Here is a 57671-nt window from a genome sequence, read left to right on the forward strand (position 1 = left end):
GTTCAGCAGCACCGGCGAGGCGGCCGGCACCGCGAAGCGCTTCCAGGTGTTGAGGATGCCGCCGGCCAGCGCCACCATGGACATGAAGCCGATGTAGGGGAACATCCAGCGGGTCATGTTGACCGCCGCGCCATAACCCTCGGGCGACTGCTGCAGGCCGCTGGCCATCAGCCAGACCATGGCCGGCGCACCGAGCACCCCCGCCACGCACAGCAGCAGCAGCACCCAGGCCAGCACCGTGGCCACATGGTCGATCAGCGCCCGGGCGCCCTCCTCGCCCCGCTCCACCCGCGTGGCGGCCAGTACCGGCACGAAGGCCTGGCTGAAGGCGCCTTCGCCGAAGACGCGGCGAAACAGATTGGGGATGCGGAAGGCGACGTTGAAGGCATCGGTGATCGCCGAGACACCGAACACCGAGGCCATCAGCAGCTCGCGCGCCAGGCCGGTGATGCGGGATGCCAGGGTCAGCAGCGAGACGGTGGAGGCGGATTTGAATAGCGACACCGCCGGGAGTGTAGTGGGCCGGGCGATAGGCGCCTCGCGCGGGCCGGGCTATAATCTTGGGTTTCGCGCAACATCCTCGAACAATTTAAGGAATATCAATCATGGCAACCAAGCCGAAGAAAAAGAACCCCCGTCTGGCGTCTGGCCGCAAGCGCGCACGCCAGGACGTCAAACTCAACGCAGCGAACACCTCCCTGCGTTCCAAGTACCGTACCGCTGTCAAGAACGTCGAAAAGGCTGTTCTGGCTGGCGACAAGACCAAGGCTGCAGAAGCCTTCGCCCGCGCACAGAGCGTGGTCGACACGGTGGCCGACAAGGGCATCTTCCACAAGAACAAGGCATCGCGCGACAAGAGCCGCCTGGCCGCCAAGGTCAAGGCCCTGGCACAAGCCGTCGCCGCCTGAGCTTTTAGACCAAGCATCAGGCCAGCCCGGAAGGCTCCTAGAAAAAGCCTTCCGCCGTTTGCACTGGGTGCGCTGCGCGAAAACAGAAAAACCGCCTTCGGGCGGTTTTTTTGTGGGCGATCGAAAACTCAGTCCGGCAGCTTCAGCCCTGCCTGCGCCACGAATTCGCTGGGCCGCACTGCATGCACGAAGAGCCGCAGCGACTGCCGGGCGCGTGTGATCGCCACGTAGAAGAGATTGGCCTCGTCCGCCTTGCGGCCCTGCTCGTAGGGGAACTCGCCCTGCTCCAGGAAAGGCAGGAACACCTCGCGGAACTCCAGCCCCTTGACGGCCGCGGCGCTCGCCAGCGTGATCGCACCGCTGCGTTTCATGCCGGCCTGGCGCACCGCCGTCTCGTTGAGGTGGCCGAAGAAGGACCGGGTATCGGGATAGTGCGCGGCCAGGGCCCGCAGCCCGGCCAGGTGCCGCAGCGCCCCCGCGCGGCGCTCCGGCCGCACCAGGGCCTGGGCGATGAACCAGGGCATGTCGAGCGCATCCAGGAAGCGGTCGAACACCGACTCGCCATCCGCCGCGCCGGCCACCACGGCCAGGGCCGCGCGCAGGCGGCGCGCCACGCCGGGCTCGGCCTTGCGCAGCACATGGTTCTGCAGGAAGAGCGGCAGGTTCTCGGCATTGCCGGCGAAGTCGCGCAGGGCCTCGGCCATCAGCACCGCCTGGCCGGCTTCCGGCCGCTCGGGGTCTTCGTCGAAACGCGTGCCGCAGAACAGCATGAAGGCCAGCACCAGGCGCGAGAGGGTGTCGCGCCCCTCCAGGCTGGCGAAGTCGCGGGTGGCGATGGCCAGCAGGCAGCGCACCAGCAGCACCTCGGGGCGCAGCAGATAGCTCTCCAGGCCGCGGGTGCGGTAGGCGATGCCGCCGTGCACCAGGGCGTTCTCGATGGCGATCGAATGGTGGTCGTGCCGCAGCAGCACCGCCAGGCCGGCGGCATTGCGCGGCGCGGCCTTGCGGCCGGCCTTGAGGGCATCGAGCAGCTGGGCGGCGCAATCGGTCTCGTCGGTGTAGCTCGCCACCGTGAGCTTGGTGGCCGTCTCGCCGCCCGCATCCAGCCGCTTGTCGATGAAACGCGCGGCCGCGCGCGCCAGCGTGGGGCCGAAACGGAAACTCGCGCTCAGCGGCAGGAATTCGGTGCTGCGGCGGGTGTCGCGGTCGATGCGGCAGTCCATGAAGGCGGCGTCCGCGCCGGCCGCCGCATGGATCACCTGGTCGGCATCGCCCACGCCGGTGAAGAAGGTGCTGCGCCCGGCGAGCAGATGCAGCAGCACCTGGTACATCGCCTCGTTCATGTCGTGCATCTCGTCGACCAGCAGCACCCGCAGACGCGCCGGCCAGCCGGGCGCGGGAGTGGCGATGCCGTCCTCGCGGTCCAGCAGCAGGCGCCGCGCCAGGTCGTAGGTGGCGTCGAACGGCCCGCGGAAGGCCGGCCGGTCGGGATGGCCGCCGGCGCGCAGGCGCTCGTAGGCGCGCAGGGTGCGCAGCGTCATGTAGCGCTGGCCCATCTCCAGGGCATCGTCGGGCGTCAGAGCCCCTTCGGGCGCATCGAGCTGGAGCTTGAGTGTGCCCTTGAGCCAGAGCATGTTGTCCAGGAATTCGGCGACGAAGACCGAATCGCCCTCGCTCGGGTATTCGATGTCCTCGGGCCAGCGTTCGTCCTCCTGCTCGGCCACCTGGCGCACCGCCTGCCAGACCGTCTCGCGCAGTTCCTCGGGGCCCAGCCTGCGCGGCACCTTGGCACCGTCTTCCAGACCCAGCAGGATGGTCGCGGCGAAGTTCTCGAAGGTCTCGATGCGGAAACGCTGCACCGCCTCGCCGGGCATGCCGACGGCGACGAGCGCCTCGCGGAAGGCATCGCAGGCTGCCTCGGTGGCGGTCAGCACCAGGCAGTCGGCCGGCGCGGCGCCGCGCGACCAGGCCTCGGCCAGGCGCAGGGCCAGGGTGGTGGTCTTGGCGGCGCCGGCGCGGGCCTGGATCAGCAGCGTGGGCGCCACGCTGGTCTGGATGGCGCGCTGCTCGTTCGTGGGCGTCAGCAGCCCTTCGGGGGAACGAAACGCGGACTGCGGTCCGCCGTGCTCAAGGCTTTGCGCCGGGTTGTTCGGCCGCCGGGGCGCTGGCCAGGCTGACCTTCAGGCCGTTGTCGCGGGCGAAATTCATGACGAAATCCCAGGCCATGGCGTCGTAGTCGCGCAGGTCGGGATGCACCACCACGCACTTCACGCCGTTGATGCTGGTCGGGATGCACCAGGGCGAATAGCCCAGGTGGCTGCCGGGACGCGGGCCGCCCGGACGGAACGAGCTCATGACACCTGCAAGGCGTTCGGCCCAATCGCTGGGGCGAAAGGTGCGGCCGTCGGCTGTGACGCCCTGGATGAAGACTTCTTTGGTGTAGGCGGCCATCGGGTATGAAGCAAGCAGCCCCTCGGGCTGCCGAGATCGTCGGCAGGTCCAGGACCGTCCGGCATTCTAGCGTTGCCGCTTGACCTTATATGTCACGGCATTGCGTCGCCCGCCGCATCGCAGCCATGCACCAATGGCAACGAAACCGTCGCGGGCCGCGCCTAGAATTCGCCCCTTCCCTGCCCAACGCACCCATCCGAGAGAGACCGCATGACCGCTACCGCCGCGCCCGCATCGCCCCATGTGATGAACACCTACGGCCGCCTGCCGATCGCCATGTCGCACGGCAAAGGCATCTGGGTCTGGGACACCGAGGGCCGCAAATACCTCGACGCGCTGGGCGGCGTGGCCGTCAACACCCTGGGCCATGCGCATCCCAAGCTGGTGCCCGCCCTGCAGGAACAGATCGCCCAGCTGATCCACTGCTCCAACTACTACCACGTGCCCAACCAGGAAGTGCTGGGCAAGAAGCTGGCCGAACTCTCCGGCCTGGAAAACGCCTTCTTCTGCTCCACCGGCCTGGAAGCCAACGAATGCGCGCTGAAGCTGGCGCGCAAGTTCGGCCACGACAAGGGCATCGAGCGCCCGGAGATCGTGGTGTATGAGAACGCCTTCCACGGCCGCTCCATCGCCACCCTGTCGGCCACCGGCAATGTGAAGGTGCAGAAGGGCTTCGCGCCGCTGACCGAGGGTTTCATCCGCGTGCCGCTCAACGACATCGAGGCGCTGAAAAAGGCCACCGTGGGCAATCCGAACGTGGTCGCCGTCTTCCTGGAAACCATCCAGGGCGAGGCCGGCATCGTGCCGATGCGCTGGGAATACCTGCGCCAGGTGCGCGAGCTGTGCGACCAGCAGGACTGGCTGATGATGATCGACGAGGTGCAGTGCGGCATGGGCCGCACCGGCAAGTGGTTCGCCCACCAGTGGGCCGGCATCAAGCCCGACGTCATGCCGCTGGCCAAGGGCCTGGGCTCGGGCGTGCCGATCGGCGCCGTGGTGGCCGGCCCGCGCGCGGCCAACATCTTCCAGCCGGGCAACCACGGCTCGACCTTCGGCGGCAACCCGCTGGCCACCCGGGCCGGCGTGGAGACCATCCGCATCATGGAAGAGGACGGCATCGTCGAGAACGCCGCCAGGGTGGGCGCCTACCTCAAGCAGTCGCTGGAAAAGGCCCTGGCCGGCGTGCCCGGCTATGTGGAGATGCGCGGCGAGGGCCTGATGCTGGGCATCGCGCTCGACCGCTCCTGCGGCGACATCCAGTGGAAGCTGGCCCAGGCCGGCCTGCTGGTGAGCGTGCAGGCCGACACGGTGGTGCGCCTGGTGCCGCCGCTGATCATCACCGAGGCCGAGTGCGACGAGCTGATCGCCCTGCTGCTGCCGGTGCTCAAGGACTTCCTGGCCTGAAGGACAGGAGGACGGCGCGCCAAGTTAAGCTTGGCCATTGCTCCGAACTGCCCCGAACGAACGACCGCGCCGTGGACCCCCACGGCGTTTGCATTTTTTCCGCATCGCGTTTTGAAGAAAAAGCCATGACCGCATCGATCCGCCACTACCTGCAATTCAAGGACCTGAGCGCCGACGACTACGCCTGGATCTTCGAGCGCGCGACCCGGATCAAGCGCATGTTCAAGGCCTACGAGAAATACCATCCGCTGGCCGACCGCACGCTCGCGATGATCTTCGAGAAGGCCTCCACCCGCACCCGGGTGAGCTTCGAGGCCGGCATGTACCAGCTGGGCGGCAGCGTGGTCCACCTGACCACCGGCGACAGCCAGTTGGGCCGCGCCGAGCCGATCGACGACAGCGCCAAGGTGATCAGCCGCATGGTCGACCTGGTGATGATCCGCACCTACGAGCAGGAAAAGATCGCCGCCTTCGCGGCCAACTCGCGGGTGCCGGTGATCAACGGGCTGACCAACGAGTTCCATCCCTGCCAGATCCTGGCCGATGTCTTCACCTACATCGAGCACCGCGGCTCCATCCAGGGCAAGGTGGTGGCCTGGGTGGGCGACGGCAACAACATGGCCAACACCTGGCTGCAGGCGGCCGAGCTGCTGGGCTTCACGGTGCATATCAGCACGCCGGGCGGCTACGAGGTCGATCCGGTCGTGGCGGGCGTCAAGTCCACCGACTGCTACAAGGTCTTCAAGGATCCGATGGACGCCTGCCGCGGCGCCGACCTGGTGACCACCGATGTGTGGACCAGCATGGGCTACGAGGCCGAGAACGAGGCGCGCAAGAAGGCCTTCGCCGACTGGTGCGTGGATCTGGACATGATGGCGGTGGCCAAGCCGGACGCCCTCTTCATGCATTGCCTGCCGGCGCATCGCGGCGAGGAAGTCGAGGCCGAGGTGATCGACGGGCCGCAGTCCGTGGTCTGGGACGAGGCCGAGAACCGCATGCATGCACAGAAGGCGCTGATGGAGTTCCTGCTGCTGGGCCGGGTGGCCTGAGCAGCATAGGCCCAGGAGCCTGGACGCCGAACAGGCGGGCCCCGCAGCACCGGGCGGGTCTCAGCCGCGACTGCCGCCAGGCTCCGGCCAGGTCACTTCCGCCTGCGCTTCGAAGGCCGGCCTTGCGAACAGATATCCCTGGAATAGGTGGATGCCCAGATCGGCCAGCACCGCGTATTCGGCGGCCGTTTCCACGCCTTCGGCGATCAGGGTGATGTCGAGGTCCTCCGCCACCCGGGTGATGTTGCGCACCAGCGTCCTCTTCACATGGTTGCTGTCGATGTCCCGGATCAGGTTCATGTCGATCTTGATCACGTCCGGCACGAACTCCGCCAGCATGCCGAGACAGGCGTAACCCGAACCAAAATCGTCGATCGCGGTGATGAAGCCGCGTTTCTTGTAATCCGCATAGATTTTGCGCAGGTGGCCCAGGTCGGCGGATTTCTCGCCTTCGGTGACTTCGAACATGATCTGCTCGATCGGAAAACCCACACGCTCGGCCGTCTTCAGGGTGAGCTTGATGCATGCGGCCGGCTCGTACACCGCGTTGGGCAGGAAGTTGATGCTGAGCCGGGATTTGAAATCCAGCCTTGCCGCCCACTCGATGGCCTTGACCCTGCAGGCCTGATCGAATGAATAGCGGTTCTGCGCGGTCACCTGCGAAAGAATGCTCCAGGCAGATTCTCCGTTCGGGCCGCGGACCAGCGCCTCCTGCGCAAAAACTTCCCGGGTCCTGACATCCACGATGGGCTGGAAGGCCATCGTGAAAGGAAAAAGCAGGCTGTCGCTCGAACAGCCCTGGCACTTCTTCTGCGCGGTTTGCGCCGCGGCGGGATGAATTTCATGCACGGGGTGCATCGCATGCTCCTGCCTGGCGAATCCGCCTTTTCATCAACTGGACCAGCAGCGCGCCGTCGGGCGTCAGCATGAGGTTCGACGCAGCCGCGCCATCCCGGGTCAGCAGGTTTTGCGCCTCGTATTGCGCGAGCAAGGCCTGATCGCCCTCGTCGAAATTGCCTGTTTGCGGCAGAAGCTGCAGGCGGTAGAGCAGGCCGAAGTGTTGGAAGTCCATCGTGGTCAGACAAGTATTGGGGCCGTCGTGGCCCCGATGAAGCCGAGTGTGACACCAAAAACGTCATAACTGACGAAAAATCGATAGAAATTACAATAACACCAGAAAGAATGACGCCCTGGTGGTAATATCCACGGATGGAAAAAAAGCTCTCGGCCGTGTTGCGTACCGGGTGGATCGGTATGCCTGCGCACGAGCTCCGAGCGGTGGCTCAGCCGTTCACCGTGTTCGCCGACGGTGACGATTTCCTGCTCAGCGACGATCCCTTCGGCCTGTCCCTCTACGTGGTGGACCTGGTGCAGCCCGGCGTGCCCGGGCCGGATCTGGTGCGTCTCATCCGGCGCAAGAGCGCGGCCGGCATGGTGGCGCTCAGCAGCGCGCCGCATCCGCACTTCGTGCAGGCGCTGCATGACGGCGCCGATCTGGCCGTCGATCGCGCGGCGCCGGCCGAGCAGATCGAGGCGCTGATCGCCGCGCTGCGGCGGCGCGTGCAGATCAGCGCCGTCATCGGTGTGGGCGGCTGGCGCCTGCATGTCCAGAAAGGCCAGCTGATGGCGCCGGACGCCTCCACCATCAAGCTGAGCAAGAGCGACGTGGCGCTGCTGAGCGCCTTCGCAGCCGCGGCCGGGGAAGTGGTGCCCCGTTCGACGCTGACGGAGCAATTGTGGGGGCCGTCGCACGATGCGACCGAAGGAGCCCTGCACGCGATCCTGTACCGCTTGCGCAAACGCGTGGAGCAGGCAGGACAGCCGGTCTGGCCGATGCATGCCATCTCCGGCGTGGGCTACGAGTTCCGTGCGCCCCTGAAAACGGTCTAAGAGCCTGGGCTTCTAGGAAACAGCGCCGCCGGAGCAGCGGTCGAACATCAGCCTGATCAGCTTGTCGGCACGTTCCGGAGCGACGGCTTGTGCGCCGCCCAACTGCTGCAGCAAGTCCTCCATTCCGGGAAGCTCGGTGTAGGCCATGGACCAGGCGCTGAACAAACGCATGTCGAGAGCCCGGTCCAGCAGGATTCGGATGTCGCGGTGGCGGGCATCCGCCGCGATGAGCGCCATGACCTCCGCGAGGGCCGGCTCCTCGCCCTCCAGCACCTGCGCGAAGTACCCGCCGGTGAACAACAAGGATCCGGTGACATTCAAGGCGAGGTTGCGCCGCCGCGCCGAACTCAGGATGGAAGGGATAGCCGCATGCCGGCCCAGCGCTTGGCTGACGTAGAAAACCTGTTTCATGACGTAATTTTGACCGAATCGGCCAATAGGGCTTTTTGTCCTACCCCGGCGCAGAGGCGGCAACTACACCTGCTTGGGCGCCGCCTGGGGATGGTGGGAGTTTTCCCCGCTTTGCGATTCGAGCATCGCCATCCCACAGGAGAATCCATCTTGAGCCAACCCAAATCCCTGCACGATCTCGCCGGCAAGCTGGCCGCCATCGACATCGCCATGCTCTCCACCCACAGCCGCGACGGGCACATCGCGAGTCGCCCCATGAGCAACAACGGCGAGGTGAATGCCAAGGGCGACTCCTACTACTTCACCTGGGAGGACTCGCACATGGTGTCCGACATCCAGGCCGATCCCAAGGTGGCCCTGGCCTTCCAGGCCGATCCGCACTGCATGGTCGCCATCGAGGGCGAGGCCGAGCTGGTGCGCGACAAGGGCCGCTTCCAGGAGCACTGGAAACCCGAGCTGGACGAATGGTTCGAGCAGGGCCCGGAGACCCCCGGCGTGGTGATGATCAAGGTCCACGCCGTCCGCGCGCATTACTGGGAAGGCGAGAAGAGCGTCGAACTCGCCGTCTAGGAAGGCCGGGACGGGGCCGGGGCCAGTTGCCGGGGCTGCTGCACCGCGGCCGGCTCCACCACACGGGTGAGGTAATCGACCGCGCTCAGTCCGCCCATCACCACCAGCGTCCACAGGGCGACCGCCACCACCACCCGCACCAGCACATGCTGCCGGCCGAGCTGCATGAAGACCAGCAGCACCAGCACCGCCTTGACACCCGCGATCAGCAGGCCGGCGGCTGCCTTCCAGCCGGCGCCCACCGGCAGCCAGGCCACGCCGAGGCTGATGAACATCAGCGCGATCAGGCCGGCCCAGGTGAGCACCAGCCCGCGCCATTGCGACGCCCAGGTCTCGCGGCTCACCAGGACCTCCCCACCAGGTAGAGCAGCGGATACAGCCCCACCCACACCACATCGACGAAGTGCCAGTACAGGCCCACCGTCTCCAGCCGCGAACTGCGCAGCCAGTCCGACCCGGTCCTGCGCCCGAACCAGGCATACAGGGCGAGCGCGACGATGCCCACCACCATGTGCAGGGCATGCAGCAGCGTGGCGGTGAAATACAGCATGAAGAAGAGCTGCGCCCCCGGCTCTTGAAGCACGAAGCCGGGCCCGGGCACCAGGCCCTCGGCGAAATCCTGGCGGTATTCCACGCCCTTGATCGCCAGAAAGGAGCATCCCAGCAGCACGGCTCCCCAGAGGAAGCGCGGCGCCAGGCGGCGCTGGCCGTGCGCGGCCGCCTCCACGGCCAGCGCCACCAGCAGGCTGCTGGTCAGCAGCACGCCGGTGTTGAGCGTGCCCAGCCACACATCGGTATGCCGCCCCGCCACGGCGAAGCCTGCGGGAAAACTCAGCCGCCCGTGCGCATAGGCGAACAGCAGCCCGCCGAAGAACAGCAGCTCGCTGGCGATGAACAGCCACATGCCCAGCCGCGCCACCCGGCGCCGCTGCACCGCATCGAGCTCCGGCGGGTCGATGCCTTCCTCGAGCACCGCACCGTTCACGACGAGCCCCCCTGCGCGCCCGGCCCTTCCGGCGGCCACTCGGGCGTGTAGCCGTAGACATCGGCCGGCGCCCTGGGCGGCACATCGAAATTGTGGGTGGGCGGCGGCGAGCGTGTCTGCCATTCCAGCCCGGTGGCGCTCCAGGGATTGGGTCCGGCGTTGGCGCCCCGGCGCAGCGACCAGGCCAGATAGCACAGCGGCATCAGGTAGCCGATGGCCAGCACCGCGGCCCCGGCGGAGGACAGCAGGTTCAGCACCTGGTACTCCGGCGCATAGGCGTGGTAGCGCCGCGGCATGCCCTGGAAACCGAGCACGTACTGCGGAAAGAAGGTCAGGTTGAAGCCGATGAAGATCAGCACCGCCGCGATGCGCGCCCAGGTCTCGGAGAACAGGCGCCCGGTCACCTTGGGCCACCAGAAATGCAGGGCACCGAAATACGCCATGACCGCGCCGCCGACCATGATGTAGTGGAAGTGCGAGACCACGAAGTAGGTGTCGGTGAGATGCACGTCCAGCGCCAGCGAGGCCAGGAACAGCCCGGTCAGCCCGCCGATGGTGAACAGGCCCACGAAGCCCAGCGCATACAGCATGGGCGCATCGAAGCGGATCGCGCCCTTGTAGAGCGTGGCCGTCCAGTTGAAGACCTTGATCGCCGAGGGCACCGCCACCACGAAACTCAGCATCGAGAACACCAGGCTGGCCGCCGGTGACTGGCCGCTGACGAACATGTGGTGCCCCACACCAGGAAGCCCAGCGCCGCGATGCCCAGCACCGCGTACGCCATGAAGCGGTAGCCGAAGATGCGTTTCTTGGCGAAGCAGGGAATGATCTCGCTGACCACGCCCATGGCCGGCAGCACCATGATGTAGACGGCCGGATGCGAATAGAACCAGAACAGGTGCTGGAACAGCAGCGGATCGCCGCCGTGCGAGGGATCGAACACGCCGATGTGGAACAGGCGCTCGGCGATGGTCAGCAGCGCGGTGATCGCCAGCACCGGCGTGGCCAGCACCAGGATGATGCTGGTGGCATACAGGCTCCACACCAGCAGCGGCAGCTTGAACCAGCCCATGCCCGGAACCCGCAGCAGGTGCACGCTGGTGATGAAGTTCAGGCCGGTGAGGATGGAGGAGAAGCCGGTGATGAAGATGCCGGTGAGCGTGAGCACCACATAGCCGTTGGAGAACATGGTGGAGTACGGCGTGTAGAAGGTCCAGCCGGTGTCCACCCCGCCCAGGAACAGCGCCCACAGCGTGACCAGCCCGCCGATCACGTACAGGTACCAGCTCAGCAGGTTGAGCCGCGGAAAGGCCAGGTCGCGGGCGCCGATCATCAGCGGCAGCACGAAGTTGCCGACCACCGACGGGATGGAAGGGATGAGGAACAGCCACACCATCACCACGCCGTGCACGGTGAAGAGCTTGTTGTAGGTGTCGTTGCTGACCAGGTCGCCGGCCGGCGTGGCCAGCTCCAGCCGGATCAGCGTGGCGGCCGCGCCGCCGATGAAGAAGAAGGCGGTGATGGCGATCGCATAGAGGATGCCGATGCGTTTGTGGTCGACCGAACTCAGCCAGGACCACAGCGTGACGCCGTCGTCGAGATAGCTGGGCGCCAGGGGCGGAGGGGCTGGGCTCATGGTGTGGCTCGCGGCTGGCTGAGAAAGGCGATCAGGGCCTGGATGTCTTCTTCCGACAGCTGGCCGGCGTAGGTCGGCATCTGCGGGGCGTAGCCGGCGACGATGTCCTGCGCCGGCAGCAGCATCGCATCGCGCAGATAGGTCTCGTCGGCCCGGCGCTCGCGGCCGTCCTGCAGGTGCACGGTGCGGCCGAAGATGTTGTCGAGCGAAGGCGCACGCACGATGGAGCCGGCGTCGTGGCAGCCGCTGCAGCCATGCTCGCGGTAGAGGCGGGCGCCGCGTTCGGCCAGGCCCGGCTCGGCCGGGCCGGCCTGCAGCCAGCGGGCATAGTCGGCCGGCTGCATCACCACCACCCGGCCCACCATGGCCGAATGCTCGCTGCCGCAGTATTCGGCGCAGAACAGGCGGAAGTCGCCGAGCCTGGTGGCCGTGAACCAGAGGTAGCTGTAGCGGCCGGGCAGCACGTCCTGCTTCACCCGGAAGGCGGGCACGTAGAAGCTGTGGATCGCGTCCTCCGAGGTCATCACCAGGCGCACCGGCTGGCCCAGGGGCACATGCAGCTCGTTGATCTCGCGCCGCCCGCCCGGGTGCTGCAGTTTCCACATCCACTGCTTGCCGGTGACATAGACCGGCAACGCATCGGCCGGCGGCTGGCGCTGGCCGACATACACCCAGGCGGCCCAGGCGAACACCCCCAGGAAGAGCAGCAGCGGCAGAAGCGTCCAGGCCGCCTCCAGGCCGTTGGCATGCGAGGGCGGCCGCTCGCGGTTGGCGGAGGAGCCCGCGCGGTAGCGCACCGCGAAGAAGACGATGATGCCGGCCAGCAGCAAGGCCATGCCGCCGCACAGCAGCACCATGGCGATGAAGAGCGCGTCGGTCTGCACGCCGGTGGTGGATGCACTCATGGACGGCGCCCCCTGCGGTTGCGCAGCATCCAGCCGGCCAGGGCCAGCACCAGGGCCACGCCGACGAAGCGCAGGCCGGCCATCACCGGCGTGCTGAGCCGGCCTTCGGCCGGATTGAAATGCGCGCACAGCATGGCGAAACCCTGGATGAAGCTGCGGGGCGGCGGCTGGTCCGCCCGCGCCGATTCGATCGCGGCGCGCAGCTCCCGCGCATCGAAACGCACGCCCTGGAACTGCCGCACCAGCTGCCCCCGGGGCGAGAGCACGGCGAAGCCGGCGGCATGGGCCCAGCGGTCGGCGGGGTCGGCCGCGTCGGTGGCCCGCCAGTCGAAACCGAGTTGGCGCGACAGCGCCACCGAACCCAGCAGCAGATGCAGATCGGGCGGCGGCAGCACACCCGAGACCGACGCCCGGGTGCCGTAGGCCTCGGCATAGGCGAGATCGGAGCGCTGGCGTTCGGCGGCATCGGCCGGGCCCTCCTGCGGATCGACCGAGAAGCCGACCACCCGGTAGGCATCGCGCGGCAGGCCGGTATCGGCGGCGGCTTCCAGGATGCCCTGCATCAGCGTGCCGCAGAGGGTGCGGCAGCGCCAGTAGCCAGGCACCAGCAGCACGGCGCGGCCGGGGGTGAAGAAGTCGGCCAGCCGCACCGGGGCGCCGTGGGCATCGCGCAGGGGCTGGTCCAGTGCAAGACGGGTGCCGCTACGGTCGGCCACGGGCAGCAAGGCCGGTGTGTCGTGGGCGAACCCGCCGGCCAGGGCCGGCAAGGCGGCCAGGCAGCATGCCAGGAGCAGGGCCGGGCGTTTCATCGCACACCCTTTCCCTGGGCGACGAGTTCGATCGCATCGGCCACCGGGATACGCACCCGGCCTTGCGCCCGGTCCTCCCAGCCCACCGCGTCCAGCTGTCGGCGCTGCTCGGCGCGGTAGGCGGCAAGATCGTCCTGCGGGGCCGATTGCAGCCGGGGCGCGGGCACGGCTTGCAATCCGGCCGAACCCGGCGCATCGCCGCCGGGCGGCAGCCGCCAATGGTGCAGCAGGCCGAAGACGCTGCCGACCGCCACGGCGATCACCAGCACCAGCGCGGCGGCCAGCCGCGACAGCCGGCGCAGGTCGATATCAGCGCGGGCCATGGCGCAGCTCCTTCACAATGCCGCCATAGGCGAGCCAGGCCATGGGCGCGGCCAGCAAGGGCACCAGCACCACCGCCAGTCCGGAGGCCGGCACGACCGAGGGCAGCGTCTGCCAGGCGGCATCCAGCAGCTGCGCCGCCCAGGCCAGCCCGGCCACGCCCAGCAGCCGGGCGGGATGGTCCTTCACCGCCCGGAACAGCAGCAGCACCAGCGGCAGCACGAACTGCAGCAGCAGCAAGGCCACGCCGCCGCGGGACCAGCCACCCAGCAGCCTGGGCAGGTACCAGGTGATCTCGCGCGGCAGGTTCTCGGCCCAGATGATGAGCAGCTGCATGAAACCCAGATAGGCCCACAGCATCACCGCCATCAGCAGCAGATTGCCCAGGTCGCGCCCCGGCAGCGGGCGCCCCGCGCGCAGCGAGAGCCAGGTGCAGGCGGCGATGCCGGCGATCAGCTGGCCGGCGAGCAGGGTCAGCGCGAAGACGCTGGAATGCCAGCGCGGCATCAGGCCGCCGATGGCATCCACCGCCGCCAGCGAGCCCAGCAGCAGATAGGCGATCAGGGTGGCGGCCGCCCGGCCCTGCCCCGCCGTGGCCAATGCCGCCGGCCGCGCCAGCATCCAGGCCGCCAGGGCATAGGCGAAGCCGCGCGCCACGAAGAACCAGGGCGCGAACCAGACCTGCAGGAAACCGGGGCGCTCCACGCCGTGCAGCCAGTCCGGGCCCTGCAGGAAGGGATAGAGCGCCCGCAGCCCGAACACCAGCGGCAGCCAGAGCAGCAGCACACGCGGCAGCCGGCGCGCCAGCGCCTGCGCGGCCGGCAGGATGCCCTGGCCCCAGGCGCCGCCGGTCAGGCGGTTCAGGGCGATCAGCACCGTCGCGCCCAGCAGCGGCGCCAGGCACCACCAGGCGGCGGCCAGCCAGGCGGACCAGAAGACGGCGGCGCTCATGGCCGGCCTCCTTCGTCCGCGGGCGTCACCCGCCAGCCCGGCGCATCCGGCTTGTCTGCGGCCTGCAGCCGCGGCTCGATGCGCTGGCGCATGTCCGGCGGCAGTTCGGCCAGGCGCATGGCGCGGCTGGTCTGCAGGGCACGCAGATAGGCCACGATGGCCCAGCGGTCCGCCGGCTCGACACGGTCGGCGAAGGCATACATCACACCCTGGCCCCGCGTGATCACTTCGTAGAGATGCCGGTCCGCCGCGCCCAGCAGCCGGCCGTCGTGCAGGCTGGGCGGCGCCGGAAAGCCGCGCCGCACCACCATGCCGTCGCCCTGCCCGGTGGCGCCATGGCAGGGCAGGCAGTAGATGGTGTAGCGCTCCTGGCCGCGCAGCACCAGCGCACGGCCGGGCGAGGCCGGCAGCTGCTGCTGGCGCTCGGCGGCATCGCGCGTGGCGGCATCGGCCTGGCCCTGCAGGCCGCCGCTGATGCCGGCCTGGGTGCCGATGGCATTCGGCACGCTGCCGGGCGGCGGCGGGCGCGAGGCCTGGCGGTCCTCGAACATGGGGCTGGTGTCGCCTGGCCGCAGCGAGGGCTGGTCGTACATATTGCGCATCACCCGTTCGCAGCCGGCCAGCGCCAGCACCGACAGCAGCGCCAGGCACAGCAAGGCCGGCCGATTCATGGCATCACCTCCTGCACCGGCGCCACCGAACGCGGCGAAAGTCCCTGCAGCAGCCGCTCGGCTTCGTCGCGCGGCCAGGCCGGGTCGTCCAGCCGCAGCAGCAGGAAAAAGCCGTCGCGGCTGGCCTGTTCGAAGCCGGGTGCGCCGAACACCGGATGGTCCAGCGCCGGCAGCCGCGCCGCGACGAAGAAGGCCAGCACGGCCGCCAGCGCGCCGCCCAGGATGGTCATCTCGAAAGTCACCGGGATGAACATCGGCCAGCTGTGCTCCGGCCGGCCGCCGATGTTGAGCGGCAGGTCGATCACCGCCGCATACCACTGCATGAAGTAGCCGCCGGCCCCGCCCAGCACCGCGCCGGCCAGGGTGGCCGCGGGAATGCGCGAGGGCGGCAGGCCCAGGGCCTCGTCCAGCCCCTCCACATCGAAGGGCGCATAGGCCTCGGCCTGGCGGCAGCCGGCCGCGTGCACCGCCCGGGCGGCGACCAGCAGGGCCTCGGCCGAATCGAACTGCGCCAGCAGGCCCCAGGGCTTCATGCGCCCTCCTTCGCGCTGTCGTGCACCAGGCCGCGCATCTCGGCGATGCTGATCGCCGGCAGCAGGCGCACGAAGAGCAGGAACAGCCAGGCGAAGGTGCAGATCGAGCCGGCCAGGAACAGCCAGTCCCAGCGCGTCGGCACATACAGCCCCCAGGAGGATGGCAGGTAGTCCTGGTAGAGGCTGGTGACCACGATCATCACCCGCTCCGCCCACATGCCCAGGTTGATCAGCAGCGACAGGCCGAACAGCAGCGCCAGATTGCGCCGGTTGGCGCGCCACCACAGCAGCTGCGGCAGGCCGATGTTGCAGGCGATCATGCCCCAGTAGACGAAGGCGTAGGGCCCGGTCCAGCGCTGCAGGGTGACGGCGATCTCGTAGCGGTCGCCGCTGTAGAAGGCGGTGAAGATCTCCGCCAGGTAGCCATAGCCCAGCAGGCAGCAGGTGGCCAGCACCACCTTGGCGGCGTTGTCGAAATGCACCGGCGTGATCAGCGCCTGCAGCCCGAAGAAATGCCGCAGCGGCACCGCCAGCGTGATCACCATGGCGAAGCCCGAGAGCAGCGCCCCGGCCACGAAGAAGGGCGGAAAGATCGTCGAGTGGTAGCCCGGCGTGTTGCCGATGGCGAAGTCCAGCGACACCACCGAATGCACCGACACCACCAGCGGCGTGGCCAGCCCCGCCAGCAGCAGGTAGGCCGTGCGGTGCCGCGCCCACTGGCGCGCCTCGCCGCGCCAGCCCAGGGCCAGCAGGCCGAAGGTGAGGGCCTTCCAGCGCTGGCGCGCGCGGTCGCGCAGGGAGGCCATGTCCGGAATCAGGCCCAGGTACCAGAAGAGCAGCGACACGGTGAGGTAGGTGGCGATGGCGAAGAAATCCCACACCAGCGGGCTGCGCCACTGCGGCCACAGCTCCATGCGGTTGGGATAAGGCGCCAGCCAGTAGGCGAACCAGGGCCGGCCCAGGTGCAGGATGGGGAACAGGCCGGCCATGCTGGCGGCGAACAGGGTCATCGCCTCGGCGAAGCGGTTGATCGAGGTGCGCCAGCGCTGGCGCGCCAGCAGCAGCACGGCAGAGATGAAGGTGCCCGCATGGCCGATGCCGATCCACCAGACGCAGTTGGCGATGGCGAAACCCCAGGCCACCGGGATGTTGATGCCCCACAGCCCCAGGCCCTTGTAGAACAGCCAGCCGATGGCGGCCAGGAAAACCAGCATGCCGCAGCCGCTGACGCCGAAGGCGATCCACCAGAGCCGGCCGGTGCGGTGGTCCAGCACCTGGCCTTCGATGCGGTCGCCCACCGACCGGTAGGTCTGGCCGGCCTGCAGCACGCCGATGTCGGTGGAGACGGGGCCCAGGCTCACGCGGCGCCCTCCCCGTCTTCCACCACCCGCGCCAGGTAGGTGGTGCGCGGCCGGGTGCCCAGCTCCTGCAGCATGGCGTAGTGGCGCGGCGACTCGCGCGACTGGCTGACCAGGCTGTCCTTCACCATCAGGTCGCCGAAGCGGATCGCCTGGGTGGGGCAGACCGTCTGGCAGGCGGTGCGCACATCGCCGTCGGCCAGCGGGGTACCGGCCTTCTCGGCCATCAGCCGCGCCTGCGACACCCGCTGCAGGCAGAAGGTGCATTTCTCCATCACGCCGCGCCGGCGTACCGTCACATCCGGGTTGCGCTGCGCCTTCAGGCTCTCGGTCTCCTCGTCGGCATAGGCGAAGAAGTTGAAGCGCCGCACCTTGTAGGGACAGTTGTTGGAGCAGAAGCGGGTGCCGATGCAGCGGTTGTAGACCTGCACGTTCAGGCCCTCGCTGTCGTGCACCGTGGCGCCCACCGGGCAGACCACCTCGCAGGGCGCGTTCTCGCAGTGCATGCAGGGCACCGGCTGGAAGTCGGTACGGCCGCTGGCGGCGTCGTCGTAGCGGTCCACCCGGATCCAGTGCATCTCGCGGCCGGCGATCACCTGCTCGGGGCCGACCACCGGGATGTTGTTCTCCGACTGGCAGGCGATGGTGCAGGCGTTGCAGCCGATGCAGCCGTCCAGGTCGATGCTCATGGCCCAGGCATGGCCGCCGCCGTCGGCGCGCGGCGGATAGAGCGAGGGCGGCTCCGGCTCGGCCGGCAGGCGCGGCGCCGACAGCGGCACGCTGCGCGCCAGCTCCCGGCCCTCCTGGTCGATGCGGCGCTGGGTGTAGGCGAAATGGTGGCTGCGGCCGGTGGGCTCCAGCGTCACCCGGCAGCTGGCGGCATCGGCCGGGCGCAGCGGCCAGGCATCGAAACCCACGCCGTTGCCGACCCGGCCGGCCTGCCGCCGGCCATAACCCAGGGTGAGGGTGACGGCGCCGTCGGCATGGCGCGGCTCGACCCAGACCGGCGCCTCGACCGTCGGCGCGCCCTCGCGGCGGATGCGCACCACATCGCCGCTCTTCAGGCCCAGCGTGGCGGCGGTGGCGGCGCCGATGGTGGCGGCGTTGTCCCAGGTCAGCTTGGAGAAGGGCCGCGGCAGTTCCTGCAGCCAGCCGCTGTTGGCGAAACGGCCGCCCGCCACCGAGGCATCCGGCTGGAACAGGGCCTGCAGCGATTCCTGCGCCGGGCTCTGCGGCGGCCGCCATTGGGCCGGCGCACGCACCTCGCCAGGCAGCACCGGCCGCGCCGCGCTGCCGGCGACCAGCCCGTCGCGCAAGGCCTGGCGCCAGGCCTCGTCGGACAGGCCCCACTGCCGGCGCACCAGCCCGTGGCCATCACGTTCGGCCGATCCGCCCAGCAGCGCCAGGCATTCGATCGCCGAGCGGCTGTCGTAGAGCGGCGAGATCGCCGGCTGCAGCAGGCTGGCCGTGCCCTCGTGGGCGCGGGCATCGCCCCAGGCCTCGTAGGCATGGCTCATCGGCAGGTGCCAGGCGCAGGCCGAGGCCGTCTCGTCGCGGTACAGGCCGAGGTGGGCGCTGAAGGGCACGCGCCGGATCAGGCTGGCGATGTCGGTGGCGCCCGGCGTGTCGTAGGCCGGGTTGGCATCGAGGACGAGCAGGGTCTCGACCTCGCCCCGGCGCAGCGCCGCCGCCAGTCCCTGCAGGTCGCCGGCGGGGCTCGATGGCAGCTCGGGCGGCGCGATCAGGTCCAGCGTGCGGCCGAGGGCGCCCAGGCGGCGGTGCAGCGCATGCACCAGGGCATGGCTGTCGGCCGACAGGGCCGGGCCGGGCATCAGCAGCGCATCCGGCCCGGCGGCCTGCAGGGCGGCGGCGATCTGCGCCTCGGCGCGCGGCGCCGGGCCGCTGCCGCCGGGCGCGGGCGCCAGGTCCGGCGCGATGCGGTGGGCGATGCGCCAGAGCAGGCTCTCGATCTCCGCCGGGCACAGGGCGATGCGCCGGTCGGCCCGGGCGCCGAAGAGGCCGGGCGCGGTCTCCACCGCCCACAGGCGCGCGGGCGCACGCCCTTGCTTGAGCGCGGCGGCGCGGGCGCGCGCCCAGTCCGAGGCCTGCGCCACGGCCGCCGGCCCCAGCGAGAAGGGGTCTGCGCCCAGGCCCACCACCAGCCGCGCGCGGTCGAAATGCGGCACCGTCCGCAGCGGCTGGCCGAAGGCGCGCGCCGAGCCTTCGGCGGCCGAGGCGTCCTCCAGCGAGGCCGCGCACCAGCGCCGCGCCTGGGGCAGCGACTGCATCAGCGCCGCCATCTGCGCCTGCTGGGTCGGCGAGCTGACCGGCCCGGTCAGCAGATGCAGGCCGGCGCCGCCGCGCGACTTCAGGGCCGGCAGGCGGGCCAGCCAGGCGGCCTGGAAATCGTCCCAGGTGGCGGGCGTGGCGGCGGCGCCGGAGAGCCGGCGCCAGACGGTCTGCGAGCGGTCCGGATCCCACAGTTCCAGCACCGAGGCCTGCACGAACACATCGGTCGCGCCGCGGCTGGCCGGATGGCGCGGATTACCCTCGATCTTGACCGGCCGGCCCTCGCGGGTGCCCACCAGCACGCCCTGGGCCAAGCCGTCGCGCACATAGGCGCTGGCGTAGTAGGCCGGCAGGCCGCCCAGCCCGGCCTCGGGCATGTGCACATAGGCATGCAGGCGCTCGTCCGGCGCGCGGGTGCAGGCGCCGGTGGCCAGCGCGGCCGAGGCGGCCATCAGCTGCAGCAGGCGGCGGCGCTGCGGGCCGCTCGGGGCGCCCGCCTCGTCCTCCTCCTCGTGCGCATGGTGGGCGTGCGCATGCGGCGCCTCGGCCTGGATCGGGATGACGGTGCGTGGAGCCATGTCGTGCTTAGCGGTGGCAGGTGGAGCAGTCGGTCAGCCGCCGGGTCGACTGCAGCTTCAGCGACTCGGCCAGCAGCCGCGCATCGGCCTCGGCCAGCGGGTCGGCCGGCATCGCGAAGACCTGGTCGTGCGGATGCAGATGCGGCGCCGGATCGCGGTGGCAGGCCAGGCACCAGCCCATCTCCAGCTTCTCGGCCTTCCAGGCCAGCGGCATCTGGTCCACCCGGCCATGGCATTCGGCGCAGGCCACGCCCTTGGCCACATGGATGCTGTGGTCGAAGTAGACGAAGTCCGGCAGGAAGTGCACCCGCTTCCAGGCCAGCGGCCGGTTCTCCGCCTCGCTCTTCCTCAGCGCGGCCAGGATGCCCTGCTGGGCGAACAGCTGCGAATGGCAGGTCAGGCAGGTCTGCGTGGCCGGCATGCCGGGAAAGGCTGTCTTCTCCACCGTGGTGTGGCAGAAGCGGCAATCCAGCCCGATATCGCCCACATGGTGCTTGTGGCTGAAGGGGATGGGCTGGGCCTGCGGCTCCCCCACCGCCTCGTAGGCATCGGCCAGCCCGACCAGCAGCGCGAAGGCCGCGCCAGCGCCGAGAAAGATCGCGAGCAGGACCAGCTTCACGGCCAATTCGGCCCGTCGCCGGAACAGAGGCTGGTTCACCGCAGGTTTTTTCCGTTTTTATGGTTGCGATTGGCTGCGGCCGCGCCCGCAAGAGCATGAGAAAATCCCCGGTTCGCTGCGCCGCAGCCCCCAACATCGCACAAGCAGGACATCCAATGGAAGCAGAACGTATCAACCTCATCGGCAACCAGCTCGCAGACCTGTCCGCCCGGACGGCCGAGTTACGGGGGTATCTTTGACTACGATTCCAAAGCCGATCGCCTGAGGACCGTCATCGCCTCGCTGGAAGACCCGGCCGTCTGGAACGATCCCAAGAAGGCCCAGGAACTCGGCCGCGAGAAGAAGTCGCTGGAAGACATCGTGCTGACGCTGGAACGCCTGACCAGCGAGCTGGCCGACAACACCGAGCTCTTCGACATGTCGAAGGAAGAAGGCGACGCCGACGGCATGCAGGCCATCGAGGCCGATGGCGCCGAACTGCAGAAGTCCATCGAGGCGCTGGAATTCCGCCGCATGTTCAACAACCCGGCCGACCCGCTCAATGCCTTCATGGACATCCAGGCCGGCGCCGGCGGCACCGAGGCCTGCGACTGGGCCAGCATGCTGCTGCGCCAGTACCTGAAGTACGCCGAACGCAAGGGCTTCAAGACCCAGATCGAGGACGAGACCGCGGGCGACACCGCCGGCATCAAGGGCGCCACCATCAAGATCGAGGGTGAATACGCCTTCGGCCTGCTGCGCACCGAGACCGGCGTGCACCGCCTGGTGCGCAAGAGCCCCTTCGACTCCTCGGGCGGCCGCCACACCTCCTTCGCCAGCATCTTCGTGTACCCGGAGATCGACGACTCGATCGAGATCGAGATCAACCCGTCGGACGTGCGCACCGACACCTTCCGGGCCTCGGGCGCCGGCGGCCAGCACATCAACAAGACCGACTCGGCGGTGCGCCTGACCCACATCCCCACCGGCATCGTGGTGCAGTGCCAGGACGGCCGCAGCCAGCACAGCAACCGCGACGTCGCCTGGAAACGCCTGCGCTCGCGCCTGTACGACCACGAGATGCGCAAGCGCCAGGAAGAGCAGCAGAAGCTCGAGGACAGCAAGACCGACGTCGGCTGGGGCCACCAGATCCGCAGCTACGTGCTGGACAACAGCCGCATCAAGGACCTGCGCACCAACGTCGAGATCTCCGCCACCCAGAAGGTGCTGGACGGCGATCTGGATGCCTTCATCGAGGCTTCGCTGAAACAAGGCGTGTGACACGGCCTAGAATGCCGTGACACATCCAGTCGGCGAACGGAGGAAAGCCATGAAGACTGTCTCGGTGCGCGAGCTGCGCAATACCATGCCCCATCTGCGCGAGACGCTGGAACAGGAGCAGGAACTACTGCTGGTGTCCAACGGCGAGCCGGTGGCGCGGATCCTTCCGGTCGAGCCGGCGCCAGCCCGGCGTCCGCAGTTGCCGGACATCCGGGCTTTCCGGGAAGCGCAGCCGCGCATGGAGCGTCCGCTCGAAGACCTGATCCGCGAAGAACGCGACCGACGATGAGCCTGGTGCACATCGACACCAGCGTCCTGGCCAAGCGCTACCTGCATGAGCCAGGCTCCGGCGAGGTGGATGCGATGCTGGCGCGCGAGGACCTGCGTTTCGGCATTTCCGATCTGGTGCTGGTGGAGATGGAATCCATCGTGGCCCGACGCCGCCGGGAGCCAGGCGGCAGCGCAATCGATGCGGCAGCCATCCGGCTCAGGCTGGATGGCGACCTACGCACGGGCTTCTTCCACATCGTCACACTCAACGCATCGGTGCTGGCCGAGGCACAGAGATTGATCGCCGAAGCCAGCGGCGGTCTTTCCACCCTCGACTCCCTGCATCTCGCCAGCGCCTGTACGTCCGGCGCGAACATCCTGGCCACCGACGACAGGCAACTCGGCCGCGCAGCCCGCGCAGTCGGCCTGGACGTCATCTCATTCATCTGAAAGGACCCCCACCATGCGTGAAGGCCCCGCCACCGCGATCCACCGTGCCGACTACCAGGCGCCCGCCTACTGGATAGCCACGGTCGAACTGTGCTTCGACCTCGATCCGGCCAAGACCCGCGTGCTCAACCGCATGCAGCTGCGCCGCAACCCGGACGTGCCGGCCCAGGCGCTGCGCCTCGATGGCGAGGAGCTCAACCTGGCGCGTGTGCTGGTCAACGGACAGGGCACCTCCTTCCGCATGGACACCACCGAGCGCGGCCAGCAGCTGGTGCTGGAGAACCTGCCCGAAGGCGATGAGCCCTTCACGCTGGAGATCTTCACCACCTGCTGCCCGGCCAAGAACACCAAGCTGATGGGCCTGTTCGTCAGCCAGGACACCTTCTTCACCCAGTGCGAGGCCGAGGGCTTCCGCCGCATCACCTACTTCCTGGACCGCCCCGACGTGATGGCGCTCTACACGGTGACCCTGCGCGCCGACAGGGACAAGTACCCGGTGCTGCTGTCCAACGGCAACCTGGTGGAGGAAGGCACGCTCGACGACGGCCGCCACTTCGCCAAGTGGGTCGACCCCTTCAAGAAACCCGCCTACCTGTTCGCCCTGGTGGCCGGCAAGCTGGTGGCCCGCGAGCAGCGCATCAGGTCCCGCGCCGGCAACGACCACCTGCTGCAGATCTTCGTGCGCCGCGGCGACCTCGACAAGACCGAGCACGCCATGCTCTCCCTGATGCACTCCATCGCCTGGGACGAGGCCCGCTTCGGCCTGACGCTGGACCTGGAGCGCTTCATGATCGTCGCCACCAGCGACTTCAACATGGGCGCGATGGAGAACAAGGGCCTGAACATCTTCAACACCAAGTACGTGCTGGCCAGCCAGGCCACCGCCACGGACAGCGATTTCTCGGGTGTCGAATCGGTGGTGGGCCACGAGTACTTCCACAACTGGACCGGCGACCGCGTCACCTGCCGCGACTGGTTCCAGCTGAGCCTGAAGGAAGGCCTGACCGTCTTCCGCGACCAGGAATTCAGCATGGACCTGTGCGCCGAGGCCTCGGCCCGCGCCGTCAAGCGCATCGAGGACGTGCGGGTGCTGCGCACCGTGCAGTTCCCCGAGGACGCCGGCCCCATGGCCCACCCGGTCCGGCCCGACGCCTACATCGAGATCAGCAACTTCTACACCGTCACCATCTACGAGAAGGGCGCCGAAGTCGTCCGCATGATGCAGACCCTGGTGGGCCGCGATGGCTTCGCCAAGGGCATGACGCTCTATTTCGAGCGCCACGACGGCCAGGCCGTGACCTGCGACGACTTCGCCCAGGCCATCGCCGATGCCAATCCGCAGTCGCACCTGGCCGCCCTGCTGCCCCAGTTCAAGCGCTGGTACGCCCAGGCCGGCACGCCGCGTGTGCATGCCGCCGGCCACTACGACGCCGAGAACCGCAGCTACACCCTGACCCTGTCGCAGAGCTGCCCGCCCACGCCGGACCAGCCGGTGAAGGAGCCCTTCGTCATCCCCGTGGCGCTGGGCCTGGTCGCGGCAAACGGCGCTGCCCTGCCCCTGCAATACACGGTCGACAGCGGCGAGACCAACGCGTCCGAAGCCCTGTTCACCATGACCCAGGCCGGCCACACCCTGGTCTTCCACGGCCTGGACGCCGAGCCGGTGCCCTCGCTGCTGCGCGGCTTCTCGGCGCCGGTGATCCTGGACATCGAATACTCCGACGCCCAGCTGCTGACCCTGCTGGCCCACGACAGCGACCCCTTCAACCGCTGGGAAGCCGCCCAGCGCCTGGCGCTGCGCCATGCGCTCAACGCCGTCTCGGCCGAAGGCGATGTGCCGGCCCAGGTGCTGGACGGCGCCTTCGTCGAGGCGATGCGCGCCATCCTGCGTGAACCGGCGCTCGACGCCGCCTTCAAGGAACTGGTGCTGACGCTGCCGTCGGAAGGCTATATCGCCGAGCAGCTGGCCGTGGTCGACCCGCAGCGCATTCACGCGGTGCGCGAAGCCATGCGCCTGCAGCTGGCCGTGGCCCTGCAGCCCGACTGGGCGGCGGCCTGGGAAGCCAGCGAACACAACGGCAGCTACTCGCCCGATCCGCTGTCGGCCGGCCGCCGTGCCCTCGCCGGCCTGGCCCTGGTCAACCTGAACCTGGCCGCCGCGCCCACCGGCGACACCGTCTGGCCCGGCCGCACCTACCAGCGCTTCAAGGATGCGGACAACATGACCGACCGGGCCAACGCCCTGTCGGCCCTGGTCGGCGCCGGCCACGAGCTGGCCAAGCCGGCGCTGGAGCGCTTTCACGCCCTCTTCACCGACGAGGCCCTGGTCATCGACAAGTGGTTCCAGATGCAGGCCAGCGCGCCCGACCGCGGCGGCGACATCCTGCCCCTGGTCAAGCAGCTGATGAAGCACCCGGACTTCAGCATCCAGAACCCCAACCGCGCGCGCAGCCTGGTCTTCGCCTACTGCAACGGCAACCCCGCAGGCTTTCACCGCGCCGACGGCGCCGGCTACGCCTTCTGGGTGGAGCAGGTGCTGGCGATGGACGCCATCAACCCGCAGGTCGCCGCCCGCCTGGCGCGTGCGCTCGACCGCTGGAAGAAACTCGCCGCGCCCTACCAGGCCCTGGCCCGCGAGGCCATCAGCCGCGTGGCCGCCAGCACCTCGCTGAGCAACGACGTGCGCGAGGTGATCACCCGCGCGCTGGCCGACTGAATTTTCAAGACTTCCCAGGAGGACCCAGACCCATGGCCCAGAAGACCAGCCTCACCCGCTATCTCGTCGAGAAGCAGGCAGGCGCCAACCCCATCCCCGCCCAGCTGCAGCTGCTGCTGGAAGTCGTCGCCGACTCCTGCAAGAGCATCAGCAGCGCCGTCAACAAGGGCGCGCTCGGCGGCGTGCTCGGCACCGCCGGCAGCGAGAACGTGCAGGGCGAAGTGCAGAAGAAGCTCGACATCATCTCCAACGACATGCTGATCGAGGCCGCCGAATGGGGCGGCACCCTGGCCGGCATGGCCAGCGAGGAGATGGACGAGATCCTGCCCATCCCCTCGCAATACCGCCAGGGCGACTACCTGCTGATGTTCGATCCGCTGGACGGCTCCAGCAACATCGATGTGAACGTCAGCATCGGCACCATCTTCAGCGTGTTGAAGAAGGCCGGCGGCGGCGCCGTGCAGGAGTCCGACTTCCTGCAGCCCGGCGCCCGGCAGGTGGCCGCCGGCTACTGCGTCTACGGCCCCCAGACCACCCTGGTGCTGACCACCGGCGACGGCGTGGTGATGTTCACGCTGGACCGCGAAGTCGGCACCTTCGTGCTGACCCAGGAGAACGTGCAGATCCCGGCAGACACCAAGGAATTCGCGATCAACATGAGCAATATGCGCCACTGGGACACCCCGGTGAGGCGCTACATCGACGAGTGTCTGGCCGGCAAGGAAGGCCCGCGCGCCAAGGACTTCAACATGCGCTGGATCGCCAGCATGGTGGCCGACGTGCACCGCATCATGACCCGCGGCGGCATCTTCATGTACCCCTGGGACAAGCGTGAGCCGGACAAGCCCGGCAAGCTGCGCCTGATGTACGAGGCCAATCCGATGAGCTGGCTGATCGAGCAGGCCGGCGGCGCTTCCACCGATGGCCGCCAGCGGATTCTGGACATCCAGCCGACCAAGCTGCACCAGCGGGTATCGGTGGTGCTGGGGTCGAAGAACGAGGTGGATCTGGTGACGAAGTACCACCTGGAAAAGTAAGCGGCTTCCTGCGCAGCGAACGATGACGGCCCGCGGATGCGGGCCGTTTTTGCGTCAGGGGCCGGCTCTCACGCCCGACCCGGAAGAGGCTGCCAGCGTGGCCCGGCATGCGCAGGACATCACCCAGCAGGCGACCGCGAAGTCGCCCACCTCCGCCAGAAAGTACCCGAGGCTCTCCACGCTGTCGGCATCGATATCACCGCTCTCGATCGCGACGGCACTGCATGCCAGCAGCCGACCTATGGCGCCCTGCCCTCGCTGCACTACCTGGAGCACCGTCTGGGCTTCATCGCGAACCAAGGCCAGCAGCACGGGGTCGGCCCGGGCGAAGTCCACCTGCCCATCCGGTGCGGCTGGAAGACGCGGCAGAGCTTGCAGAAGGGCGCGCATCGGACGGAGCGCTGACGAGGAACCTGGGACTGGCTGCGATGGCATTCGGCCAGTGTGCGCAGTGTTGCAGGCGATGTACACAGCCTATGAGTTTGCTTTTCCGCGAGGCACTCGGGAAGAGTCCTGGCCGCCGAGTAAGCTATAATCGCGGGCTTACGCCGGTGTAGCTCAGTCGGTAGAGCAGCTCATTCGTAATGAGAAGGTCGGGTGTTCGATTCATCTCTCCGGCACCAAACAGAAAGCCCCTGATTCGCAAGAATCAGGGGCTTTTTCCGTGATGGGCCAGCTGGCGGCGGCCCTTGCGCCGCGCCGGCGCCGGTCCCGGGCGGGCTAGCGGTCCGCCTCCAGCAGGCGCCGCTCGGCCTGGCTCAGCCGGGCCAGCATCTCGGGCTTGAAGTCCTGGCCGTGGCCGACCAGCTGCACGAAATTGGCGGCGTCGTAGCCGGCCGCCGCCGAAGGGCCGGGCGTGGCGGATGCGGGCTTGTCGTCCACCGGCGCGCCGTTGGCGCCCAGCACCCGCACGGTGAAGACCGAGGGCTGGTTCTGGCGGGCCGCGGCGCGTTCGCGCTGCACCGCGTCCTGCGCCGCCACCACCGCCTGCGAGGCCGCGGCGCTGGCGTTGGTCAATGCGCCCACGTTCACCGCCGCCACGGTCGGGATGCCGGTGCTCTTGCCCTGCACCTGGATGTTGGCGGCGTTGACCACCTGCAAGGCCGCCAGGTTGACGTTGCCCGAGACGCGGATGCCCGCCTCCCCCGCATCGATGGTGCCCAGCGGCGCGATCAGGTCCACGTCGCCCGGCGGCACCTCGGGAATCGGGTTCAGCGTGGCGATGCCGGCGCCGGTGCTGGGCACGTTGGGCGAGAGCTTCACGTTGCCGTAGCTGTCGTACTCGCGCTTCGGGGGCGTGTAGACCAGCGTGGTCTTGGAGCCCCGGCCGGCGTTGATGTCGCCGGTCGCCGACCAGGCCAGGATGTCGCCGCCGAAGGTGGTCATGATGCGCGACAGGCCCAGCAGGATGCTGTCCTGGCTGTACATCTGGATGGAGCCGTCGCCCTGCGTCAGCAGGCCGGCGGGCGTGGCATCGGCGGATGCGGCGGGCGTCACGCCCTCCACGCCCACGATGGTGGCGCCGCCGGGCGTCAGCGTCTGGATGTCGCCGCCGGCCACGGTGCGGATGCCGGCATTGTTCGCCGTGCCTTGGTAGAGCGTGATCGCGCCTTGGCGCTGCACCGTCTGGCCGGCCGCGTCGGTTTCGGGGAACAGGGCGGCGATCGCCTGCCGGCCGCGCAGGTAGCTGCCGGCGCGGGAACTGGTCACGTCGTTGAATTCGCGGCCGCCGGCCGTGAGTTCGGCATAGAACACCTGGCGCACGAAGATGCGCTGCTGCTCCGGCGCCAGCGCGTCGAAATAGGCCAGCGCCTCGGCCGCGCTGCCGCTGAAGCCCCAGCGCCCGGCCAGCCACTGGGCCAGCTCGGTCTCGTAGGTCTTGGCGACCTTGCCGGGCTGCTCGGCCAGCGGACGCGAGGCATCCATGAGATTGGCCGGATCGAGATAGCGCGCCGCGAAGCCCGCGAAATCGCTGGCGCCCTGCCCCGGCAGGCCCGCGCCCAGGCCGGCCTGCACGGCGATGCCGGCGCCCGGCCGGCTGTCGGCGGCCGTCACCGGGCCGGCGCTGACGAAGGCGGCGGCATTGCCCAGGAAGATGTCGCCGCCGGCCGAGATTTCCAGCGTGCCCGGGCCCATGACGGTCACGCCGCCGTTGCCGCGGTAGTAGATGCTGCCGCCCGCGGCGAGCATCGAGACATCGGTCGCATTGCCGTGCGCGAACAGGCCGCCGCTGTTGACGATGTCGCCGCCGGCCACCATCTGCACCGGCTTGGAGGCCAGGTAGTCGTCGGTCACGCTGCCGTCCGCGGACGGTGGATGCCGCAGCTCGCCGATGCGCACGCCCAGCAGGTCGCCGGTGTTGGCGTAGATGTGCGAGACGGTGCCGCTGCCGGCCATGCTGTCGTCGCTCAGGGTGTTCGGGCCGAAGACGAAGGGCGTGCCGCCTGTGCCGGAATAGCTGCCGCTATAGGGCTCGTAGTTGACTTCGTAGATCGATTCCAGGCTCTGCACGCCCGCCCAGAAGTTGCTGGCCAGCGGGGTGGCGAAGCTGTCGCCGCTGCTGCCGGCCGCGGCCACGCGCCAGCCCGGCCGCAGCGGCGTGGCGATGGCCGTGGCGGAGGTGCCCAGCAGGCCGAAGGCGCTGCTGGAATTGCTGGCGCTGTTGTTGTTCAGGCCCGAGATCAGGCCGCCCGCCAGCAGTTCGAGCTGGCCGGTGGGCGACGGCATCAGGTAGTCGCTGTAGAGGCGCGGCGCGTAGTAGATGCTGCCGCCCGGCGCGATGGCGCGCAGCGTGGCCGGCAGGAAACCGGTGCCGCCCGCATCCGCCAGCGGCGAGAGGTTGCCGCCGGCCGAGAAGAGTTCGATGCCGGTGTTGTCCTGCCACAGCGTGAACCAGGCCGCCGCGCGGCCGGTGCTGCCATCGGCCAGGGTGGCCTGGGTCTCCAGGCGTTCGCCGGCGCGGCCGGGGTCGACCACATCGCCCATCACCAGGTCGCCCAGGGCCTGCACCCGCAGCTGGCCGTCGCCGGGCGCGAAGCTGGCGCCCTGGCGCATGCGGGCCGAGTAGGCGGTGTGGTTGTCCAGCCCGCGCGGGTCGGCATCGGCCACGCCCCAGCCCTGCTGCTGGATCACGCCCACGCTGCCGGCCTGCAGCGTGGTGTCGCCGCGCAGGCCGGCGTAGAGCCCGCCGTAGAGCTGGCCGCCGGCCGTCACCGAGATGTCGCCGCCGCCGGTCTGCAGCACCTGGCCGTCGACCACCCGGCCGCTGGAGGCCGCGGCCACCACGATGTTGTGCAGGGAGTCGCTGCCGTCGGCACCGATGTTGCCGCCGGCCTTCACCACCACCTTGCCGCCGCCCAGCGTGCCCATGCCGGAGAAGGCGGCCAGGTTCAGGTTGGAGTAGCCGGCGAACTGCGAGATGCCGTCCACCAGGTAAGTGCCGAAGTTGACGCCCCAGGCCGTGGCCTGGCCCAGTTCCGCGCCGCCCTGGCGCCAGAGCCAGGTGCCGACGACTTCCGAGTCGCTGTTCTGCCAGCCGCTGATGTTGCCGCGTGCCGAGAGGGTGAAGTCGCCGCCGGCGGTGGGATACCACATGCGCTGGTCGTTGATCGCCGCGGCATAGCCGGCCGCATCCGGCACCAGGCTGCCGAGCAGGGTGCCGGCGGGGTTGGCGCCGGTGAGGTCCGGGTAGAGCTCGCGCGACGCGTTCCAGACCGTGCCGGCGCCGGTGCCGGCCAGCGCCGTGCCGGCGGTGTAGACGCCGAAGGCGGACTTCTGGATGTAGTCGCCGGCCGTGTACAGCTCCAGGTCGCCGGTGCCGGTGCGCAGCACACTCACGCCGGGCGAGGGTGCTCCCTGGGCGCCGTAGCTTTTGATGTTGACCTGGTAGGGGTCGTCCAGCACCAGGTCGGCGCCGCTGCCGTCGGTGCGCAGGCCGCGGCTGTCGGCGCTGGCCAGATCGGCGCCGGCCACCAGCCGCAGACTCCACGAGAGGCTGCCCGGGGCCAGCATGGCCGACAGCGGCCAGATGTCGTGCGCGCCGGTCTGGCCGGTGATGGAGCTGGCGAAGGTGCCGGCCGGCAGCTGGTCGCCCGCCGCCAGGGTGATGTTGGAGGGAATCGCCACGGTGGTGCTGGCCGCGGTGCCCAGCAGCGCCATCGCGGTGCCGCGCGGGATGAAGGCGTTGCGGGTGGAGATGCCCGTCGTCGCCGAGCCCAGCTGCAGGGTGCCGGCCTTGAGTGTGGTGCCGGCCGGCAGGATGGTCGGCAGCGCGCTGAGCGGCGTGCCGGCCGCGTAGAGCACACCGGTGGAGGTGATGACGTCGGCCGCCAGCACCTGGTTGGGGTTGGTCACGGCCGACTTGCTGACGATGATGGTGGCGCCGGTGACCACATCGAAGCTCAGCGGCGTGCCCGTCCTGGGATAGAGCTTGATGCCGGCGGCCGGCAGGTCCAGCGTCAGCGTGCCGGTGATGGGCAGGGTGGAGCCGGCGCCGAGGATGTCGCCGGCCTGCGCGGTGTAGGACGCGGCCAGGGTCTCGTTGGAGAAGACGACGCCGTAGACCACGCTGTCCGGCGACTGCGGCGGCGGCAGGAATCCGTCGTTGATGCTGCCGTGCACCAGCAGGCTGCCGCCGGCGCGCAGGGCCAGCACGCCGGGCTCGCCGGAGCCGCGCTGGGCGGGGTCGGCGCCGGGGCCGTAGCGGTAGCCGGACAGGTCCAGGTCGCCGTCCACTGTGAGATCGCCCGCGCTGCGGATCTCCACGCCCGGGCGCAGGTGGAAGGCCGCGCCGTAGGCCTGCAGGCCGGCCAGGCGGCCGCCCGCGCCGCTCAGGCCGCTGTTGGCCCAGGCAGCGTCGATGAACTGGCGGCTGCGGGTGTCGATCTGGTCCAGGCCGATGACGCCGTCCGCGCCCACCGGTGCACCGGCGCTGTCGCCGTTGTCCTGGCGCACGATGGCATCGGCGCCGGGCGGCTGGTAGGTCTGGAAGGCGTTGAGGGCGATGCTGGCCGCGCCGCGGATGTCGAGGGCGCCGCCGGCCTCGATGCGTACGTCCCCGCTGGTTTCGGCCGTGCGCGGTGCGTTGATCTCCACCTGGCCGCGGGCGATGCCGTCGGGCGAACGCAGGTCCAGCGTGGCGCCGGGGTTCAGGCGCACCGTGCCGTTGGTGGAGGTGAGTGTGATGCGGCCGCGGTTGGAGGCGTCGATGGGCGCGCCGTAGCTGTCCGTCACCAGGGTGTTGCCATGGGTGTCCAGCACGGCGGCCGAGGCCAGCAGCAGGTCGCCGCTGGCGGCCAGGGCGATGCGGCCGGGGGCGTCGCCGGAGGCGTCGATGCTGCCGTTGACCGTCAGGCTGCCGCCGTTGACGGCCAGGCTCACGTCGTGCGCCTTCACCCGGCCGTCGACCGCCAGGTCGCCGTGCGAGAGCGAGACGCTGCGGGCCTCGAAGAAGCCGGCATCGTCGAGATGGGTGTTGAGGTCGGCGAAGGCGGCGCTGTCCAGCCGGTCCGCCGCCAGGGTGAACCGGCCGTCGGCGAAACCGGCCGCGCCATGGCCGTCCAGCGTGCCGGCCAGGGTGACCGCGCCCTGGCGGGCGTCGGCGCTGAGCGAGCCGGCAGCGCTGTGCGCGGCCGAGACATCGATGCGCGAACCCGCCGCCTGCGTGATGCTGCCGCTGTCGCTCAGCAGGGCGACGGCGCCGCCCCAGCTGTACTTGTCCACGTCGAAGAAGCTGGCGGTGCGGCCGGCGAGGTCGAGCACGGCGCGGCTGCCGAGCGTGATGTCGCCGGTGGATTCCACCGAGAGCTGGCCGCTGGGCAGGGCCACGGCGGTGTCCAGCGTCACCGTCTGCGCCTGCAGCTTGAGCGCGGCGCCCAGTTCCGTGATGGCCGCGGTGTCGACCGGCGCGGCGCCCTGCGGCGCGGTCACGGCGATATGGCCGCTGGCCTGGTAGCGCATGTCCGAGCCGCCGTGGCCGGTCAGCAGCGGCGTGTCGATGTCGAGGTCGCCGCCCACGGTCAGCGAGCCGAGGTGGTTGGCCGTGACCCGGTCGGAAGCATGGATGGCCACGCCCGAGAAGCCCTGCACCACCCGGTCCAGCGCCACCTGGCTCTGCGGCTGGCTGAGCGCGTCGTAGCCGAATTCCACCGTGCGGGCATCGATCTCCAGCCGGCCCGCACCCGAACCCGGCCCGCCCGGCAGCAGGGCCGCGGGCGGCTTGCTGGCGTAGCTGGTGCCGGAGCCGGTGGAGATGCCGTTCCACACCAGGTCGCCGGTGGCGATGCGCACCACGTCGTTGGCGCCGCCCCAGCCGTAGAAGGCCGGGGTGTTGAACACCATCTGCACGGTGGAGCCGCCGGTGTCCAGCGTGGAGGAGCCGTAGAAATTGAAGGCGCCGCCGGCCGTCAGGCTCAGGCGTTCCAGCGCCGGCACGCCGGCGGTGGCCGAGGGCCGCAGCAGCTTGTCGAGCACGTCTTGCGTGAGGTTCCAGCCGGGCTGCAGGGCGCCGGCCGATTGCGCGGCGGCGAGGCTCGCGTCGGTGCCCAGGTTGATCTGGTCCTGCGACACGGTGAGGTAGCGCGCGCCGATGTCCACCCGGCCCAGGTCCAGGCCGCCCGGCGCGGCGAAGACCACCGAGCCCTGGGTGAGCAGCGAGGCGCCGTCGGCCACGGCGATGCTGCCGGTGCCGGTGGAGGGCAGGAATTCCAGCCAGCCGTTGCCGGTGGCCAGCACGGCGATGCCGCCCGAGGCGCCGGTGCCGTTGGCGAAGACGTAGCCGAGCGAGGAATCGATGGCCCGGCCGTCGAAGCCCCGGGTGTCGATGCCGGCGCCCTGCTCCAGCCTCACCTGGTCGCCCACCAGGAAGACCTGGCCGGCGCGCAGCGAAGCGCCCTCGCGCAGGGTCACGCCCGGGTGCGGCAGGTTGTCGCTGCCGAAGTAGATGCGCGGGCTGTCGCCGGCGCTGGTGGTGCCGTCGAAGTAGCGCCAGCTGCCGCCCAGGGACAGGGTGCCGGCGGCGAAGGCGTTGAGGTCGCGGTCGACCAGGGAGACGGTGCCGGCCGTGGCGGCGGCCGTGGCGGGCCGCACCTCGATGGGGGCGTTGGCGCTCAAACTCATCCAGCCGTCCATGCCGGCCACGTCGGTTGTGGTCACGCCGGAGAAGAGCACGGTGCCGGCGAACTGCAGCGGGTTGGCGGTGTCGTCGTCCTGGCGCAGGTCGATGTCGAGGATCTTGCCGTCCTCCGGCAGCCGGCCGCGCAGCTTGTCGAACTGGACGGCCTGGGCCAGCAGGAACTGGCTGAAGCTGGTCTCGTTGTACTGGCCGATGTGGCGCACCGCGTCGCCCGGCGTCACCAGCAGCTGGGCGGGCAGGCTGGCGAAGCTGCCGGTGCTGGCCTGGCCCTGCACCGCGGTGGTGGACCAGGAGCCGTCCGCCAGCGCCACCGCGCCGGCCTGCGCCCGCAGGGAGGTGGTGCCGCCCAGCTCGACGCGGAAGGCGCCGGGCATCAGCGCGAAGCTGGACGGCAGCAGGGTGTAGGTGCCGGCCGGCAGGCCGGGCACGCCGTCGCCGATGCGGATCTGGGTGCCCACGGCCGGGTCGCCCGCGCCCTTGTCCAGGATCACCGGCGCATAGGCCGACTGGTAGCCCGGCAGCAGCGCATAGACCTGGCTGCCGGCCTGGCTGGCGCCGTAGATCACCGGGTTGGCATTGGCCAGGGGCGTGTTGAGCACATTGACCGAGCCGCCGCGGCCGGAGACGAAACCCTCGCCGTGCAGCACGCCGCCGCCGGACAGGTCGATCACCGCGCCCGCCTCGCCGATCAGCTGCGCCGCGCCTATGCTCACGCCGGTGGAAAGCACGCCCTGGTCCAGCCGGTTGTTGCCGCCGTTGTCGCCGCGCGAGACATAGGTGTCGGCCAGGTCGTATTGCGTGCGGTAGGCGCCGCTGCTGGTGGCGCCGCTGTAGCTCACGCCGTCCACCGTGCCGCCGAAGGGCATCTCCAGGCCGGCCGCGCTGACCGAGGTCAGGCTGCCGCCGCGCAGCACCACCTTGGGATCGAGCAGGTTGGCCTCGAAGGGAATGATGGCCTGCCAGCCGGTGCCCAGCGTGGCGCCCGCGCCGCCGATGGTGTTGAGCGAGATGGTGCCCAGCGGGGCGCGCACCACGCCGCCCTGGTCCACCGTGCCGCCCATCAGGATCAGGTTGCCGAAGGCCGAATAGGGCACGGCCGGCGCGTCGCCCCGGGCGACCTGGCCGTCGCTGGCGCGAATGACGAGCTGGCTGTCGGCCGCGACCTGGGCGATGGGATTGCCGCTGACGCCGGGAACGTAGAGGCCGGCCACCAGGGCGCCGTTCTGGCCGCTCATGGGGTAGAGCTGCTGGGCATCGACCTCGATATTGCCGGCCGTGGTCAGGCCGCCGGCCAGGCGCACGTCGCCGCTGCTGCGCAGCACGATGTCGGCGAAGCCGCCCAGCACGTCGAACACCTGGGGGATGCTGCTGCCGCCGGTCAGCGTGCCCGTGCCCTGCTGGCCGCGCGCGCCGGAGAGCGAGGCGCCGTACAGGTCGATCAGCTGGCCCTGCAGCGTCAGCGAGCTGTGGCCGGAGGGCCCGTAGCCGCCGGCGACGGGGGTGAAGAAGCCGGGCTGGAATTCGGTGATCAGCGCGGGTGCGTCCCAGCTGCCGCCGTCCAGGCGGATGTAGGGGGCGGCCAGGCGCACCTGGGCGTCCGGTGTGCCGGACGCCACCGTCAGCACGCCGCCCTTGAGGTTGAGGCTGCCGCCCAGCGACAGGTCCAGGTCGCCCTGGAAACGGATCGCATCGTGGGTGGAGAGCGTCAGCGCCGAGAAGCCGCCGGCCTGCACCTGGTTGGCGCCGAGCACCGCGTCGCCGAACAGCAGGTTCGCATCGCGCTGGCCCGGGGCCAGGTCGGCGGCGAGCGTGCTCGGGCCGGCCTGCTGGACCAGGGTGATGGTGTGCAGGCGGTTGAGCGAGTCGTCCAGCGTCTCGGTGAGGGACTGGTAGATGCGGCTGTCCAGGTACAGCGCCAGCGAGCCGCCGGCCGCCTGGGCGCCGCCGGCCTGGGCCTTGAGGGTGCCGTCGAGCACGATGCCGTTGTTGGAATGCAGCTCGATGCTGCCGCCGGCACTGGCCAGCGCCACGGTGCGCGAGGCTTCGGTGGCTGGGCCGCCGGCCGCCGCATCGACCTGGGCGGCGGCACCGGAGGCGTCGAGCAAGGCGCCCGGCCGCACGATGAGATAGGCATCGCTGTTGCCGACGGTGATACTGCCGCCGTCCGGCGCCACGCCGTAGGCGCGGCCCTGGCTGTCCTGCGCCACATAAGCGTGGCCGGAGACGTCGAGCACCGCGTTCTCGCCGATCCAGACCGAGCGGCCCGGGTCGTATTGCTGGCCGGCGGTGGTGCCGGGCAGGCTGGCCAGCGAGATGCTGCCGCCCCAGGCCTGCAGCCGGCCTTCGACGGTGAGCTGGCCGTCGGCGCGCAGGTCTATCGCCTGGCCGGGATCGACCGAGACGAACGCGCCCTCGCCGATGACCAACGGCGCCTGGTTGACCGCCAGGTCGGCGCCGGCCCGCAGCGACAGGCTGGCGCCGCCGCGCTGGGTGAGCGTGGCGTGGGCCGCATCCTCGGCGTAGAGCGGCGGCGTCCACACCGAGAAGAGCGCGCCGGGCTCGCTGCCGGTGGCGGCCGCCTGGGCACGCGGCAGGTCGGCCAGCAGCACCGACATGGAGACGGCCAGTTCGGTGCCCGGGGCCACCGCCAGGCCGTCGCGGCCCTGCACCGCGTAGTGAGAGAAACCGGTGTCGAAGAAGCCGGTGCCCAGCACCGTGGGCGCCTTCACCGCCAGGTCCTGCGCGGCGGTGCTGCCGGCCAGCACGACGGTGCCGGCGGGCAGCAGCAGGTCGGCGCTGGCGACGGCGCCGGCCGCATAACGGGTGGTGACCGGCGTGATCGACAGGCCGTCCGGGAAGGCATCGGCCGGGATGGTGTAGCCCGCAGGCAGCGGGCCGCCGAAACGCACCAGGCTGCTGCCGGCCGGCACGGTGCTGCCGGCGAACCAGTAGACGCCGGCGGCGGTCTGCACATAACTGCCGGTGGGCACGACCCAGGCGGCGGCCACGGTGACCGGCGCGCTGCTGCTGGCCAGGGGCGTGGTGGCGGCCGTCAGCGTCTGGCCGGCGGCGATGGCGCGCAGGGTGACCAGGAAGTCGGCCGGGATGGTGTCGCCGGCATGCACGGTGTAGTCGGCGCCCAGCTGCAGCTGCACCTGGGTGGTCTGGCCGGCCTGCAGCGTGCCGTTCGCGCCGGGAAGGCCGGCGCCTATGCCGACCGCCGTGCCGGAACCCAGGGTGAGGGTGCCGCCGCCGCTCACGCCGTAGCCGCGGATGGTGCCGTCCACCTGCAGCGGCGCGTCGATCAGGCTGTCGCTGGCATTGGCGGCGTAGCCGGCCACCACGGTGACATCGCCGCCGCGGCCGCCTTGCAGCGAGCCGTCGGCGCGCAGGGCGGCGCCGGAGGAGCTGTCGATGCTGCTGCCCGCCGCCAGGCTCACGCCGCCGGCGCTGCGGATGTCCACCGCGCCGCCGTCGATGTAGGGCAGCAGGTGGCCGTCGTCGGGCGCCAGCTGCAGGTTGGTCCACAGGCCGCGGGTGTCGAGCATGGCGCCGTTGCCGATGGCCACGCCGGTGGGCTGGCCGGCGCCGGCCGTCATCAGCTGGTCGGTGCGCACGCCCGCCTCGCTGAGGGTGGAGAGCACATTGCCCAGGGCGATGGAGCCGCCGCGCGCCGTCAGGCCGGCATCCACCGTGACCTGGGGCGCATGCAGGGCGATGCTGCCGCCGGGCACCACGGACAGGGCGCCGTCCACCCGCACGCCATCCTGCGCGGCGGCCACGATGGCGCCGAGGCCGAAGCCGTCGAGCCGCGCGCTGTCGAGCATCAGCGTGGCGATGCGCTCCTGCGGCAGCGCGGCGCCGGTGGCGATCTGCGCGGCGATGTCCTGCACCTGGCCGAAGAGGATGCTGCCGGCCACCGGCGCCAGGTTGTGGAAGACCCCCACCGCGCCCAGCGTGGCATCGGTGTTGAAGGCCGTGGTGTAGCTGCCCAGGATCAGCTGCGCGGCCAGCGGCGCGGCGTCCTGCGACTGGGTGTAGCCGTCCAGCGTGGCATCGGCCTTGTCGGTCTGGCGGGCGCCCTGGTACACGGTGGAGACGATGTCGCCTTCGAGCACCGCCGAGCGGGTGGCCACGATCAGCTGGCCGGCATCGCGGCCCACGGTGTAGCCGTTCTCCAGGCGTTTTTCCGGGCCGATGAGCGGGTTGTAGAAATAGGCGGTGGCGCTGTCGCCCCAGCGCGTGTGGGTGTCCTCGAAACCCCGGTAGAGGCCGGTGTAGGCGATGTCGCCCGGCGCGTTCGAGACTTCGTAGAGCTTGCCGTCCGCGCCCTTGAGCCAGCTCTGGCGCAGGGTGCCGGTGGCCACGTCCAGCGTGCCGCCCGAGAGGTTGATGCTGGAGCCCGCCTGGCTGACCAGCGCGCCGCCGGTGAAGGCCACGCTGCCGCCGCCGGCCGCCCATTCGCCGATGGTGTGGCCCTGCAGGCCCAGGTAGCCGCCCACCTCCAGCAGGCCGCCGGCGGTGTACCAGCGCTCGTCGGCATCGCCGCCCACGCCGGCGGCCACATGCACCAGGCGGCGCCGGTCGATCCAGACGGTGGTGTTGTTGAGCGCGCCGCTGTCGCGGTTGACCGGCGAATCGCGCTGCTCGTTGCCCTGGATGTCGACCTCGATGTCGTTGGCCGCCATGGCCACCTGCACGCCGACGGCGCCCGACACATCGAGCCGGGCGCCCTGCGCGATGGTGCTGCGCCCCGCGCTCACCGCCACCTGGCCGCCGGTGGCCAGGGTGGTGGAGCCGCCTTCGAAAAGCACGTCGCCGCCCGAGACGATCTCCACCCGCGAGAGGTCGCGCCGGTCGTCCTGGCGCGAGAGGTTGTCGAACACGCCCGGCACCAGGCTGCGCCGCGCCAGGTCCATGCGGGCGGATTCGTCGATGAGGGCGCTGCGCTGGCTGTCGAGCGCGGTGCGGCCGTTCTGGTCGTCGAGCAGGATGGCGTTGAGGCCGCGCGCGGTGGTGAGCACGCTGGAGGCGGCGTCGGATGCCGAGGCCAGCAGGTGGATGGTGCCGCGGGTGTCCACGGTGGTGGTGGACAGGGCCACGCCGTCCTGCACCACGGTGCGGCCGGCCAGGGTGATGTCGCCCTCGGGCGCCTGCAGCAGGCCGGTGTTGGCCACACGCCCGGCCTGGCTCTGGGCGTTGAAGCCCGGCGCCACCTCGTTGCCGCGGGTGGTGGAGGTCTGGTTGGCCGCCGTGCCCTGCCCTGCGCGAACCACGAAGAAATCGCCCGCCGCCATCTGCACCTGGCCGCGCGGCGTGGTGATGGTGCCGGCATTGGCCGCCTGCTGGCCGAGCAGCAGCACATAGCCGCCGCCCTGGGTGGCGGATTCCGGCGCGGCGGTGTTCAGCCGCGCGCCGGCCTCCACCGTCACGGCGCCGGCCGCATCGGTGAAGCTGGGCACATAGGCGCCGCCGGCCTGGGTGCTGTAGATGCCGTTCTGGCGGAACTGCTCGTCGCCGATCTTCGCGGCGGCGGCCACCATGTTGCGGGTGTCGGTCTGGCTGCTGCCGGAGAAGACGATGCCGTTGCGGTTGACCAGCATCACCGTGCCGTCGGCCTTGATCTGCCCCTGGATCTGGCTGGGCCGGGCCAGCGGATCGTTGATGCGGTTGAGCACCGCCCAGTCCTTCTGCTGCTGGAACTGCACCGTCGTGTTCTTGCCGACGTTGAAGGTCTCCCAGTTGAGGATGGCCTTGTCGGCGGTCTGCTGGATGGCCACCGTGGTCTGGCCGTCCGCCACCGTCTGCTGCGGTGCGTTGGCGTTGCTCCAGCCGGCGGTGAGACTGTTGGTGTCGACCTTCAGGCCGCCCTCCCCCAGGCCGTCCGGCACTGTGGACGCGGCACCCAGCGCGGCCTGCCGGGCCGCCGCCTGCGCCGCCTGCTGCGCGGCGATGGCCTGCGCGGCCAGGTTCAGGTTGTCCAGCGAGCGCTGCAGCTGCGCACGCGAGGCCTGCTGCTGCGCGACGGGGCTGCCCAGCGTGGAAGCCGGCAGGCCGTTGGGCAGCAGGCCGGTGCTGGCCGCCACGCCTTGCGCCGCACCCTTGCTGGCGAACCAGGCGCTGCTGAAGGCCTGCTGCGCCTGCGCGCTGCCGAAGAGGCCGGCGCCGGCCACCACCAGGGCGATGGGGGTCAGCCGGAAGAGGCCTCTGCGGGCCGGTGCTGCCTGAGGTTTGCTGTCGCCGCGCCTGCTCGTACTCATCTGGATTCCCGCCCGTGGTCAGTCGATGTGATGGCGGCCGGCTGTCTGCTGCCGCCGGCCCCGCTACCGATAAGACGCCGGCCGGCGTCGGAATCCCCTCCCTTTTTTTTCCGCCTCAGGCCAGGATCAGCAGGCCCCCGGGCAGCGTGCTGGCACGCAGGTCGAAGGAGCGCTGGATCTGCAGCAGGGCGGCATCCAGGTGGGCGATGGCGAAGCGGCCGCTGACGGCGCTCTGGCGCTGCGACTGCGAGGCCAGCAGCACCCGGCCGGGGCGGTAGCGGTTGATCTCGCGCACCACTTTTTCCAGCGGCACCTGGCGGAACACCAGCTCGCCGTGCCGCCAGGCCGACAGCTCGGCCGCGTCGATGGCGGCCACGTCGCTGACGGACGCGCTGTCGTACACCGCCTGCTGGCGCGCCTGCAGCAGGCGGCTGCCGCCGGGATGCTCCAGCCGCACCGTGCCGTCGATGCAGGCCACACGCACCCGGCCGTCCAGATAACGCACCTCGAAGCGGCCGGCGGCGCCCAGGCTGCGGCCGCTGCCGGCGGCGATGCAGAAGGGCTGGCGGCCGTTGGCCAGGTCTGCTGCCAGGTCCACGGCCGCCTCGCCTTCGAGCAGCTCCAGCCCGCCGTCCTGGCGCCGCGCGCTGGTCTGGGTGTTGAGCACCACCTGCACGCTGTCGCCCAGGCGCAGCGACTTCTGCTCGCCGGTGGCGGTGCGGTAGTCGGCGTTCCACTGCGCGGGCGGATAGTTCACCGCGATGCCGGCCGCCGCCGCCGCGACGGCGCCGCCGGCCATCGCCCCCAGGAAGGCGCGGCGCCGCGCGGGCGGCCGCTGGCGCGCCGGCCGCAGCAGCGCCTGCAGGGCCGGATCGCTGCGCAGCAGCTCGCCCGCGGCCGGCTGCAGGGCCTGCCACTGGCGGCGTGCCTCGGCGAAGGCCGTGCGGTGCGCCGCGCTGCGCTCGCGCCAGCGCAGGAAGGCCTGGGCGTCCCATTGCGTGGCCTGGCCGCCGGAGAGCCGGCGCAGCCACACCCGCGCTTCCTGCTGCAGCGCGTCGGCGGTGTCGGATGTGGACAGAAAGGGGTTCATGTCACCAGATAGACGTTTGCGGCGTGGAGAATCCCCGCCTTATTTTTTGGGGCGCCCGGTGGCGGCGGCGCAGAACTCGTGGGCCTTGCGCAGCTCGTGCTCCACCGTGCGCACCGAGATGCCCAAACGCTCGGCCACCTCCTTGTGCGGCAGGTTCTCCCAGCGCACCAGCACCAGGATGGCGCGGCGGCGCTCGGGCAGGCGGCGCATGGCCTTCATCAGCTGCTCGACCTCGGAGCGGTCCTCGGCGGTTTTCTCGGGGCCGGGGGCATGGTCGGGCAGGTCCATCAGGGCCTCGGCCTCGTCGGCCGGCAGGGCGCGGCTGTGGCTGCGCTGCTGGTCGATGGCGATATTGGCGGCCATGCGCAGCAGGAAGGCGCGCGGGTTGAGCACCGGCGCCTGGTTCTCCAGGCGTTCCAGGCGCAGCCAGGTGTCCTGCAGGGCGTCGCCGGCCAGTTCGCCGCTGCCCAGGTGGCGGGCCAGGCGGCGCTTCAATTCGTCGTAGCGCTGGGTCAGGAAGGCCAGCAGGGCCAGGCGGGCTTCTTCGGACATGGCATTCAGGGCGCGCCGGCGCAGTCCTGGCCCGGCACCTGGCCGCGCGGCAGGATCAGCAGGGTCAGCGGCTGCGGCATGGCGGGCGGCGGCGCCTCCACCCGCAGCTTCTGCATGACGGCGATCAGGGCGCTGTCGCGCTGGCGGCTGCCGCTGCTGCCCAGCAGGCGCGGGCGCTGCATCCGCCCCGCTCCGTCCACCCCGAAACGCAGCAGCGCGCGGTAGCCGCCGGGGGCGGCCAGGGGCTCCTGGCAGAAGGCCTGCCAGAGGCGCGACTGCACCTGGCCGTCGTAGGCATCGAAGACCTGGGCGGGGGTGCGCTCCGTGGCGCCGGCGGCGACGGCGGCGGCGGGTGCCGGCTGCAGCACGAAGGTGTGCAGATCGCCCGCGCCCACGTCCTGCGCGACCAGGCCGGTGCCCTGCAGCAGCCGGCCCAGGGCCGCCTCGGGGCTGTAGCGGCCCTGCAGCGCGGCGGAGCGGCGCTCGGCCACCAGCGTGCTGCGGAACAGCGCCGGCCGGCCGGAGACGCCGGCATAGGCATCGAGCGCGGCGGACAGGTCCTGGGCCGGGATGTCGAAGTCGAGCGGGGGCGGGTTCATCGGCGGCGGGCCTGCGCGCGCCGCGCCGCAGAAACTCGCGGCCAGCACGGCGCAGGCGATGGCGGCGCTGCGGCCATGGCGGCTCATCCCCGGCGGCCGCCGCGCACGGCGCGCGCCCAGGCGCCCGCAGCGGATCTGCGGGCGCCTGGGGAGGAGCCGGTTCGGGTCAACAAGGCAAAGGCGGATGTCGGCAAACGCCGAATGCTGCTCGGTCAATATGACCGCGCCGCTACAGACTCAGTCCGCCGCCGGTGCCTGCGGCGCGGCCGCCTCCGGGCTGCTGCGGTAGTTGCGCAGGTGCAGGAAGAACTCGCCCATCACCTGGGTCCACAGCCGCATCATCCAGGCGACATGGGCGAAGGCGACGCCGCCGGTCACCGGCAGGTCCATCTCCAGCACCACGAAGTCGCCGTGCTGCGACACCCGCGCGAAACGCCGCGCGCGGTGCCAGTCGGCGAAGACCGAGGCGGGCAGCACGCCGCCCTCGATGCGCAGCGGGCAGCTCAGGGTCAGGTCGGCGTACTGGCCGGGGGCCACCGCATTGCCCCAGAGCACCTGGAAACCGATGCCGTGGCTGGCGCTGTGCAGGCGGGTGACACCGTCCTGCTCGACGGGGGTGACGGCGCAGCCGGCGGCCTTGATGGCGTCGGAGGCGGTTTCGGCGGTGAGGTATTGCAGCAGGGTGTCGCTGGCGAGGGCGGAGGCGGCGGTCGGGGTGGCGAGGGTCTCGGTCATGAAGGCTCTTGAAATGGGAAAGGTCGGACGGATCAGGGGGTCTGGCGCAGCGCCGCGTCCAGCGTGGCGGTGTCGATGGAGAGTTCGCTGGCCGGCGCCAGCGCGGCCAGGTAGTTGCGGGCGAGCTGCTGCTGCCGCTGCTGGCGCAGGGCCTGTTCCAGCTGCGGGCGCAGCTCTTCGAAGGTGGCGGGGCGCTCGGGCTGCGTCTCCAGCAGCTTGACGATGTGGAAACCGCCGGCCGACTGCACCGGCCCGGCCACATCGCCGGGTTTCATCGCTGCCACGGTGGCGCGCACCTCGGGCAGCATGCGGGCCAGCGGCAGCGTGCCGGCATCGCCGCCGCGCCCGGCGCTGGTGCGTTCGTCGGAGCGTTCGCGGGCCAGGGCCGCGAAATCGCCGCTGCGCGCCTGGGTGGCCAGCTGCTCGGCCTGGGTGCGCACACGCGCCACGGCGGACGTGTCCTGCGCGGGTGCGGCCAGGAAGATCTGGGCGATGCGGTAGCTGGCGGCCACACGCGGCGCCGGTGCGGCGGCGAAGGCGGCGCGGGCCTCGGCTTCGGAGGGGTAGGCGGCCGGCAGCGCGGAGACGGATTCCAGGTAAGTCGCGCCGACGATGCGGTCGGTGACATCGCGCACCGCCGCCTCCACCCGGGCGCGCACCTCGGGGCGCTCGGCCCAGCCCTTGGCGCGGGCCTCGCGCAGCAGGGCCTCGCTGGCGATGCGCTGCTGCAGCCAGCCGGTGAGCACCGAACGGTCGGCGCGGGCGGCGGCGCGTTCGGCCGGCGGCAGGGCTTCCAGCAGGCGCTGCACTTCCGGCTCGCCGACGGTGATCGCGCCCAGGCGGGCGACGACAGGCTCGGGGCTCGGCGTTGCCGCCTGCGCGAAGCCGCTGGAGATCCAGCAGGCCAGTGCGGCGGCGGCGGCGATCCGCCGGGCGTTCCTGCGCTTGTTGGTGTGGACGTTCATGGTGTGTCTCCTTGCGTCGTCATGGCATCGCCCCGCGTCGCCGCCCAGGCCAGGGCGTAGAACAGCAGTCCGAGGCCCAGGTAGACCAGCAGGCTGACGGCGATCGCCAGCGTTGTGAACAGGTCGATGCTCATGGCATGGCTTCCGCATTCAGTGCGCGGTGGTTGCGGCGGCCGGTGCCGGCGTGGCCCGGGCGTCGAAGCGGCCTTCGTAGAGCTTGTCGCCGTATTGCTGGGCCACCTGCTCCAGCTTCACCCGGCTCTGCGCGGCGAAGGGCTGGCGGGCGGCCAGCACGGTGGAGACGTCCATCGTCTCGTAGGCATGCAGGATCTCCTGGCCGGTGGCGTAGAGGGCCTTGTTCTGCGCCTCGCAGCGTTCGACCGCGCCCTGCCCGGCGCCGTAGGCGGTGGCCAGGCGCTGGCGTTCGGCCTCGGAGGCCTTGGCCATCTTCAGCAGCTCGTCGTAGGCGCCGCGGTACTGGGCGACCTGGGTGGCGGCCTTGTCGGTGACGGCGCGGGCCTGCTGCGCCAGCTTCTGGTTGTCGTCGCCCGCGCGTTCGCGCGCCTGGCGTTCGGCGGCGAGCTGGGCGCGGGCCTGGGCCAGCTCCTTCTTCAGCTCTTCCGTTGCCGGGGCGTTCGCGGCGGCGGCGGCGGGCGCGGGCGCGCGGGCCGGCGCGGCCTTGAGCACCGCCAGCTCGTTCTGCGCCTGCTGCAGCTGCAAGGTGGTGGCGCGCAGCTGCGTTCGCAGGCGCTCCTCCAGGCTTTGCTGCTGGCCGAAGGCGCCGCCGATGTCGGCCAGCGCCAGGCCGACCAGCACCGCGGCGCTGGCCGCGCGCCGCAGGCGTTTCAATCGAAGTGGGGACACGGGCCTGCTCCTCAGAAACGGGTGTTGAGTTCGATCTGCAGCACGTCGATGGACAGCGGCGGGCCGTAGACCTCCTTGGTGGCCACCCAGCGTCCGCTCACCCAGGTGTTGCGGTCGATGGCGTAGGAGCCGCCCAGGTAGTAGCCGCGGGCATTGGTGCCGCCCAGGTGGAAGGTGGGGTCGTTGAAGCCGTCGGGCATGGAATCCGGCTCGATGCGTTTGTAGCCGGCCAGCAGGTTCCAGTCGCCGCGCGCCACCGGCGCCGGGCGGCCGTAGGTGGCCTGCAGCATGTAGGCGTTGCCGCCGCTGCGGAAGTCGTCGATGCCGGTGCCGCCGGTGCCGCTGAAGTTGTTGACGATGCCGCCGTTGGCGCGGGCGAACATCTCGGCCGCGTCGTAGGCGGTGTTGCGGATGTAGTTGCCGTCCAGGCGCAGGCCGTTGCCGGCCACCTGGGTCTGCCACTGCAGGTTCAGGTCGAGCAGCTGGAACTTCGAGGCCTGGCCCACGTACTGCGGCTGCGGCGTGTTGGCCGGGTTGAGCGGATCGAGCGCGATATTGCGCAGCAGCATCAGGGTGTTGCCCTTCTGCATGAAGGCCGGGCGGCTCCAGTCGGTGCTGCAGCCGTCGGCGCCGGCGTACAGGGCGCAGGAGTCGGAGAGGCGGCCTTCGGTGTTGTGGAAGTCGTAGTAGGCGACGGCGCCGCGCAGGCGGTTCTTCGGGTCGAGCTTCCAGTCCAGGCCGACCTGGGCGCCGAGCAGCCACTTGTTGTGGCTGGACTGCTTGTCCTGGCTGCGGCTGGGCGCGTTGTCCGAGGAATATTCCAGCGGGATCAGGCCGAGCGAGCCGAAGACGGTCATGTCCTTGTTGGCGAGGGTGCGCTCGAACCTGGCGGCGATGCCGTCGAAGTTGAGGTCGGCCGAGTACAGCAGGTCGGTGGACATGAAGGGATTGCCGAAGCGGCCGGCGACCAGCTTGACCTCCGGCACCACCTTGTACGAGAGGTACATCTGGTCGAGCCAGACATCCTTCTTGGCCAGGCCGCCGCCCAGGGTCTGGGTGGTGGAGACCGGGCCGTTGTCGCCGCCCGAGGCCAGTCGGATGCCGGCTTCGGTGCGCTCGGAGATGTCGGCCACCACCCCCAGCCGGGCGCGGGCGCGGAACAGGTTGCGCCGGTCCTCGCGGGTGTTGAGCAGCGGCGGCAGCGCCAGGTTGGTGTTGGGGTTGAGGTCGTAGCCGCTGCCGCTGTTGATCGAGGCCCAGTCGGTCTGGATGTTGTTGTTGTCGCCCGAGTAGCTGCGCGACTCGTAGCGCGCCCGCACATCGCCTTCCAGGCGCAGGCGCTTGGTCCAGTCCGGCGTTTCGTTGGGCGCTGCCCAGCCTTCGGCCTGGGCCTGGGCCATGACCTGGCCCTTGACCTCGTCGCGGATCTGGTCGCGCACGGTCTGGGAGATATAGGGCACCCGCACATCGCCGGGCTGCAGCTGCAGGGCGCTGGCGGCGGTGGCCGAGCCGGCGGCCGCTGCCGCGACCGGCGCGCGCTGGGCCTGCTGGGCCTGCTGGGCGGCCATGGCCTCGGTCTGGGCCTGGGCCAGCAGGGCATCGCCCACGTCCTTGGCCAGGGTGCCGCTCTGGATCAGGCCGCGGATCAGGCGGACCATGGCGGTTTCGTTGGCGGGCGGCGCGGTCTGGGCTTGCGCCGAGCCCAGCGCGCCCATCAGCAGCAGCGCGCAGACCTGCGATACCGCCCGCCGTTCGTGCGTGGAGAAGAAATGTTTCATGGCTTGGTTCACATGGAAAAAGGTGGGGGACGGGCGATGCGTTTTTTTCAGGGCCGGCGGCCGCGCATGGACACCCGCAGCGGGAAACGCAGCGAGGCCGGCGGGCGCTCGTCGATGCGGTCGAGTTCACGCACCATGGCGAGAACGGCGTCGTCGATCTGTTTGTCGCCGGTGCCGCGAAGCAGGCGCACCTGGGCGGTGCGGCCATCGGCGTCGAGCCAGAGTTCGATCTGGATGTCCTCGAAGGCCAGCAGCCGGGTGCGCGCATCGCGCGCCAGGCCCTGCTGCAGGGCGTTGGACACGTAGCGGGCATAGGAGCCGGCGCCTAGCCCGCCGCCGCCCGGGCCGCCGCCGGTCATGCCGCCGCCGCGTCCGGCCGCGATGCCGAAGGCGTCGGTGCCGGCCTGCGCGGCGCCGTCGATGGTCACCGGGTCGCCCAGGTCCTTGGAGGGGCTGGGCGGGCTGTCGTCCTTGGGGGCGTCGAGCGGCCGCTCCGGCGTGGGCTTGGGCTCCACCGGCTCGGGCTTGATCTTCTCGGGCTCGGGCTCCGGCGGCTTCTCCGGCACCGGCGGCGGCGGAGGGGGCGGCGGCAGCATCAGCATGGGGGTGTCGGCGCTCTTGCGTTTCTGGCCGGCGGTGTCCGACAGCAGGCGCCAGGCCAGCAGCACCAGCGCCAGCAGCACCAGGGCGCCGATGGCGTGGCCGCCCCAGCGGCGCCACCAGCCCGCGCCGCGCGAAGTGGCCGGGGAACGTGCCGTGCCGGCAGGAGAAAGGTTCACGGCCACTCCCTCACGCCGCCGGCTTGCCGGTCACCAGGCCGATCTGGTTGAGATCGATGCGGCGCAGCAGGTCGAGCACCTCGACCACCTTGGCGTACTGCACCGAGGAGTCGCCGCGCACGATGACGGGGAAGTCCGGCGTCAGCGCCTTCTCGGTGCGCAGGCGCTCTTCCAGCTCCGGCAGCGTGACCGGATAGGCATCGAGGAACACCTTGCCGGCGTTGTCGATGGTGATGGCCTTGGTCTTGGGTTTTTCAAGCGCCACGGCGGCGCTGGCCTTGGGCAGGTCGACCTTGATGCCGGGGATGCTGGCGTTGCTGGTGAGGATGAAGATCACCAGCACCACCAGCAGCACGTCCACGAAGGGCGTGATGTTGATGCCGCCCGTGCGCTTCTTGGTGCCGAAGCGGGATGCGTTGGATGCCATGGCGCGGTCCGCCTCAGGTGGCCAGCGGGTTCTGGCCGGCGGACCAGCTGGCCGCCGGGTGGCTCGGCTCGCGGCGGGTGGCGGCGCGCACCGGCTGCGCCTGCGGCAGCGTGCGGCCCTCGCCCTGCTCTTCGGCCAGGCGGGTGACGAACTCGTCGACGAACACCGCCATGTCGGCGGCGATGGCGTCCGAGCGCGAGGCCAGCCAGTTGTAGCCGAACAGCGCGGGGATCGCCACGCCCAGGCCGGCGGCGGTGCACAGCAGGGCCGCGGCCATGCCGGGAGCCACCGAGTTGATGTCCACCGCGCCGGCCATGGCCGCCACCACGAACACCAGCATGATGCCGATCACCGTGCCGAACAGGCCGACGTAGGGCGCGCCCTCGATGGTGGTGGAGAGCCAGTTCATGCGTTTGCTCATGCGCTCGTTCTCGCGCACCTGCACGCCGTCCATGGCGGCGCGGATGGCGGCGATGGTGGCGCTGGAGACGGCGCTGAGGTCGAAGCCGCGGTCGTGGCGGCGCTGCATCTCCTGCACCGCCACCTCGTAGAGGCGCCACAGCGGGGCGTCGGCCTTGACGTCGTCGGGCACCCGGTTGCCGTTGGCGAGCGCATCGAGCGGGGCGCCGGCGGTCTCGCGGAAACGCTGGATGAAGAAGGCGTTGGCGCGCGAGGCGGCGCCGTAGCTGCGGCCCTTGCCGATCATGATGGCCCAGGAGACCAGCATCATCAGGCCGAGCAGGCCGACCACCACCCAGGCGTCCAGCGGCATGGCGGCGAGGATGAAGCCCAGGTGGCTCTTGCCGGCCTGCTGCTCGTCGGCGCCGAAGGCCACCAGGCGCGAATCGGCGCCCTGCGACACGGCGTCGGCCAGGATCAGCGCATCGGGACGCGCCACCTTGGAGACGCGCAGTTCGTCGATCGCACCGGCGAAGGGCTGGAAGCCCGGGGCCGCGCCGACCGAGGCCGCGCCGGCCAGCGCCGGAGCTTCGGCGGCCAGCGACACGCTGGGCCGGCCGGCCACGTACAGGGCCACGCCCTGGCCGCCGGTCTTGAGGGCGATGTGCGACCACTGGCCGGCCTGGATCGGCTGGCCCGGGTTGCTGCGCTTGCCGCCGACCTCGACGAAGGGCACGCCCTGGTCGATGCCCAGCACCAGCGAGGCGGCGCCTTCGCCGCGGGCGTACAGCACCTGGTTGGGGCCGAGCTGGTCCGGGCGCACCCACAGCGAGATGGTGGTGGCGCCGCCGGCGGCCAGGCCCAGCGAGGGCGATGCCGGCAGCATCAGCGCCTGGCCGCCGAGCTGCACGCCGCGGCCGATGACGGTGCCTTCGGCGGCCGGCACGGTGTTCTGGGCGTTGTTGCCGTAGGCGGTGGTGTCGCGCGCCGGGGCGTTGGCCTCGGCGAAATGCCAGACCAGGGTGTAGTCGGGGTCGAAGCTGCGCTGGCCGTTGCCCGATGCCGGCGCCTTCTTGTTGCCGTAGTACATCCACAGCTTCTGCGGCGTGCCGGCGACCTTGGGCACGTCCACCCACACCAGGGCGATGCCCAGCAGCGGATCGAACTGCTCGATCTGGTGGTTGAGCACCGTCTTGTCGTCCTCGGCCACGAAACGCAGGTCGGCGCCGGCCTCGCCCACGCCCTCGAAATTGAAGTTGCCGGTGTGCAGGCGCACCAGCACCGGCGCGCGGCCGGCGTCGCCGCCGATGGCGCCGGCCTGCGGTCCGCCGTCGATGGTGATCGGCTTGCGGTAGGCCCAGTCGGGCTGCCACCAGGCATGGGCCATGCCCGGCAGGAAGGTGCTCACCAGGGTGAGCAGGACGAAGAGGATGCGTCGCATGGGAAATATCTCCAGAAGCGCGGTGCGATGGAAAAACGGTTCTTGAAAAAAAGCCGGGTTCAGTAGGTGGCGGTCAGGCTGAAGCTGAGCCGGGTGTCGTGGCGTTCGGTGCGGGCGCCGTCCTTGAGCGGATAGCCCAGGTCCACCCGGCCGAGCAGCTGCTCGCCCAGCCGGAAGCTGGTGCCCAGGCCCACCGAGCCGAAGCTGAAGCGGTCCTTCTGCTGGGGCAGCGGCTCTTTCAGGCGCAGGTGGGCGGCGTCGAGGAAGGTGTAGACACGCCAGTTGCTCAACCAGGACGGAAACAGGCCGATGGCCGGGCTGCGCAGCTCGGCCGAGCCGACCAGGCCGATGTCGCCGGTGGACTCGGCCGCCAGGTAGCCGCGCACCGAGTTGATGCCGCCGGCGGCGATCTGCTCGGTCGAGACCAGCGGCGAATCCGTCAGCTGCCCGGCCAGGCGGGTGTTGAGCTGCAGGTCGCTGGCGAAGGTGTAGGTGCTGTTGACATCGGACTTCAGCACCAGGAAGCTGGGCGAGGCCTTGTAGCGCTTGTAGTCGAAGGCGGCGGCGTCGCTGGTGTAGCCGAAGGCACTGCGGGTGCCGGCGACGATGGAGGCGTTGAGCGCGGTCTGCACCCGCTGGTCCTGCAGGAAGCCGGAATAGGACAGCGTGATCGGCGCGTACTTCAGCGGCACGGTGTCGCCGGTGCTGCCCAGGCGCAGCGCCTCCTTGTTGTCCTTGAAGTCGATGCCGGCGCTGAAGGCGTGGTACCACTCGCCCGCGTTGGGCACGGTGTAGGTGGCCTTCAGGCCGATCGAGTGGCCCTTGCCGACCACGTTGGTGCCGCCGATGGTGGCGACGTTGCTGTCGGAGACATAAGCCGAGGCCTCCAGGCTCCAGTCGCTGCCGGGCAGCGGCGCGACGTAGGAGCCGGAGAAGACCTGGGTCTGGTCCAGGTCCTGCGGCGCGCCGAAGAAGGCCAGCGAGAGGCTGTGGCCCATCTGCCAGAGGTTGTCGTTGGCGATGCTGGCGGTGGCGCGCAGGTGGCGGGTGTCGGCGCTGTAGTCGTTGTTCAGGCCCAGGCTGCCGCGCCAGGGGCTGCTGTCGTCGACCTTCAAATCCACGTCCATGGTGCCGGGCAGCACGCCCTGGCGCACCAGGGGCACCACCTGGCGTTTGGGGCTGCGGTTGAGGGCGGTGAGCTGGGCCTGGGCCTGGTTGAAGTCGGGCACGGCGCCTTCCTGCAGGGCCGACACCTGCTCGCGCACTTCCAGCGGCGAGTTGTACTGGGCGCCCACCACCCGCACGCGGCCGACGCGGGTCTCGCTGACCTGCAGGAAGACGATGCCCTCGGTCACCTGCTGCTCGGGCAGGTCCACGTAGACCGACTGGTAGCCCTGGGCCTGGTAGGCGGCCAGCAGGGCGTCGCGGGCGGATTCGATGTCCTTCATGGTGCGGCCGGGGCCGAGGAAGGGGGTGACGGCCTGCTCGATGGCGCGGGCATCCAGCACGGTGTTGCCACGCACGATGTATTCGGCGATGTCGACCTGGCGCTGTGCTTCCTGCGGCGCCGGCTCGGCGGCCGCGGCCGGTGCGGCGGCCTGCGCCCGGGACAGGGCCGGCGTGCCCGCTGCCAGGGCCGTCAGGGCTGCCAGGCACACCGCGCTCCAGCGCTGTCGCGGCCGGCTTGACTTGTCTTGATGCATGGAGGGAGCTCTATCTTTCGAAGGCGGGCAGAAACCGGCCCATGGTGGGCAGGCTTCATGTCGTGGATGCGTATGTCTGCTTAGACGTGCGGCCCCGGCCGAAACCGTCATTTGTCACGAAATGTTCATGAAAATATTTCGGCCGGGGTGCGCGGGGCGGCCCGCGCGGAGTGCCGTCAGCGGGTCAGCGCGCGGCGCTCGCTGGCCGTCAGGGCCTGCTGTTCGGCGGCATCCAGGCGCCCTGCCCCGAGCACCTGCACCACGCCGTCGGGGTTGTAGGCCTGCGGCCGGCCGGGCGTGGTTGCGGCCGGGGCACGGCTGCCCTCGCCCTCCCCGCCGCGGTCCAGCACCCGCACGGTGAACACCGAGGGCAGGTTCTGGCGCGCCGCGCCGCGTTCGCGCTGCAGCGTCTCCTGCGCCGCCATGCCGGCCTGGGCGGCGGCGGCGCTGGCGTTGCTGAGCGCACCGACATTGACCGCGGCGATGGTCGGAATGCCCACCGCCTTGCCCTGCACCTGGATGTTGGCCGCGTTGGCCACCTGCAGCGCCGCCAGGTTGACGTTGCCCGACACCCGGATGCCGGCCTCGCCCGCGTCGATGGTGCCAAGCGGCGCCACCAGGTCGATGTCGCCCGGCGGGATCTCGGGGATGGGGTTGAGCGTGGCGATGCCGGCGCCGGTGGTCGGCGCGCTGGGCGACAGGGTCACGTTGCCGGCCGAGTCGTAGGTGCGCAGCTGCGGCGTGTAGACCACATTGGTCTTGGCGCCCCGGCCGGCGTTGATGTCGCCGGTGGCCGACCAGCCCATGATGTTGCCGCCGAAGGTGGTGAAGACCCGGCTCTGGCCCAGCAGGATGCTGCCCAGGGCGTAGATCTCGATATTGCCCTCGCCCTGCGTCAGCAGGCCCGATCCGCTGGCCGGGACGAAGCCGCCGTCCACGCCGACCAGGGTGCGGCCGCCGGGGGTCATGACCTGGATGTCGCCGCCGAAGTCGGTGTGGATGCCGGCGTCCTGCACCTCGTAGTAGGGCACGTTGTAGCCGGGGCTGCCGGCCGCCACCCAGTCGTCGTAGCGCAGATAGGTCTTGCCGGGCTGCGGGCGCTTGCTGAGCAGGCCGTCGACGGACTGGCTGTGATAAGTGGCGCTGCTGAACATGGTCAGGCCGCCCTGGTAGTCGAGCGCGCGGCCCTGGGTGTCCTGCCCGGGGAACAGCGCGGCGATGGCGTCGCGGCCGCGCAGGTAGCTGCCCTCGCGCGGGCCGGCCACGGCGTTGTATTCGCGGCCGGAGGCCTTCAGCTCGGCGTAGTAGACATTGCGCAGGAACACCCGCTGCTGCTCGGCCGGCAGGGCGGCGAAGAAGCTGCGTGCGTCCATGGTGGCCGCGTCGAAATGCAGGCCCAGGCCGTTGGCGCCGCCGAAGCGCTGGCCCAGCCAGTTCACCAGGTAGAGCTGGCTGGTCTGGCCGTATTCGTTCTGCAGGTCGCGCCGGGCAGCCACGGTGCTGCCGCTGGCGGCCTGGCGGCGCGCGCTGTCCAGCTCGGCCTGGCGGGCGGCCAGGAAGGCGGGGGCGCCGGCTTCGTCGCCGGCATAGCCGAACTCGGCCGCCAGCCACTGCGCCAGGCTGAGGCTGCCGCCGTAGACCTCCACCACCTTGCCCGGCTGGCCGGCCAGCGCCAGGCCGGCGGTGGCGCGGTTGGCCGGATCGAGGTAGCGGGCGGCGAAGCCGGCGTAGTCGGGGCCGGCGCTGCCGACGCCCGCCAGCACCGCGATGCCGGCGCCGGCGCTGCGGCTGGCCGCCGCGCCGGGGGCGATGGCGCCGATGCTGCGCAGCTCGGCCTTGTCGCCCATGTAGATGTCGCGGCCGGCGGTCAGCTCCAGCTGGCCGGGGCCGGCCACGTAGAAGCTGCTGTAGCGGATGTCGCGGCCGGCCTGCACCACCGAGACGTCGTCGGCATGGTGCTGCACGATCAGGTTGCCGCGCGCGCTGCCGATGTCCACGTAGCTGAGCTGGCCCGGCGAGCCGGCGTTGGACGGCAGCGTCGAATAAAAGGCCTTGTAGCCCTGGGCCAGGGTGGGCAGGCCCTCGACGGTGGCCAGCGGCGTGCCGGCGTTGACGATGTCGCGCCCGGCCCGAATGGCCACGGTGCCGCTGCCCTCGTACCACAGCGGGTAGCTGGTGTTGACGTTGGCGCGGGTGATGATGGAGCCGGTGCGCAGGCCGACGATGTCGCCCTGCACCGCGTAGAAACGCGCCGGCTCCTGCCCGGCGGCGGCGTAGTCGGTGGAGGTCGGCGCGACCAGGCTGAACAGCGGATAGGCCTGTTCGGTGTACTGGCCCTTGCCGTCGTAGAGGGCGACCGAGGGCAGCAGGCCGTCGGCCGCGACATTGCTGGCATGGGCCAGGCCGAACCAGGCGTTCAGGTAGCCGCCGCTGAAGCCGGGGTTGAAGGGCGTGGGCAGCCGGACCGGGTCCACGCCCGACATCGACACCGCATAGCCGCTCGCGAAGATGGAGCCCGCGGCCAGCAGTTCGAGCTGGCCGGTGCCGGCGCCCTGGGTGAACTGCGCGCCCGAGGGTGCCGGCGCCAGCACCAGGCTGGCGGTGCTGGCGGTGGTGACCGGCGTGGCGACGCTGCCGGTGTTGCCGTAGAACAGGCTGCCGCTGGCGGCGGCCGCGCGCAGCACCGAGGGATAGACGATGCGGCCGTCGGTGGCCATGAAATCGACCTTGGTGCGTGTGTCGGCGGTGGCGGAGACCGGGTTCAGGTTGCCGCCGGCGCTCAGCAGGTCCACCGCGGTGGACGGGGTCCACAGCGAGAACCAGGTCCAGCCCTGGCCGGTGAAGGCGCTGCCTGCGTAGTTGAAGGGCGTGCCGTCGTTGTAGAGCGGCACCCGGCCGGGATCGACCACCGCGCCCACCACCAGGTCGCCGCGGGTGTCCACCCGCACGCCGGCATCGCCCGGCACCAGCACCACGCCGCCGCCGGAATAGGCGGCCGTGGGGCGGAAGGCGCCGTAGCCGCGCGATTCCTTGGGGTCGTTGGCGTCGTAGCGCAGGTCGATGCCGCCGGCCGCGCCGGTCTGCAGCTGCAGCGCGCCGCGCAGGTTGACGAAGCTGCCGTTGAGGTCGAGCAGGGTCTGGGTGCGGGTGGCGCTCGGGTTGTCGATGCCGGTCTGGAAGGAGCGCACGTCGGCCACCGGGTTGAGGGCGCCGCCGATGCGGATGTCGAGGTCGCCGCCGCCGGTCAGCACCGGTTTGCCGTCGGCGCCGATGCGGCCGGTGCTGCCCACCGCCAGGTCCAGGCCCTGGCTGCGCTGGTTGTAGTACTGGTTGAACTGGCCGCGTGCGTCGATGGTGCCGGCGTCGCCGCCGGTGCGCAGCACCAGGTTGCCGCCACCGAGGGTGCCGATGCCGGTGAAGCCGACCAGGTAGGGCTGGTCCTCGAACAGGGTGTAGGTGCTGCTGAGGCCGCTGACATAGCTGCCGAAGTTGATCCACCAGGCGGTGGGAATGCCGTCGGCGCCGGGCGTGACGCTGCCGGTGCCCTGGCGCCACAACCAGTTGCCCACCGCGGCGCTGCCGGAGATGCCCGGGCGGGTGTTGCCCAGCGGGTCGCCGCGGTCGCCGGAGGCGCGGCTGCCGATCAGGTCGCCCTTGACCGCGCCGCCGGCCTTGACCAGCAGGTCGCCGCCATGCTCCGGATACCAGGCCTGGTAGAGGCTGCCGGCGCCGCCGTCGACCAGCGGCGCATAGGCCGCGCCGGCCGCGCCGAGCACGGTGCCGTCCGCCGCGGTGGCGCGCGGCAGGTTGTAGCGGTCGGCGCTGCCAGCCGCGGCCAGCGAGGCCGAGGGCGTGCCGGCGGTGTAGACGCCGTAGAGGGACGTCATCAGGATGTCGCCGCCCGAGACCAGGTCGAGCCGGCCGGTGCCGGTGCGGATCACGCTGAAGAGCTGCTGGCGCGCGGGCACGGTGACCGTCTCGGTGTCGGGCGGGGTGGGCGCCGCGGTCTGCACCACGATGGTTCCGTAGCCGAAGCCGTTCACATCCAGGCCGCCATAGGCCTCCAGCAAGGCCAGGTCGTCGCCGGTGATCGGCTGGCCGGGCTGGGCGTTGACGAAGCCGAAGTCGTTGGCCAGGGTCTGCACGTCGATGTTCTCGTCCCAGACGTACTGGGCCGGCGCGCCGGTGCCGGGCACGTCGCGGGTGACCTGGCCCAGGCCGACATGCGCATCGGACATGCGGATCAGCGCCTTGCTGTCCGGCACGGTGCGGCGGGTGTCGGCCGCGCCCAGGTCGGCGCCGGCCACCAGGCGCAGGTCCCAGGACCGGGAGCCGGCCGGCAGCATGCCGGCGACCGCGTAGTTGCGGCCCTGGTTGCCATCGGCATCGCTGGTCCGCAGGTTGACCGAGAGCACGCCGCCGGGCAGCTTGACATCGGTTTCGCTCGGCACGATGGCGCCCTTGGCCAGGCTCAGGTCACCGGCCAGGGTGATGCCCGCGTCGGCGCTGAACTGGTAGGGCAAGGGCACGCCGCCCGGCCAGGTCATGGCGGCGATGGAGGCGGCCGAGGCCAGGCGGAAGCCCGCGCCCAGGCGGTAGCCGGCGGGCACGGTGAAGTCCCGCGCCAGCACGCTGCCGGCGGACTGCACCTTCTGGCCGGCGCCGTCGAAGACATCGCCGCCGAGCACGGTGCCGGCGCGCAGCAGCAAGTCGGCGCCCAGGGTCGCCGGGGCCGGCAGCAGCGTGCCGGTGGCCAGGGTCGCGGCCTGCATCGGCAGGTCGAAGTTGAGCGTGCGGCCGGAGCGGAAATTGGTGCCGCTGGCCAGGGTGGCCATGCCGCCGTGCGGGATCACCACGTCGCCGCCCCAGGGGTTGTGGCCGGCCAGCAGCATCCAGCCACGGTCGTCGGGGGTGACCGGCAGCGCGGCGATGTCGAAGCCGTCGCTCAGGCTGCCGAAGATGTCCAGGTTGCCGCCGGCGCGCAGCACCAGTGCGCCGGCCTCGCCGGAGCCGCGCATGCCGGTCCGCGGGCTGCCGGGGTGGATGCTGGCGTAGCGGTAGCCGGAGAGGTCGATGTCTCCGTCGAGGTGCAGGTCGCCGTCGGGCGTGGCGCTGGCGACGATCACGCCGGGGCGCAGGTGGAACTGGTCGGTGTAGCCGCGCAGGCCGGCGAGCTTGCCGTCCATCAGCGCGCCGTTGGCCAGCGCATGGTCGATGAAGGCGGTGCTGTCGGCGTGTTTCTGGTCGAGATAGGCCTGGTCGACGACCTGGTAGGGGCGGCCGTCGGTGCTGGTGTCGGTGCCGGGACGGGCGTCGGTGTAGCGGGCGAAGGCATTAAGGTTGACGGTGCGCGCGCCCTGGATGGCGATGGTGCCGGCGGCGTCGATGTCCACATCGCTGCCGGTGGCGCCGCCCAGGCGGGGTGCGTTCAGCTCGATGCCGCCGTAGGCCACGGCGTTGTTGGACGCGGTGCCGGCGCGCAGGTCGAAACGCGCGCCGCTGGCCAGCGTCAGCCGGCCCTCGCCGGAATCGAGTTCGATCGCCGCGCGGTTGGCCGCCTCGATCGGCAGGCCGTAGCTGTCCAGGCGCAGCACCGTGCCATGGGCATCGAGCAGCGCGCCGCCGGCCACGGTGAGGCCGCCGCTGGCGGCCAGGCGGATGCTGCCGACACGCTCGCCGCTGGCGTCGATGCGGCCGTTGACGGTGAGCGAGCCGCGGTCCACCGACACCTCCACCGCATGCGCCTGGATCTCGTCGCCGATCACCAGATCGCCCTGCTTCAACTGGAAGCTGCGGGTGCCGTGCAGGCCGCCGGTGTTGAGCCGCTGGTTCAGGCCCGCGAAGTCGGCGATGTGCTGGGCGCGCACTTCGGCGCTGCCGGATTCGTAGGGCACCAGGGTGCCGCCCGCGTCGTAGTGGCCGCTGGCCGTGCCGCGCAGGGTGCCGGCCAGGTCCACCGTGCCGGCGCCCTCGCCCAGCGCGGTGGCGCCGAGCGCACCGGCGCGGTTCTGCACGGCCGAGAGGTCGATGACGGAGCCGGCCGCCTGGCGGATGTCGCCGCCGCGGCTGGCCATCACCAGGTCGCCGCCCCAGCTGTACTTGCTGCTGTCGAAGAAGTCGATCTTGCGTCCGGCCAGGTCGATCTGCGCGCGGCCGGACAGGTTCAGGTCGCCCCCGGCGCTGAGGCTGAGTTTGCCGCTGGGCAGCAGCACGGCGCTGTCCAGCAGCAGGCTGGCGCCTTCGAGCGACAGCTCGGCGCCGAGTGCGCCGAGCAGCGCGGCATTGCTGGCGGCGGCAGCGGCCGCACCGGCGGGCGCACTCACGGTGAGGGCGCCGCCGGCCACGATGCGGTTGACCGAGCCGGCCGCGCCGGTCAGCAGCGGTGTGGCGATGGCCAGCTGGCCGCCGCTGTAGTCGTAGGCCTTGGTGTCGGCGTTCCAGGCGCCGCGCGACTGGTAGACCGCCAGCGAGCCCTGGTGGTTGGCGCTGACGCTTTCGCTGGCGTTCAGGGCCACGGTGCCGAAGCCCAGGGCCAGGCGGTCCTGGCTGTGCACCGCGTCGATGCGGCTGACCGGGCCGAAGCCGAATTCGATCTGGCGCGCGTCGATCTCCAGCCGGCCGCTGCCGGTGCCCGCGCCGCCGCTGGCCACGTTGCCGGGCGGGGTGACGGCGCCGCTCCAGTAGAGCTTGTCGGTACGGATGGTGGCGACATCGCTGGCCGAGCCCCAGCCGTAGATGGCGGGCGTGGACAGCACCAGCTGCTGCAGCGCCGACTTGCCGCTGACCGGGTTATAAGTGGAGAGCGTGGTGCTGCCGTAGAAGTTGACCGCGTCGCGCGCGGTCAGCGCCAGGTTCTCCAGCGCCGGGGCGCCCTGG

General features: G+C 70.8%; 42 protein-coding genes, 1 tRNA gene and 1 pseudogene (2 of these 44 running past the window's edge). 11 read left to right on the top strand and 33 right to left on the bottom strand.

Annotation, left to right across the window (positions count from 1 at the left end; translation table 11 throughout):
• On the bottom strand, window positions 1-504 hold the 5' portion of the coding sequence (murJ, locus tag GT347_RS04830) for a murein biosynthesis integral membrane protein MurJ (protein ID WP_160550884.1). It extends 1062 nt beyond the left edge of the window; 504 of the gene's 1566 nt are visible here — the first part of the coding sequence; its start codon is at window positions 502-504; the stop codon falls past the left edge of the window.
• 98 nt (window positions 505-602) lie between these two features.
• Here murJ and rpsT point away from each other — a divergent pair, with 98 nt between their 5' ends.
• Window positions 603-908: a 30S ribosomal protein S20 gene (rpsT, locus tag GT347_RS04835; RefSeq protein ID WP_160555223.1), complete on the top strand. Its 306-nt coding sequence runs from the start codon at window positions 603-605 to the stop codon at window positions 906-908.
• Between the two features lie 128 nt (window positions 909-1036).
• Here rpsT and GT347_RS04840 read toward each other — a convergent pair whose 3' ends face one another.
• Window positions 1037-2953 (bottom strand): 3'-5' exonuclease, encoded by a 1917-nt coding sequence (locus tag GT347_RS04840; protein WP_160550885.1) that lies wholly within the window; start codon window positions 2951-2953, stop codon window positions 1037-1039.
• Between the two features lie 82 nt (window positions 2954-3035).
• Entirely contained in the window at window positions 3036-3359 is a 324-nt protein-coding gene (locus GT347_RS04845; protein ID WP_160550886.1) for a DUF3579 domain-containing protein, read from the bottom strand.
• Between the two features lie 210 nt (window positions 3360-3569).
• Between GT347_RS04845 and GT347_RS04850 the strand changes: the two genes are divergently transcribed.
• On the top strand, window positions 3570-4763 hold the full coding sequence (locus tag GT347_RS04850; protein WP_160550887.1) for an aspartate aminotransferase family protein: 1194 nt from the start codon (window positions 3570-3572) through the stop codon (window positions 4761-4763).
• Window positions 4764-4888: 125 nt separating this feature from the next.
• The gene (argF, locus tag GT347_RS04855) at window positions 4889-5812 is read left to right on the top strand and encodes an ornithine carbamoyltransferase (protein ID WP_160550888.1); all 924 of its coding nucleotides are present in this window, start codon (window positions 4889-4891) and stop codon (window positions 5810-5812) included.
• Between the two features lie 60 nt (window positions 5813-5872).
• On the opposite strand, the gene GT347_RS04860 is transcribed toward argF, so the two are convergent.
• Both GT347_RS04860 and GT347_RS04865 read right to left on the bottom strand, forming a co-directional pair.
• Window positions 5873-6670 (bottom strand): EAL domain-containing protein, encoded by a 798-nt coding sequence (locus GT347_RS04860; RefSeq protein ID WP_160550889.1) that lies wholly within the window; start codon window positions 6668-6670, stop codon window positions 5873-5875.
• Entirely contained in the window at window positions 6654-6884 is a 231-nt protein-coding gene (locus GT347_RS04865) for a hypothetical protein (protein WP_160550890.1), read from the bottom strand. Before GT347_RS04865 ends, GT347_RS04860 begins: the two co-directional genes overlap by 17 nt.
• A gap of 137 nt (window positions 6885-7021) precedes the next feature.
• On the opposite strand from GT347_RS04865, the gene GT347_RS04870 reads away from it, so the two are divergent.
• Window positions 7022-7702: a winged helix-turn-helix domain-containing protein gene (locus GT347_RS04870; RefSeq protein ID WP_160550891.1), complete on the top strand. Its 681-nt coding sequence runs from the start codon at window positions 7022-7024 to the stop codon at window positions 7700-7702.
• Window positions 7703-7714: 12 nt separating this feature from the next.
• Here GT347_RS04870 and GT347_RS04875 read toward each other — a convergent pair whose 3' ends face one another.
• Window positions 7715-8113 carry a BLUF domain-containing protein gene (locus GT347_RS04875; protein ID WP_160550892.1) on the bottom strand — a complete coding sequence of 133 codons (399 nt, stop codon included), beginning with the start codon at window positions 8111-8113 and terminating at the stop codon, window positions 7715-7717.
• A 150-nt stretch (window positions 8114-8263) separates the two neighbouring features.
• On the opposite strand from GT347_RS04875, the gene GT347_RS04880 reads away from it, so the two are divergent.
• Window positions 8264-8683 (top strand): pyridoxamine 5'-phosphate oxidase family protein, encoded by a 420-nt coding sequence (locus GT347_RS04880; RefSeq protein WP_229722697.1) that lies wholly within the window; start codon window positions 8264-8266, stop codon window positions 8681-8683.
• On the opposite strand, the gene GT347_RS04885 is transcribed toward GT347_RS04880, so the two are convergent.
• From GT347_RS04885 to GT347_RS04940, 12 genes and pseudogenes are all read right to left on the bottom strand, one after another.
• On the bottom strand, window positions 8680-9027 hold the full coding sequence (locus GT347_RS04885; RefSeq protein ID WP_160550894.1) for a cytochrome C oxidase subunit IV family protein: 348 nt from the start codon (window positions 9025-9027) through the stop codon (window positions 8680-8682). The genes GT347_RS04880 and GT347_RS04885 overlap by 4 nt on opposite strands.
• Window positions 9024-9668: a cytochrome c oxidase subunit 3 gene (locus GT347_RS04890; protein ID WP_195812455.1), complete on the bottom strand. Its 645-nt coding sequence runs from the start codon at window positions 9666-9668 to the stop codon at window positions 9024-9026. Before GT347_RS04890 ends, GT347_RS04885 begins: the two co-directional genes overlap by 4 nt.
• Window positions 9665-11304, bottom strand: a pseudogene (gene ctaD / locus GT347_RS28020) (cytochrome c oxidase subunit I). The gene GT347_RS04890 and the pseudogene ctaD overlap by 4 nt, the downstream one beginning before the upstream one ends.
• On the bottom strand, window positions 11301-12209 hold the full coding sequence (coxB, locus tag GT347_RS04900; RefSeq protein WP_160550896.1) for a cytochrome c oxidase subunit II: 909 nt from the start codon (window positions 12207-12209) through the stop codon (window positions 11301-11303). The pseudogene ctaD and the gene coxB overlap by 4 nt, the downstream one beginning before the upstream one ends.
• Window positions 12206-13018 (bottom strand): thioredoxin domain-containing protein, encoded by an 813-nt coding sequence (locus GT347_RS04905; protein ID WP_160550897.1) that lies wholly within the window; start codon window positions 13016-13018, stop codon window positions 12206-12208. The genes coxB and GT347_RS04905 overlap by 4 nt, the downstream gene beginning before the upstream one ends.
• The gene (locus GT347_RS04910; protein WP_160550898.1) at window positions 13015-13341 is read right to left on the bottom strand and encodes a hypothetical protein; all 327 of its coding nucleotides are present in this window, start codon (window positions 13339-13341) and stop codon (window positions 13015-13017) included. Before GT347_RS04910 ends, GT347_RS04905 begins: the two co-directional genes overlap by 4 nt.
• Entirely contained in the window at window positions 13328-14290 is a 963-nt protein-coding gene (locus GT347_RS04915) for a hypothetical protein (protein WP_160550899.1), read from the bottom strand. Before GT347_RS04915 ends, GT347_RS04910 begins: the two co-directional genes overlap by 14 nt.
• Complete coding sequence (locus GT347_RS04920) at window positions 14287-14961, bottom strand: c-type cytochrome (protein ID WP_160550900.1); 675 nt, start codon at window positions 14959-14961, stop codon at window positions 14287-14289. The genes GT347_RS04915 and GT347_RS04920 overlap by 4 nt, the downstream gene beginning before the upstream one ends.
• A complete protein-coding gene (locus GT347_RS04925; RefSeq protein WP_160550901.1) occupies window positions 14958-15494 on the bottom strand; it encodes a DUF3341 domain-containing protein in 537 nt (178 codons plus the stop codon). The genes GT347_RS04920 and GT347_RS04925 overlap by 4 nt, the downstream gene beginning before the upstream one ends.
• Entirely contained in the window at window positions 15491-16855 is a 1365-nt protein-coding gene (gene nrfD, locus GT347_RS04930) for an NrfD/PsrC family molybdoenzyme membrane anchor subunit (protein ID WP_160550902.1), read from the bottom strand. Before nrfD ends, GT347_RS04925 begins: the two co-directional genes overlap by 4 nt.
• A complete protein-coding gene (locus GT347_RS04935; protein ID WP_160550903.1) occupies window positions 16852-19719 on the bottom strand; it encodes a 4Fe-4S dicluster domain-containing protein in 2868 nt (955 codons plus the stop codon). Before GT347_RS04935 ends, nrfD begins: the two co-directional genes overlap by 4 nt.
• 7 nt (window positions 19720-19726) lie before the next feature.
• Window positions 19727-20338 carry a cytochrome c3 family protein gene (locus tag GT347_RS04940; RefSeq protein ID WP_229722703.1) on the bottom strand — a complete coding sequence of 204 codons (612 nt, stop codon included), beginning with the start codon at window positions 20336-20338 and terminating at the stop codon, window positions 19727-19729.
• Window positions 20339-20493: 155 nt separating this feature from the next.
• On the opposite strand from GT347_RS04940, the gene prfB reads away from it, so the two are divergent.
• From prfB to GT347_RS04965, 5 genes are all read left to right on the top strand, one after another.
• Window positions 20494-21598 (top strand): peptide chain release factor 2 gene (gene prfB, locus GT347_RS04945; RefSeq protein ID WP_160550905.1). Its coding sequence is split into 2 segments (ribosomal slippage): window positions 20494-20574 and window positions 20576-21598, totalling 1104 coding nucleotides; the frame shifts between segments, so codons are not numbered across the junction.
• 49 nt (window positions 21599-21647) lie between these two features.
• The gene (locus GT347_RS04950) at window positions 21648-21887 is read left to right on the top strand and encodes a type II toxin-antitoxin system Phd/YefM family antitoxin (RefSeq protein ID WP_160550906.1); all 240 of its coding nucleotides are present in this window, start codon (window positions 21648-21650) and stop codon (window positions 21885-21887) included.
• The gene (locus tag GT347_RS04955; RefSeq protein WP_160550907.1) at window positions 21884-22318 is read left to right on the top strand and encodes a type II toxin-antitoxin system VapC family toxin; all 435 of its coding nucleotides are present in this window, start codon (window positions 21884-21886) and stop codon (window positions 22316-22318) included. The genes GT347_RS04950 and GT347_RS04955 overlap by 4 nt, the downstream gene beginning before the upstream one ends.
• A 13-nt stretch (window positions 22319-22331) precedes the next feature.
• On the top strand, window positions 22332-25034 hold the full coding sequence (gene pepN, locus GT347_RS04960; protein ID WP_160550908.1) for an aminopeptidase N: 2703 nt from the start codon (window positions 22332-22334) through the stop codon (window positions 25032-25034).
• A gap of 32 nt (window positions 25035-25066) precedes the next feature.
• Window positions 25067-26071 carry a class 1 fructose-bisphosphatase gene (locus GT347_RS04965; RefSeq protein ID WP_160550909.1) on the top strand — a complete coding sequence of 335 codons (1005 nt, stop codon included), beginning with the start codon at window positions 25067-25069 and terminating at the stop codon, window positions 26069-26071.
• 54 nt (window positions 26072-26125) lie between these two features.
• Here GT347_RS04965 and GT347_RS04970 read toward each other — a convergent pair whose 3' ends face one another.
• The gene (locus GT347_RS04970) at window positions 26126-26461 is read right to left on the bottom strand and encodes a hypothetical protein (protein WP_160550910.1); all 336 of its coding nucleotides are present in this window, start codon (window positions 26459-26461) and stop codon (window positions 26126-26128) included.
• 157 nt (window positions 26462-26618) lie between these two features.
• On the opposite strand from GT347_RS04970, the gene GT347_RS04975 reads away from it, so the two are divergent.
• Window positions 26619-26694, top strand: a tRNA-Thr gene (locus GT347_RS04975).
• Between the two features lie 97 nt (window positions 26695-26791).
• On the opposite strand, the gene GT347_RS04980 is transcribed toward GT347_RS04975, so the two are convergent.
• The 14 genes from GT347_RS04980 to GT347_RS05045 all read right to left on the bottom strand — a co-directional run.
• Window positions 26792-39463 (bottom strand): filamentous haemagglutinin family protein, encoded by a 12672-nt coding sequence (locus GT347_RS04980; RefSeq protein WP_160550911.1) that lies wholly within the window; start codon window positions 39461-39463, stop codon window positions 26792-26794.
• A gap of 115 nt (window positions 39464-39578) precedes the next feature.
• Window positions 39579-40553, bottom strand: coding sequence for a FecR family protein (locus GT347_RS04985; protein WP_160550912.1), 975 nt, complete (start codon window positions 40551-40553; stop codon window positions 39579-39581).
• Window positions 40554-40592: 39 nt separating this feature from the next.
• Window positions 40593-41105 (bottom strand): RNA polymerase sigma factor, encoded by a 513-nt coding sequence (locus GT347_RS04990; protein ID WP_160550913.1) that lies wholly within the window; start codon window positions 41103-41105, stop codon window positions 40593-40595.
• A gap of 5 nt (window positions 41106-41110) precedes the next feature.
• Window positions 41111-41791, bottom strand: coding sequence for a TonB family protein (locus tag GT347_RS04995; protein ID WP_160550914.1), 681 nt, complete (start codon window positions 41789-41791; stop codon window positions 41111-41113).
• A gap of 150 nt (window positions 41792-41941) precedes the next feature.
• On the bottom strand, window positions 41942-42439 hold the full coding sequence (locus GT347_RS05000) for a YbjN domain-containing protein (protein WP_160550915.1): 498 nt from the start codon (window positions 42437-42439) through the stop codon (window positions 41942-41944).
• 32 nt (window positions 42440-42471) lie between these two features.
• Complete coding sequence (locus tag GT347_RS05005; protein ID WP_160550916.1) at window positions 42472-43404, bottom strand: peptidylprolyl isomerase; 933 nt, start codon at window positions 43402-43404, stop codon at window positions 42472-42474.
• Entirely contained in the window at window positions 43401-43538 is a 138-nt protein-coding gene (locus GT347_RS05010; RefSeq protein ID WP_160550917.1) for a hypothetical protein, read from the bottom strand. Before GT347_RS05010 ends, GT347_RS05005 begins: the two co-directional genes overlap by 4 nt.
• A gap of 16 nt (window positions 43539-43554) precedes the next feature.
• Window positions 43555-44268, bottom strand: coding sequence for a hypothetical protein (locus GT347_RS05015; protein WP_229722705.1), 714 nt, complete (start codon window positions 44266-44268; stop codon window positions 43555-43557).
• 11 nt (window positions 44269-44279) lie between these two features.
• Complete coding sequence (locus GT347_RS05020; protein ID WP_160550918.1) at window positions 44280-46046, bottom strand: putative porin; 1767 nt, start codon at window positions 46044-46046, stop codon at window positions 44280-44282.
• A gap of 47 nt (window positions 46047-46093) precedes the next feature.
• The gene (locus GT347_RS05025; RefSeq protein ID WP_160550919.1) at window positions 46094-46825 is read right to left on the bottom strand and encodes an energy transducer TonB; all 732 of its coding nucleotides are present in this window, start codon (window positions 46823-46825) and stop codon (window positions 46094-46096) included.
• A gap of 10 nt (window positions 46826-46835) precedes the next feature.
• A complete protein-coding gene (locus GT347_RS05030; protein WP_160550920.1) occupies window positions 46836-47252 on the bottom strand; it encodes an ExbD/TolR family protein in 417 nt (138 codons plus the stop codon).
• Window positions 47253-47265: 13 nt separating this feature from the next.
• On the bottom strand, window positions 47266-49092 hold the full coding sequence (locus tag GT347_RS05035) for a DUF2341 domain-containing protein (protein ID WP_160550921.1): 1827 nt from the start codon (window positions 49090-49092) through the stop codon (window positions 47266-47268).
• Window positions 49093-49151: 59 nt separating this feature from the next.
• The gene (locus tag GT347_RS05040; RefSeq protein ID WP_160550922.1) at window positions 49152-50795 is read right to left on the bottom strand and encodes a ShlB/FhaC/HecB family hemolysin secretion/activation protein; all 1644 of its coding nucleotides are present in this window, start codon (window positions 50793-50795) and stop codon (window positions 49152-49154) included.
• A 176-nt stretch (window positions 50796-50971) separates the two neighbouring features.
• Window positions 50972-57671 carry the end of a filamentous haemagglutinin family protein gene (locus GT347_RS05045; RefSeq protein ID WP_160550923.1) on the bottom strand. 6944 nt of this gene lie beyond the right edge of the window, so only the last 6700 of its 13644 coding nucleotides appear in the window; its start codon lies off the right edge, out of view — the gene reads right to left on this strand; it ends in the stop codon at window positions 50972-50974.

Origin of the sequence: Xylophilus rhododendri (assembly GCF_009906855.1) — a bacterium.
GTDB classification, from domain to species: domain Bacteria; phylum Pseudomonadota; class Gammaproteobacteria; order Burkholderiales; family Burkholderiaceae_C; genus Xylophilus; species Xylophilus rhododendri.

Coding starts and splice junctions, on each gene's coding strand:
- GT347_RS04875 (WP_160550892.1), bottom strand. CDS start 8,113: ATGAAACAGGTTTTCTACGTCAGCCAAGCGCTGGGCCGGCATGCGGCT.
- GT347_RS04845 (WP_160550886.1), bottom strand. CDS start 3,359: ATGGCCGCCTACACCAAAGAAGTCTTCATCCAGGGCGTCACAGCCGAC.
- GT347_RS04850 (WP_160550887.1), top strand. CDS start 3,570: ATGACCGCTACCGCCGCGCCCGCATCGCCCCATGTGATGAACACCTAC.
- GT347_RS04925 (WP_160550901.1), bottom strand. CDS start 15,494: ATGAAGCCCTGGGGCCTGCTGGCGCAGTTCGATTCGGCCGAGGCCCTG.
- GT347_RS04955 (WP_160550907.1), top strand. CDS start 21,884: ATGAGCCTGGTGCACATCGACACCAGCGTCCTGGCCAAGCGCTACCTG.
- GT347_RS05035 (WP_160550921.1), bottom strand. CDS start 49,092: ATGCGACGCATCCTCTTCGTCCTGCTCACCCTGGTGAGCACCTTCCTG.
- coxB (WP_160550896.1), bottom strand. CDS start 12,209: ATGAGTGCATCCACCACCGGCGTGCAGACCGACGCGCTCTTCATCGCC.
- GT347_RS04870 (WP_160550891.1), top strand. CDS start 7,022: ATGGAAAAAAAGCTCTCGGCCGTGTTGCGTACCGGGTGGATCGGTATG.
- GT347_RS04970 (WP_160550910.1), bottom strand. CDS start 26,461: ATGCGCGCCCTTCTGCAAGCTCTGCCGCGTCTTCCAGCCGCACCGGAT.
- GT347_RS05005 (WP_160550916.1), bottom strand. CDS start 43,404: ATGAACGTCCACACCAACAAGCGCAGGAACGCCCGGCGGATCGCCGCC.
- GT347_RS05040 (WP_160550922.1), bottom strand. CDS start 50,795: ATGCATCAAGACAAGTCAAGCCGGCCGCGACAGCGCTGGAGCGCGGTG.
- GT347_RS04915 (WP_160550899.1), bottom strand. CDS start 14,290: ATGAGCGCCGCCGTCTTCTGGTCCGCCTGGCTGGCCGCCGCCTGGTGG.
- GT347_RS04910 (WP_160550898.1), bottom strand. CDS start 13,341: ATGGCCCGCGCTGATATCGACCTGCGCCGGCTGTCGCGGCTGGCCGCC.
- GT347_RS04865 (WP_160550890.1), bottom strand. CDS start 6,884: ATGGACTTCCAACACTTCGGCCTGCTCTACCGCCTGCAGCTTCTGCCG.
- argF (WP_160550888.1), top strand. CDS start 4,889: ATGACCGCATCGATCCGCCACTACCTGCAATTCAAGGACCTGAGCGCC.
- GT347_RS04935 (WP_160550903.1), bottom strand. CDS start 19,719: ATGGCTCCACGCACCGTCATCCCGATCCAGGCCGAGGCGCCGCATGCG.
- GT347_RS05030 (WP_160550920.1), bottom strand. CDS start 47,252: ATGGCATCCAACGCATCCCGCTTCGGCACCAAGAAGCGCACGGGCGGC.
- GT347_RS04950 (WP_160550906.1), top strand. CDS start 21,648: ATGAAGACTGTCTCGGTGCGCGAGCTGCGCAATACCATGCCCCATCTG.
- GT347_RS05010 (WP_160550917.1), bottom strand. CDS start 43,538: ATGAGCATCGACCTGTTCACAACGCTGGCGATCGCCGTCAGCCTGCTG.
- GT347_RS04985 (WP_160550912.1), bottom strand. CDS start 40,553: ATGAACCCCTTTCTGTCCACATCCGACACCGCCGACGCGCTGCAGCAG.
- pepN (WP_160550908.1), top strand. CDS start 22,332: ATGCGTGAAGGCCCCGCCACCGCGATCCACCGTGCCGACTACCAGGCG.
- GT347_RS04980 (WP_160550911.1), bottom strand. CDS start 39,463: ATGAGTACGAGCAGGCGCGGCGACAGCAAACCTCAGGCAGCACCGGCC.
- GT347_RS04860 (WP_160550889.1), bottom strand. CDS start 6,670: ATGCACCCCGTGCATGAAATTCATCCCGCCGCGGCGCAAACCGCGCAG.
- GT347_RS05000 (WP_160550915.1), bottom strand. CDS start 42,439: ATGACCGAGACCCTCGCCACCCCGACCGCCGCCTCCGCCCTCGCCAGC.
- GT347_RS04990 (WP_160550913.1), bottom strand. CDS start 41,105: ATGTCCGAAGAAGCCCGCCTGGCCCTGCTGGCCTTCCTGACCCAGCGC.
- GT347_RS04965 (WP_160550909.1), top strand. CDS start 25,067: ATGGCCCAGAAGACCAGCCTCACCCGCTATCTCGTCGAGAAGCAGGCA.
- GT347_RS04995 (WP_160550914.1), bottom strand. CDS start 41,791: ATGAGCCGCCATGGCCGCAGCGCCGCCATCGCCTGCGCCGTGCTGGCC.
- GT347_RS04920 (WP_160550900.1), bottom strand. CDS start 14,961: ATGAATCGGCCGGCCTTGCTGTGCCTGGCGCTGCTGTCGGTGCTGGCG.
- GT347_RS05020 (WP_160550918.1), bottom strand. CDS start 46,046: ATGAAACATTTCTTCTCCACGCACGAACGGCGGGCGGTATCGCAGGTC.
- GT347_RS04905 (WP_160550897.1), bottom strand. CDS start 13,018: ATGAAACGCCCGGCCCTGCTCCTGGCATGCTGCCTGGCCGCCTTGCCG.